Origin of the sequence: Sebaldella termitidis ATCC 33386, from assembly GCF_000024405.1 — a bacterium.
Classification (GTDB): Bacteria; Fusobacteriota; Fusobacteriia; order Fusobacteriales; family Leptotrichiaceae; genus Sebaldella; species Sebaldella termitidis.
Map to the genome: position 1 here is coordinate 3460288 of NC_013517.1, position 57671 is coordinate 3517958.

Annotated in this window: 52 protein-coding genes, 3 tRNA genes and 1 riboswitch (2 of these 56 only partly in view); of the genes, 15 read left to right on the forward strand and 40 right to left on the reverse strand. The window is 34.4% G+C overall.

Translation table 11 applies throughout. The features are described from left to right. The 11 genes from STERM_RS16235 to STERM_RS21405 form a co-directional block, all read right to left on the reverse strand. Positions 1-4828: the 5' portion of a hemagglutinin repeat-containing protein gene (locus STERM_RS16235; RefSeq protein ID WP_012862714.1), read on the reverse strand. Its footprint begins 3371 nt before the window's first position; only the first 4828 of its 8199 coding nucleotides appear in the window; its start codon is at positions 4826-4828; its stop codon lies off the left edge, out of view. A 639-nt stretch (positions 4829-5467) separates the two neighbouring features. Next, the gene (locus tag STERM_RS16240; protein WP_012862716.1) at positions 5468-5857 is read right to left on the reverse strand and encodes an SEL1-like repeat protein; all 390 of its coding nucleotides are present in this window, start codon (positions 5855-5857) and stop codon (positions 5468-5470) included. A 66-nt stretch (positions 5858-5923) separates the two neighbouring features. Continuing rightward, complete coding sequence (locus STERM_RS16245) at positions 5924-6262, reverse strand: phage holin family protein (RefSeq protein WP_081439654.1); 339 nt, start codon at positions 6260-6262, stop codon at positions 5924-5926. A gap of 239 nt (positions 6263-6501) precedes the next feature. Beyond that, positions 6502-6578: transfer RNA gene (locus tag STERM_RS16250), tRNA-Met, on the reverse strand. 5 nt (positions 6579-6583) lie between these two features. Next, positions 6584-6660, reverse strand: a tRNA-Met gene (locus STERM_RS16255). Between the two features lie 23 nt (positions 6661-6683). Then, positions 6684-6771: transfer RNA gene (locus tag STERM_RS16260), tRNA-Leu, on the reverse strand. An 84-nt stretch (positions 6772-6855) separates the two neighbouring features. Next, positions 6856-7152, reverse strand: a complete 297-nt coding sequence (locus tag STERM_RS16265) for a PG0541 family transporter-associated protein (RefSeq protein WP_012862717.1) — start codon at positions 7150-7152, stop codon at positions 6856-6858. A 16-nt stretch (positions 7153-7168) separates the two neighbouring features. Beyond that, on the reverse strand, positions 7169-10189 hold the full coding sequence (locus STERM_RS16270) for an efflux RND transporter permease subunit (protein ID WP_012862718.1): 3021 nt from the start codon (positions 10187-10189) through the stop codon (positions 7169-7171). Positions 10190-10228: 39 nt separating this feature from the next. Then, entirely contained in the window at positions 10229-11239 is a 1011-nt protein-coding gene (locus STERM_RS16275) for an efflux RND transporter periplasmic adaptor subunit (protein ID WP_012862719.1), read from the reverse strand. 14 nt (positions 11240-11253) lie between these two features. Next, complete coding sequence (locus STERM_RS16280; protein WP_012862720.1) at positions 11254-12510, reverse strand: TolC family protein; 1257 nt, start codon at positions 12508-12510, stop codon at positions 11254-11256. Further along, positions 12507-13112, reverse strand: a complete 606-nt coding sequence (locus STERM_RS21405) for a TetR/AcrR family transcriptional regulator (RefSeq protein ID WP_012862721.1) — start codon at positions 13110-13112, stop codon at positions 12507-12509. Before STERM_RS21405 ends, STERM_RS16280 begins: the two co-directional genes overlap by 4 nt. Before the next feature lie 544 nt (positions 13113-13656). Between STERM_RS21405 and STERM_RS16290 the strand changes: the two genes are divergently transcribed. The 7 genes from STERM_RS16290 to trpA are packed head-to-tail and all read left to right on the forward strand — an operon-like array spanning position 13657 to position 19857. Further along, positions 13657-14916: an anthranilate synthase component I family protein gene (locus STERM_RS16290; protein WP_012862722.1), complete on the forward strand. Its 1260-nt coding sequence runs from the start codon at positions 13657-13659 to the stop codon at positions 14914-14916. Positions 14917-14950: 34 nt separating this feature from the next. Continuing rightward, positions 14951-15544 carry an anthranilate synthase component II gene (locus tag STERM_RS22575; protein WP_012862723.1) on the forward strand — a complete coding sequence of 198 codons (594 nt, stop codon included), beginning with the start codon at positions 14951-14953 and terminating at the stop codon, positions 15542-15544. After that, a complete protein-coding gene (trpD, locus tag STERM_RS22580; RefSeq protein ID WP_012862724.1) occupies positions 15538-16557 on the forward strand; it encodes an anthranilate phosphoribosyltransferase in 1020 nt (339 codons plus the stop codon). Before STERM_RS22575 ends, trpD begins: the two co-directional genes overlap by 7 nt. Further along, positions 16557-17291 carry an indole-3-glycerol phosphate synthase TrpC gene (locus tag STERM_RS16300; RefSeq protein WP_012862725.1) on the forward strand — a complete coding sequence of 245 codons (735 nt, stop codon included), beginning with the start codon at positions 16557-16559 and terminating at the stop codon, positions 17289-17291. The genes trpD and STERM_RS16300 overlap by 1 nt, the downstream gene beginning before the upstream one ends. A 28-nt stretch (positions 17292-17319) precedes the next feature. After that, positions 17320-17910, forward strand: coding sequence for a phosphoribosylanthranilate isomerase (locus tag STERM_RS16305; protein ID WP_012862726.1), 591 nt, complete (start codon positions 17320-17322; stop codon positions 17908-17910). 14 nt (positions 17911-17924) lie between these two features. Then, positions 17925-19106: a tryptophan synthase subunit beta gene (gene trpB / locus STERM_RS16310; RefSeq protein ID WP_012862727.1), complete on the forward strand. Its 1182-nt coding sequence runs from the start codon at positions 17925-17927 to the stop codon at positions 19104-19106. Next, positions 19099-19857, forward strand: a complete 759-nt coding sequence (gene trpA / locus STERM_RS16315) for a tryptophan synthase subunit alpha (RefSeq protein ID WP_012862728.1) — start codon at positions 19099-19101, stop codon at positions 19855-19857. The genes trpB and trpA overlap by 8 nt, the downstream gene beginning before the upstream one ends. Positions 19858-19976: 119 nt before the next feature. Here the strand turns inward: trpA and STERM_RS16320 are convergent, their stop codons facing one another. Continuing rightward, positions 19977-20519, reverse strand: coding sequence for a TetR/AcrR family transcriptional regulator (locus STERM_RS16320; protein WP_012862729.1), 543 nt, complete (start codon positions 20517-20519; stop codon positions 19977-19979). Between the two features lie 178 nt (positions 20520-20697). Between STERM_RS16320 and STERM_RS16325 the strand changes: the two genes are divergently transcribed. Then, positions 20698-21633 (forward strand): NAD(P)H-dependent oxidoreductase, encoded by a 936-nt coding sequence (locus tag STERM_RS16325; RefSeq protein ID WP_012862730.1) that lies wholly within the window; start codon positions 20698-20700, stop codon positions 21631-21633. A 177-nt stretch (positions 21634-21810) separates the two neighbouring features. Here the strand turns inward: STERM_RS16325 and STERM_RS16330 are convergent, their stop codons facing one another. After that, on the reverse strand, positions 21811-22266 hold the full coding sequence (locus STERM_RS16330; RefSeq protein ID WP_012862731.1) for a hypothetical protein: 456 nt from the start codon (positions 22264-22266) through the stop codon (positions 21811-21813). 236 nt (positions 22267-22502) lie between these two features. Between STERM_RS16330 and STERM_RS16335 the strand changes: the two genes are divergently transcribed. Continuing rightward, a complete protein-coding gene (locus STERM_RS16335) occupies positions 22503-23915 on the forward strand; it encodes an FAD-binding oxidoreductase (protein ID WP_012862732.1) in 1413 nt (470 codons plus the stop codon). 119 nt (positions 23916-24034) lie between these two features. Here STERM_RS16335 and STERM_RS16340 read toward each other — a convergent pair whose 3' ends face one another. The 5 genes from STERM_RS16340 to STERM_RS16360 all read right to left on the reverse strand — a co-directional run bounded on the left by STERM_RS16340 (position 24035) and on the right by STERM_RS16360 (position 28895). Continuing rightward, complete coding sequence (locus tag STERM_RS16340) at positions 24035-24652, reverse strand: DUF4125 family protein (RefSeq protein WP_012862733.1); 618 nt, start codon at positions 24650-24652, stop codon at positions 24035-24037. Between the two features lie 42 nt (positions 24653-24694). Further along, entirely contained in the window at positions 24695-25618 is a 924-nt protein-coding gene (locus STERM_RS16345) for a DUF4037 domain-containing protein (protein WP_012862734.1), read from the reverse strand. Further along, a complete protein-coding gene (locus STERM_RS16350; RefSeq protein ID WP_041310068.1) occupies positions 25615-26448 on the reverse strand; it encodes a tetratricopeptide repeat protein in 834 nt (277 codons plus the stop codon). Before STERM_RS16350 ends, STERM_RS16345 begins: the two co-directional genes overlap by 4 nt. Positions 26449-26517: 69 nt before the next feature. Beyond that, the gene (locus tag STERM_RS16355; protein ID WP_012862736.1) at positions 26518-27846 is read right to left on the reverse strand and encodes an APC family permease; all 1329 of its coding nucleotides are present in this window, start codon (positions 27844-27846) and stop codon (positions 26518-26520) included. Positions 27847-27866: 20 nt separating this feature from the next. Then, entirely contained in the window at positions 27867-28895 is a 1029-nt protein-coding gene (locus tag STERM_RS16360; RefSeq protein ID WP_012862737.1) for a M50 family metallopeptidase, read from the reverse strand. A gap of 91 nt (positions 28896-28986) precedes the next feature. After that, a riboswitch (FMN riboswitch) is annotated at positions 28987-29111 on the forward strand. A 58-nt stretch (positions 29112-29169) separates the two neighbouring features. Between STERM_RS16360 and STERM_RS16365 the strand changes: the two genes are divergently transcribed. Beyond that, entirely contained in the window at positions 29170-30114 is a 945-nt protein-coding gene (locus tag STERM_RS16365) for a DMT family transporter (protein ID WP_012862738.1), read from the forward strand. A 70-nt stretch (positions 30115-30184) separates the two neighbouring features. On the opposite strand, the gene STERM_RS16370 is transcribed toward STERM_RS16365, so the two are convergent. From STERM_RS16370 to STERM_RS16400, 7 genes are all read right to left on the reverse strand, one after another. Next, the gene (locus STERM_RS16370) at positions 30185-30955 is read right to left on the reverse strand and encodes a Cof-type HAD-IIB family hydrolase (RefSeq protein ID WP_012862739.1); all 771 of its coding nucleotides are present in this window, start codon (positions 30953-30955) and stop codon (positions 30185-30187) included. A 114-nt stretch (positions 30956-31069) separates the two neighbouring features. After that, complete coding sequence (locus STERM_RS16375; RefSeq protein ID WP_012862740.1) at positions 31070-31528, reverse strand: cell division protein SepF; 459 nt, start codon at positions 31526-31528, stop codon at positions 31070-31072. 11 nt (positions 31529-31539) lie between these two features. Further along, the gene (locus STERM_RS16380) at positions 31540-32211 is read right to left on the reverse strand and encodes a YggS family pyridoxal phosphate-dependent enzyme (protein ID WP_012862741.1); all 672 of its coding nucleotides are present in this window, start codon (positions 32209-32211) and stop codon (positions 31540-31542) included. 9 nt (positions 32212-32220) lie between these two features. Continuing rightward, positions 32221-33294 (reverse strand): radical SAM family heme chaperone HemW, encoded by a 1074-nt coding sequence (hemW, locus tag STERM_RS16385; RefSeq protein ID WP_012862742.1) that lies wholly within the window; start codon positions 33292-33294, stop codon positions 32221-32223. 8 nt (positions 33295-33302) lie between these two features. Then, positions 33303-35024 carry a phospho-sugar mutase gene (locus STERM_RS16390; protein WP_012862743.1) on the reverse strand — a complete coding sequence of 574 codons (1722 nt, stop codon included), beginning with the start codon at positions 35022-35024 and terminating at the stop codon, positions 33303-33305. A gap of 286 nt (positions 35025-35310) precedes the next feature. After that, positions 35311-36639: a 6-phospho-alpha-glucosidase gene (locus STERM_RS16395; RefSeq protein ID WP_012862744.1), complete on the reverse strand. Its 1329-nt coding sequence runs from the start codon at positions 36637-36639 to the stop codon at positions 35311-35313. Between the two features lie 77 nt (positions 36640-36716). Continuing rightward, complete coding sequence (locus STERM_RS16400; protein WP_012862745.1) at positions 36717-38291, reverse strand: alpha-glucoside-specific PTS transporter subunit IIBC; 1575 nt, start codon at positions 38289-38291, stop codon at positions 36717-36719. Between the two features lie 351 nt (positions 38292-38642). Here STERM_RS16400 and STERM_RS16405 point away from each other — a divergent pair, with 351 nt between their 5' ends. Then, a complete protein-coding gene (locus STERM_RS16405; protein ID WP_012862746.1) occupies positions 38643-39824 on the forward strand; it encodes a replication initiation protein in 1182 nt (393 codons plus the stop codon). 150 nt (positions 39825-39974) lie between these two features. Here the strand turns inward: STERM_RS16405 and STERM_RS16410 are convergent, their stop codons facing one another. Together STERM_RS16410 and STERM_RS16415 are read right to left on the reverse strand one after the other, a co-directional pair. Beyond that, positions 39975-40412: a pyridoxamine 5'-phosphate oxidase family protein gene (locus STERM_RS16410; RefSeq protein WP_012862747.1), complete on the reverse strand. Its 438-nt coding sequence runs from the start codon at positions 40410-40412 to the stop codon at positions 39975-39977. Between the two features lie 111 nt (positions 40413-40523). Then, complete coding sequence (locus STERM_RS16415) at positions 40524-42926, reverse strand: ATP-binding protein (RefSeq protein ID WP_012862748.1); 2403 nt, start codon at positions 42924-42926, stop codon at positions 40524-40526. Positions 42927-43110: 184 nt separating this feature from the next. Between STERM_RS16415 and STERM_RS16420 the strand changes: the two genes are divergently transcribed. From STERM_RS16420 to STERM_RS21410, 3 genes are all read left to right on the forward strand, one after another. Beyond that, complete coding sequence (locus STERM_RS16420; protein ID WP_012862749.1) at positions 43111-44229, forward strand: nitroreductase family protein; 1119 nt, start codon at positions 43111-43113, stop codon at positions 44227-44229. Next, complete coding sequence (locus tag STERM_RS16425) at positions 44226-44750, forward strand: porin family protein (protein ID WP_012862750.1); 525 nt, start codon at positions 44226-44228, stop codon at positions 44748-44750. The genes STERM_RS16420 and STERM_RS16425 overlap by 4 nt, the downstream gene beginning before the upstream one ends. Before the next feature lie 85 nt (positions 44751-44835). Then, the gene (locus STERM_RS21410) at positions 44836-45480 is read left to right on the forward strand and encodes a TetR/AcrR family transcriptional regulator (protein WP_012862751.1); all 645 of its coding nucleotides are present in this window, start codon (positions 44836-44838) and stop codon (positions 45478-45480) included. A gap of 183 nt (positions 45481-45663) precedes the next feature. On the opposite strand, the gene STERM_RS16435 is transcribed toward STERM_RS21410, so the two are convergent. Genes STERM_RS16435 through srlA form a run of 4 tightly spaced genes read right to left on the reverse strand, consistent with a single transcriptional unit; the run spans position 45664 to position 48661 of the window. Beyond that, a complete protein-coding gene (locus tag STERM_RS16435; RefSeq protein ID WP_012862752.1) occupies positions 45664-46683 on the reverse strand; it encodes a Gfo/Idh/MocA family protein in 1020 nt (339 codons plus the stop codon). A 40-nt stretch (positions 46684-46723) separates the two neighbouring features. Beyond that, entirely contained in the window at positions 46724-47716 is a 993-nt protein-coding gene (gene srlE / locus STERM_RS16440) for a PTS glucitol/sorbitol transporter subunit IIB (protein ID WP_012862753.1), read from the reverse strand. Positions 47717-47734: 18 nt separating this feature from the next. Then, a complete protein-coding gene (locus tag STERM_RS16445) occupies positions 47735-48106 on the reverse strand; it encodes a PTS glucitol/sorbitol transporter subunit IIA (protein WP_012862754.1) in 372 nt (123 codons plus the stop codon). 18 nt (positions 48107-48124) lie between these two features. Further along, a complete protein-coding gene (srlA, locus tag STERM_RS16450; protein WP_012862755.1) occupies positions 48125-48661 on the reverse strand; it encodes a PTS glucitol/sorbitol transporter subunit IIC in 537 nt (178 codons plus the stop codon). A 269-nt stretch (positions 48662-48930) separates the two neighbouring features. On the opposite strand from srlA, the gene STERM_RS16455 reads away from it, so the two are divergent. Next, entirely contained in the window at positions 48931-50040 is a 1110-nt protein-coding gene (locus STERM_RS16455; protein WP_012862756.1) for a replication initiation protein, read from the forward strand. Between the two features lie 74 nt (positions 50041-50114). On the opposite strand, the gene STERM_RS16460 is transcribed toward STERM_RS16455, so the two are convergent. The 9 genes from STERM_RS16460 to STERM_RS16500 form a co-directional block, all read right to left on the reverse strand. After that, positions 50115-50435: a hypothetical protein gene (locus tag STERM_RS16460; protein ID WP_012862757.1), complete on the reverse strand. Its 321-nt coding sequence runs from the start codon at positions 50433-50435 to the stop codon at positions 50115-50117. Next, a complete protein-coding gene (locus STERM_RS16465) occupies positions 50416-51114 on the reverse strand; it encodes an endonuclease V (protein WP_012862758.1) in 699 nt (232 codons plus the stop codon). The genes STERM_RS16460 and STERM_RS16465 overlap by 20 nt, the downstream gene beginning before the upstream one ends. Before the next feature lie 173 nt (positions 51115-51287). After that, positions 51288-52316, reverse strand: coding sequence for an alpha/beta hydrolase family protein (locus STERM_RS16470; RefSeq protein ID WP_012862759.1), 1029 nt, complete (start codon positions 52314-52316; stop codon positions 51288-51290). A gap of 26 nt (positions 52317-52342) precedes the next feature. After that, complete coding sequence (locus tag STERM_RS16475; protein ID WP_012862760.1) at positions 52343-52678, reverse strand: hypothetical protein; 336 nt, start codon at positions 52676-52678, stop codon at positions 52343-52345. Between the two features lie 505 nt (positions 52679-53183). Further along, entirely contained in the window at positions 53184-53939 is a 756-nt protein-coding gene (locus tag STERM_RS16480) for a DUF1266 domain-containing protein (RefSeq protein ID WP_012862761.1), read from the reverse strand. Positions 53940-54095: 156 nt separating this feature from the next. Then, positions 54096-55370 carry an HAD family hydrolase gene (locus tag STERM_RS16485; protein WP_012862762.1) on the reverse strand — a complete coding sequence of 425 codons (1275 nt, stop codon included), beginning with the start codon at positions 55368-55370 and terminating at the stop codon, positions 54096-54098. Positions 55371-55777: 407 nt separating this feature from the next. Further along, positions 55778-56278 (reverse strand): GNAT family N-acetyltransferase, encoded by a 501-nt coding sequence (locus tag STERM_RS16490; RefSeq protein ID WP_012862763.1) that lies wholly within the window; start codon positions 56276-56278, stop codon positions 55778-55780. Between the two features lie 153 nt (positions 56279-56431). After that, a complete protein-coding gene (locus STERM_RS16495; protein WP_012862764.1) occupies positions 56432-57181 on the reverse strand; it encodes a carbohydrate deacetylase in 750 nt (249 codons plus the stop codon). A gap of 111 nt (positions 57182-57292) precedes the next feature. Next, positions 57293-57671: the 3' portion of a histidine phosphatase family protein gene (locus tag STERM_RS16500; RefSeq protein ID WP_012862765.1), read on the reverse strand. It continues 272 nt past the right edge of the window; the window shows 379 of its 651 coding nt (coding positions 273-651); its start codon lies off the right edge, out of view; it ends in the stop codon at positions 57293-57295.

The following is a 57671-nucleotide window of genomic DNA, read 5'->3' on the forward strand; positions in this document are numbered from 1 at the left end:
TTTCTGTCAAGGAGTATTCATTATTCATGTCATCTGTCGTAATATGTATATTATTTCCGGCTGTAACCAGTATATTGCCACCTGTATTCTCAAGACTATCTTTTACTGCTATTACATTTGATGCTTTTATATTTACATCATTCCCAGCATCCAGTATTACATTATTCCCTATTAATGTACTTCCTACTGCACTTTCCCTATAATCTGTCTCATATCTGTAATAGCTTGAAAATGTCCCCTTCTTCTCTTCCTTTTCCTCATGATACATTGTATTCTTATCATTTGATATATTTATGTTATTTTCTGCTGTTAACTGTACCGTCCCGTCTGATGCTACTGTACTTCCCTTTATATTTATATCATTCCCGGCATTCATTATTACATTATCAAGCCCTGTTACTTCCGAACCTAATTTCTGATTTACTTCTGTATATTGATAACCGTTCTTTATGCCTTCTCTTTCTGATTCTCTCAGATTTATTGTATTTATTGAAATATCTTTCTCTGCTTCTATATACGTTGTTCCCTCTGACTGTGTTACCGCTCCCCTCGATACATAGTTTTCTCCACTGATATATGTTGTATCTCCTGAGCTTATCACTCCTACATTCTGTATATTATCTGCTGTATAACTTCTTTCTTCCCCTCTTAATCTATCATGTTCTATTACCTGTACCCCAGTTGTTATATTGCTTATTGTTCCCCCTGCTGTTAATACAACATTTTCCTTAGCTGCTATCACAGCTCCTATATTCAGTATATCATTTTTTGCATCTATCTGTATATTTGTTCCTGTTATCTCTGCTGTTAATGCTCCCACACTCTTATTTATCAGATTATCTGTATTTACATATACTGTATTTCCTTCAAGTCTGCCCTGATTTACAAGACTGCTGCTGTTTATTGCAAGTGTTTCCTGTGCTGATATTGTTGTTGTAGGACTCTTTATATTCTCCAATGTTGCCTGACTTAAATATACCTGTGGTACTAATACCTTTTCCCCGTTTACTTCCTGTTCCACATACCAGATTATATCACTCTTCAATGCTGCTATCTGATCTCCTGTTAAAGCTATTCCTATTGTTAACTGCAAATCCCCGCTTGTTGCCACTGCATTATCAAGCATTTCTTTCATTAATTCTGTATCTGCTTTTCCATTTATAAATCTTGTTCCCAGTGTTTCCAAAAGAAGATTATTCATATATTTAGTTTCATAATATGCATCCCCTAATCTTCTTGCATTATTCCAGTCATTTGATTCATTATATCCTATTCTGCTTAAGAAATAATCACTTCCATAAAATCTTGATAAATCTATATATTGTGATCTTGTTTCCATTAAGTACTTTGATGAAGGATCTTTATTCTCCGAAAATAACTTACTTACAGAACTGTTAAATACTCCTGGATTAAATGGTATTGTCCCTGTTGTTATTATATCTATTACTGCTGTTCTGTCCACATGTACTGTTACAGGATCGTAATATAGATCTACATCTACATCTTTTGATGTTATTGTACTTGGGTCTACTACTGCTCCTGATTGAATAACATATCCGTTACTTATTACAGGGCTCCCCTCTATTATCACATTATTTCCTTCTATTACTGATACACTGTCCGCTATATTTACATCTCTTCCTGCTGTTTTTAAATCTCTTCTTACTCCCAGTGCTGCTCCTGTTCTTGTATCTCCATTTCCTGCTGTCCAGTGTAATTCCCATGTTTTTACCTGTTCTTCACCGTCATAAACTTTTATTGTGGAAGCTGTTGTTTCATTTTTTATTGTCTGAACCTTATCTGTTATTCTTAATGTACCTCCTGAACTTATTTTTGAATTCACATTTTCCAGTTCTATTACATCAAGTGTCAGATTTCCTCCTGACAATATTCTTCCGCCCTCTGTTACAAGTCTGCTTGTATCTATATATCCTGTTAGTACCTGTGTCATATAATTTTTTGTAGGATTAAGCTGGCTGCTTGTCAGATTCCCGTAATAAAGCTTATAGTCTAAATCATTATTTATGTCATCAAGTTCATCTTTAGGATTTATTCCCCAACCCTGCATATTTGATCTGCCTTCTGAAAATATCCATTCATTCAGTCTAGTTATCAAACTACTGTTTCCTGTCAGTGTATAAGTATCATCTAAGTTTCTCCATACATCATCATATATTATACGACCGTCCCATGTTTCCCAGTAAAGTCTGTATTGTCCTGATACTTCTCCGCTGTTTAAAAGCTTATTCCCGCTTAACAGTATATTTCCTCTGCTGTCTATTATCCCCTTTGTATTATCCAGTAAATTAAAGCCTGTTATATTAAGGGTACTCTGCCCTACTATCTCCCCGCCTGTATTATCTACATCACCTGTGGATATATTCAATTCATTATCACTGTATACTGATGCATCTTTATTTACAAACTTTGTTCCTTCTATATCAAGCTTATCAAGAAATACTATCAAATCCTTGTTTGTTATATTATTTCCTGATAATTTTCCTCTTTCTCCCTCTATCATGGAATTATTTAATATATTTCCTGTTGCCAGTAATTCCACATTACTTGCTGATATTGTTAAGTTATTCGTTATATCTCTTCCTGATAATCTTAATAACCCTGAACTTATTGTATTTCCGTTATTTGTTATGTCCACTCCAGATATTAATAAGTTATTTATTCCCTGTATTTTTCCTTCAAGAAGTAAATTCCCTGAAGATGTTAATGTTATATTATTTCCTCTTATTATCCCAGTATTATTATCATAAGAAAATACATTTTGTAAATTTACTATTGTTGATTCTATTGAACTTCTATTTACTATTGATGTATTATTTAAGTTTATACTGCCATTTGATGCCAGCTTTCCTGTATTAGTTAAACTCGTATTATTAGCTGTTATCACTTCTTCTGCTAATATCTGACCGCTGTTTATTAATACCGGTGTTGTTATTTCTATATTCTTTGAAGCTATTATCCCCTGATTATTTACATTACTGCTTCCTTTTAGTTTAGATGTCTCTACGACTGTTATCTTATTTGTATTCATGATATTTGTACTGTCTACATCTAAATTTACTGTTACTATTTCTCCTGTATTTGTAAAACTAAACCCTTTTGATACTATTTTATCTGATACCTTTAATGTACCTGTATTTGTTAAATCTTTTGTACTTACTAATCCTCCTACATTAATTACATTATAGTTTTCAAGGTTTGAAAATATTATAAAACTGCCGTTTGTATTTATTTGTCCGTGGTTTGCTGCATTTCCTGCTGTATCTATTCCTTCTCCTGTTGTTATCTTTCCTGTACTTTTATTTTCAAGGTTTTTTGTGACAAGTTTTTTATTTGTTATTATTTCTCCGTTATTATCTAAATTATCTGTGCTTATATTTCCTTCTACTGTAAGTTTTCCTGTATTCGCTGTATCTTTAGCTCTTAATTCTCCTGTAGTCTGAACACTTCCTGTATTATTGAGATTTTTTTCTATTTTTACATTGTCTTTTCCGTATAAAGTTCCCTGATTAACTGTATTCCCTTTTATATTAAGTTCTTTATCAGAAAGTATTCTTCCTGTATTTATTGTATCTTCTGAAACAGTTATATTCCCTTCACTTTGTATATCAGATCTATTAACCAGACTTTTCCCAACTCTTATTTCATTTTTTCCATATACTAAATTATCTGAATCAAGACTCCCTTTTATGTCTAAACCATTTTCTGATATTATCTGCCCTTTATTCTTTACATCTTTTCCTACAGTTACATTACCTGTTGAATAAAGATTACTATTATTATCCAGATTACCGCTTATTTCTATCTCTGATACCTGAGTTCCTATACCTTTTAATGTAGTTTTATCTGCTTCTATTGTTAATTTCCCCTCTGTATATACCGAACCTTCCTGAACAAATTCTTTTGCCTTTATTTCCATGGCTTCTTTAGCCTGTGTTTTATTTGTGACAATTGTTCCGTCAGCATTGATTTTCAACACACGTTCTGAAATGACGTCGCCTGCAACTCCAATATTTCCATTTACTCCTACTATCTTTATCTGATTTCCATAGATTGAACCGAATGCTGATGAAGATATCAAAAGCTCATTATTACTTACCCCCTGTTTTGTATAATCTCTAGTATGAGGATTATAGTCAAAGTCTCCTGCTGTCAGGTCTATATCTGCATCCTTTGCATATATCTGACCATCTATATACATCTGTCTTGATAACAGTGCTAAATATCTTACACCTTCTGCATTTATTCCTTCACGACCAATCTCTATCTTTCCACCTCTTATATTGAAAGGAAGAAGATCTCCGTTTCCGTCTAAGTCTACTCTTGATGTTGTAAATATTACTTTATCAAAATTTATGAAACCCGTATTATTTAAATAGAAACCATTCTGTGACGAAAAAATTATATCAGTTTTGTTTTCCGACATCACTTCTAACCAGTTTTCTATTTCTACTCTGTTATTTCCGCCTACTCTGTTTAATATTAATCTTGCTGCCTGTTCCTTCGTTAGGTTAGGATTAGCTGCCATCATTCCTGCAAGATAACTTCTTCCTACTCCCTGACCAAAGTTATTAAATACTGTAGGATCTTTTGTTCTGAACTCACTAAAATCATTAACACTAATTCCTTTATTATTAGGAGTATTAATATTAATGATGTTAGCACCATTTTGTGCTCTGTCTACACTTGTTTTCTGTGGTACATTTTTATCTACCTTTATATCTGCAAACAACATGCTGTTCAGCATTCCAAGCAGTAGCCCTACTACTACATTTCTTTTTACAATGTTATACCTTTTTCCTCTCTTCATAATCTCCTCACCTTTTTATTAAAATTTTATTCCAAATATCACATAATTATTAATTCTATTACTGTATTGTTTCTTTCTATTATATCTCCCACTCCTGCTGAAAATACAATATTCCCCAATAAAAAAACTGCTATTATTTTCCTCTTCATTTTTTTCTCCTTTAAAAAAGAAAATAGCAAATAAACAAGATACTTAGTAATTGTTATTAGTATTACCCTAATATGTTACTATTAATATTTCTTCTATTTGCTAATTTCAATATTTCCATTCTTTGTTTTATCTTAGTCAAAATTAATTATACAATAATATATTTATTATTGTCAATTATTTTTTACTATTTTGACAACAAGTATCTAATCTTTTTGTAATAAAAAAAGATAGTATTTTTATATACTACCTATATTTATTTATATTTCTCTTTTTAGTGGTTTTGCTATTTCACAAAAATTATCCCAATCTCCAAAATTATTTACTATTTGTTCTATGCTTACGCCTGTTTCCTTATAGAAATCTTCTGTTGATATTTTTACATTTTTATATTTCCCTACTAATTCACCCTATCACTGTATTTCCCTTCAAATCCAGCCATAAAATCCTTCGAACGTAGCTTTTTTTATAACTTATCATAATATTTTTTTATTATTCTTGAATACACCCTTTATTTAGAAATCGATTCATTTGTTCTGCCGTCTCATATTCTTTAATATTTCCTTCTTGCTTATATATTCTGGCTAACCCGCAATAAGAACGACCTTCACCATTTTCAGCAGCTAATTTATAGTATTTTTTAGCTAAAACAATATTTTGGGTATATTCATATAATTGAGCTAATTTATACATTCCAACCGAACTTCCTAAATCTGCAGATTTTTTGAATGATATTTCCGCTTTTTCAATTTCTCCTTTTTTCAAAAACTCTGTTCCTTTTGCAGAATGATAAGAAGGGTAACCAAATTTAATTAAAAACCAGACTACAAATAAAATAAATAATCCTAAAAATATAAATTTTATAAACTTAAATTTCTTCATATTATATATCCTTTCGATTTATTCATAACAAGTATATCATGAATTTAAATCTAAAAAAAGCTGAAATTAATCAGGTTCAACTTCTTCTTTTTTATTCAATCTTTCAAATACCTTCTTTAAAAATCCAGGTATCGGTACTCCCATTTCTGATATATTTCCTAATATTGATATTCCTTCATTTGCTATTATAAATACTAACACCAACATTCTAAAACTCATGCTATTGTCCGGTATCAGATTTATTTTATCCAGCCAGTGTTCTATCAATATCATTGATAAAAACATTGCTTTCCTCAATAAATCTTTTCTGCTTTTATTGCTGCTCACTTCTCCATTATGCCACACCTTTATCAGTCCTGTTGCAAAATTAAGGACTATTAAACATAAAAGTTCCTTATTAATGATCTAGAATTACAAAAGAAGTTATTAGCCAATTTAAATACTAAAAATGAAAGCGAAGTATTCGAAACACTGAAGAAGGTTTTGAATAATATGGAGGATATGGACAGAAAGGACATGCAGAAGTTATTTAAAATATTAATAAAAAAAATTGAACTAACTTCTATTAGTCCAATTAAGGTTGATATAATTCTTAATTTATGATAAACCGACTACTTTTTTCACTCCGTAATCGGAGATAATTCTGGTGCCTAGAAGAGGACTCGAACCTCCGACCCTGCGGGTATGAACCGCATGCTCTAGCCAGCTGAGCTATCTAGGCTTATTTGGTTGCGGAGGCTGGATTTGAACCAACGACCTTCGGGTTATGAGCCCGACGAGCTACCAGACTGCTCTACTCCGCGTCAACCATTGTTATTTATTAAAGTGGTGCCTCGGGCCGGACTTGAACCGGCACGGTGATAATCACCACAGGATTTTAAGTCCTGTGCGTCTACCTATTTCGCCACCAAGGCTTAAACAACAAAAGAAATTATACACTGTCTTTCGCTGTTTGTCAACACTTTTTTTTATTTTTTCTTTATTTTACAATATTTCTACTAGAATACGACCGCATCAATAGGTGTTACTATTACTGCTAAGGCTATTCTGTCACTCAGATCATCTTTTATTTTCCTTACTACATCCACTATTTCCTGAGCCTGTTCATCCTCTACTATCAGAAGAAGCATACTGTCAGTTCCGGGCCAAACGTGATTATCAAAATGCTTCAGATCTTTTCTCCACTGACCGGTAATCTTAGATAATATCAAATACCTTTCTACCCCGGATTCTTTAATCTCTGACACTACTGTATCTAAAAGGTACGAGGCAAATAATATTTTTACTTCCTTCATTCCCTTTCCTCCTTTATTAATCATCTTGATATTTCTTTTTTTCCTGAGCTTTCAGTTTTCTTTCTTCTACTATTGAGTAAACTACAGGTATGAATACAAGTGTCAGCAATGTCGAACTTGACAGTCCGAATATTACCGCAATTGACATTCCCTGATAATATCCTGCCCCTGTTCCTATTCCCAGAGCCAGTGGTACCCATCCTAATACTGTTGTCAGTGTAGTCATAAGTATCGGTCTTAATCTCGATCTACCCGAATCCATAATTGCCTGTCTGAGCTCTACGCCCCGGCTCCGCAGAAGACCGATAAAATCCAGTAAGACTATCGCGTTATTAACAACCATTCCCGCAAGCATGATAAGTCCTACGAGTACGAACATACTTATCGGTGTATTTGTTATCAGAAGCCCCAGTGTTACCCCTATCAGTGATAACGGCAGTGTTCCCAGAAGTATTAGAGGCAGTGAGAATGACTCAAGCTGTGCAGCCATTATGAAGTACATCAGGAATATCGAAAGCAGCAATGATTGCGCTAATTCTCCACCCATTTCCTGCTGGCTGTCTGCATCTCCAGAAAGACCTATCTGATATCCGCTTGCCGGATTTTCATCTTTAAATGCCTGCTGTACTATTTCAAGAGCTTCGTTCAATCCTCTTGTACCTATATTTGCTCCTACTTTTATCTGCTGAAGTCCGTCTTGCTTTTCTATCGCCGAAGGTCCTTCTACTTCCTCTACATGCGCAAAATCTCTTAATCTTACGAATGAACCGTTACTTGATTTCATGCTTAAATCCAGTATCTTATCGTTAGTATCTCTGAACTGTTCCTCCAGCTGGATTGTTACATCTATTTCATCATTTCCTTCCCTGATATTTATCGGATCTATACCAAGGACAGACATATTTAATAATGTCGCTACATCTGAGACAGAAATTCCGTATGTTGCTGCTTTTTCCCTGTCTATAATTACTCTTGCCTGTGGATTTCCGCCTTCATATGAAGATTTTATATCCTTAAGCCAGCCTGTAGCCTGCATTTTTGCTATTATTCCTTTGGAAATTCTGTCTAATTCATCTATATTATCCCCTTGCACAAGGAATTCAAAATCTCTGTTCGGTGTACTTGTACTGAAGTTTGGAGACAGATTTAGTTTTATATCCGGTATATCCTGAAGTTGATCTCTTATTCTGTCCATTACTTTGAATGTACTCTCTTTAGTTTTATCTTTTATTTTTACGTTTACTATTGCATAGCCTTTATCTACAACCGCTGAGTAAACTCCTGTTGTCTCCTCTTTGGACACTACATTCTCTATTTGCTTTGTTACCTCATAAGATTTTGTCAGGTCAAGTCCCGAAGATAATTCGGCAACTACTGCATATTCTTTATTGTCTACCTGTGGAAAGAATACCATCTTTACGAATCTTAATCCAAAAATAGCCAGTACAAACATTATTAACACTGATATTATTACTACAGCCTTATTATCCAGAGCTTTACCTATAAATTTATAGTATCCCTCTTTCATTCTTGTAAAGAATTTTCCTTCCGGTTTTACTCTTTTTGCATCCAGAAAGAATTTTGACGCCAGAGGAACGAATAATAATGCTACTACTATTGATGTACTGTGCGCAAACATAATTGACAATGATAAATCCTTAAATACCATTCTTGCCGCACCCTGCTGAAGCAGAATAGGAAAGAATACACAGACCGAAGTCGCTGTGGAAGCTACCAGTGCCAGTCCTACTTCGTTTGTACCGTTAATTGCCGCTGCGTCTATCGGTTCCCGTTCTTCTGTCATATGCCTGAATATATTATCCAGGACCACGACGGAGTTATCGACCAGAGATCCTACCCCTAATGACAGTCCCATTAGTGAAACCAGATTCAGTGATACACCCTGTGTAGTTAGCAGGAAGAATGTAAATACTATCGATATCGGAACTGCCAGTGCTACTACCAGTGTTGCTCTTATATCCTTAAGGAATACTAAAAGCACTATTACTGCAAGCACAAGAGCTCCTACTGCCGTATCTCTAACGTTTGCTATGGAATCTTTTATATTTTGGCTTCCATCATATATTATTTCATATTTTGAACCTGACGGGAAATATGGTTCCAGCTCTTTCAGCTGCTCTTTTATCTTATCGCTTATTTCCACAAGGTTACCATCACTGGTTTTACTTATGGCAATACTTACCGCATCTGTTCCGTCAAGCTTTGAGTATGTATCTCTGTCTTTTGTAGTATACGATACTTTTGATACATCTTTAAGCTTCAGAGTCTGTCCGCTGTTATTTCGGATAAGTATATTTTCCACCTGATCCAGTGTTTTAATTTCTCCGAGAACTCTTAAAAGAAATTCTTTTCCTCCTTCTTTTACGAATCCGGAAGGAATTATTGTATTTGAACTTTGGATAAGGCTGTACAGCTCTACGGGAGTCAGCCCGAAAGCTTCAAGTTTATAAGGATCTACTTCTACCCTTATCTCTCTTGTCAGTCCCCCGAGGGTATCTACCGCTCCTACCCCTTTTATTCTTTTTAATCTCTGTTCCAGCATGTTCGATGCGAATGTAGTTATCTCTACCGCATCACTTCCTGAAAAGTTTACCAGTAATACTAAATTACCACTTGCTATTTCATATGTCCCTACAATAGGAGAATCTGAATCACTCGGCAGATCCTTTTTTATTTTATCTACTTCTGCCTGTATCTGTGTCTGTTTAATATCTGTATCTTCACCATACTCGAATTGTACTACTACTGTTGATACTCCCAGTTGTGAGTTTGTCATTACCTTTTTAATACCATCTACGTTTAGTACCGCATCTTCAACCTGTCTTGTGATCTGACTGTCCACATCTTCCGGAGAAGCTCCGTTCCATGTAACCGATGCCACAACTACCGGTATATCAAAGTTCGGTAATAACTCCTGTTTCATATTCATCATCGAAACAAGTCCCAAAAAGAACATAACAATTATTATTACAATAGTCGTAACTTTCCTCTTTAGAGCAAATTCTGCTGCTGTCATTATTTCACCTCTTAACTATCTCAAAATTTATTATTCTGACTACTGTACTACTCTTATCTTTTCGCCGTTTTCTATAGTAGTTTGTCCTTCTATCAGATATTGTACTCCTGTTGTTAGTCCTTCGCCTTCTACAACTGCGCTTTGATCATTTTGGTTTGTTATGTTTACCTTAACCTGTTTTGCTACTCCGTTATCATTAATAAATATTACCTTGCTTATTCCTTTTATTACTATTGATGTCTGCGGAACCACCAAGCCTTGCGTAGAACCTAAATCTACACTTGCCACACCGTACATACCTTTTTTAAGTTCACGGTCGGGATTAGGAATACGTACTTTGATTAGAAACTGTCTTGTAACAGGATCCGCCGCAGGACTCACTTCACTTACGAAAGCTTCTACCTCTTTATTTATTTCACTTACTTTTACTTTAACTGCACTTCCTATATGTATCATGCTTATTGTGTTTGCAGGAACACCGATTTCCAGTTCCATGGTATCTTCGCTTACAAGAGTAAATAATGTATCTCCTACTCTGATTTCCTGATACTGCTTCAGATTCAGCCCGGAAATAACACCGCTTACATCTGCTCTGATGATCGTTCTGTTTACGCTGTCATTCGTAGCTGCGAGATTAGCTGCCGCTGAATCAAATCTGCTCTTAGCCGCAAAGTAATCTGTTTCTGTTACCAGTCTTTTTTCATAAAGTGTTCTCATTTTATCATACTCTACTTTGGCTATGCTGTATTCAGACGAAGCCGACATCTGGCTTGATCTTGTCTGCTGATCATCTATTGCCAGTATCAGCTGACCTTTCTGCACATAGTCTCCGTTTTTGAAATTTATAATTTTTAACGTTCCGCTTGATGAAGCCGTGTATGGCACTTCATCCACCGGTTTTATTTCAGCATTTCCCGAATAAGTCAATTCCAGTGTTTCATTTTTTAAATCTGCTACCTTTACAGGCAGGGCTAATTCTACTGCTTCTTCTTTCTTCTTACATGAAAATATAAAAACAAGAACTATCAGTAAATAACAAATCTTTTTCATTTTCCCTCCTAATTTTAGTTAAACATAGATTCATATTTAGATATCAAATAATAGTAGTTTAGACGTGTTGATATATAGTCTATTTTGCTTTCTCTCAGCTTTACCTCAGCATTCAGGAGATCTCTTAATGTTATCAGATTATACTGATATCTCTCTGTTTCAAGTTTATATACCTCTGCCGCTGTTTCTACTGCCTTTTGTTTAGTTTCCAGAACCTTTTCGCTGTGAACAATGTCCATATATGTTGATTTTAATGCAGTCCTTACATCTTCCAGTACATTGGTCTGCTTGAGCTTACTTATTTCAAGGTTATTTTTTGCTTTCTTTACATCATCCTTGGCACTTCCCCAGTCGAATAACTGCCATTTAAATGTAACACCAAAAGTCATAAAAGAATTTTCTCCCTTAAAACTGTCTGAAAATTCCGGCTGTGAATCTGTTCCATAAGATACACTTGCATTTATTGTCGGATAATAAATTGACTTCGCACTGTCGATATTAATTTTTGATATTTCAGACTGTAATTCTGAAATTTTATATTCTGAATTTTCATCTTCCAGTCTTATGATATCTTCTGTATAATTGATCTTGCTGCTGAACTTATCCGCTACAGTAAATGGAACTACCTCAATATCACTTCCTACCCTCATTCCCAGAGCTTTTATCAGATTATCCTTTGCTATATTTACCTGATTCTGATTATCCAGAATCTGTGCCTTTACTTCCAAAACTGATCTTTCTGCTTCAAGAAGATCAGGTCTTGTAGCCAGACGCACATTATATTTCTCTTTTATTATTCTTAAGTTTTCATTCAGTGATTTTTCTGAGCTTTGAAGAACTTCTGTCTTGTTTTCATAATTCAGAACCTCTATATACATATCTATCACATTCAGGACTGTGTCCTTCTTACTTTTCTCCAATTGATACATGGATAAATTTTTAGCTGTTTTAGCTGTTTTTATACCCGCTGCAATTTTACCTCCCTGAAATATCGGCTGCTCCAGACTGATTGCCTGACCGTGCTTACCATCAGGGACTTGTGCATTAGATCCTTCAGCAGTAAAAAACATCTCATTGGATATGAAATTCACTTTAAAAAATGAGTCTTTCCATGATTTTCTAACATCCAAATCGCTGTTTTCAAGGTTTTTCATCTCTATTTTAATGTCTCTGTTATTTTTCAAAGCCATTTCAGCTGCTTCCTGAATAGTGATTTTTTCTGCTGCCAGAGCACTTAAGCACAGGGTAAGATACACCGCTAACTTTTTCATATTTCCTCCTTTTGTATTCCGTGTAATATCAAAGTCGTCAGATCTTCAATAATTCCTTCTTTGTTTTGCTCTATAAATTCAGCTTCTCTCTCTTTCAGATTTATCATTATAAATGTATGTATAGACGAGATTGTATATTCTATTACCAGGGTTTTGTTAAAATACCTTTGATTCTCACCCAGCTTTTCGAATATATTTTCTCTGACAAACTTTACATCCACTTCTTTGAAACTCGGAAGCTTTCTTTTTATTTCGTCTACTTTGAAAAAGTCATTAAATATGACCTGTTGAATTAGAGCAGTCACATTTTTATTAACCATGGTTTTCTCTATTGAGGTTTTCAGATAGAGCCTCAGGGTACTTTCAGCATCCAAATCCTTAGTTTCTTCTGCCGTTTTATCCAGTATTATACAATGCTGTTCAAATAAATAGTTTAGTATCCCCAGCAATAAAGACTCTTTACTGTCAAAATATGTGTAAAAACTCCCCTTAGATATACTCAAGGAATTGGTAATCTCCTCTACTGTTGTTTTCAAATATCCAGCTTCACCAAACAGCTCGATTGCCTTTTCCAAGATTTTCTTTTTTTTGTCTTCCTTCATTATTTGACAAACCTCCTAAATTTTTCCATGACCTGTTAGTCAATTCTATCTTATCTTGACTTTATTGTCAATAAAAAAATTAATATTTTTGCACTCTGGCAGAGATTCTTCCCAAAGTCTTTCCAGCTATACCTCGGAAACACTCATGTAAAAATTTTACTAGAATGACCGCTTCATACAATACTGTCCAAAGCTTTATTATACTAATTCATTCTAGTTTTATATTTTTAAAACCTATAATAATATATAACATATATTTTTTCTATCTATAATTGATATTTGACTTCAAGGCATTAATATTATAGAATCTAGGAAATAAAAAACAATAAAAACAAAGGAGAGAATTATGAAAAGAAATTTTTGGAGCTGGTGGAATAATATTTTACAATTTAATATTTTTTCTGCCCTTACCAAATAATTTTTGTGATTCTTTTATATTTATATTAAAGAGATATTATCAAATCTGGTGATATCTCTTTTTTTACAAAGAGTTTCCTTATATTTGCGGGAGACTCTTTTTATTTTACAAATCCGGAGGCCGATTATGATCATAAAACCAAAGTGTGAAGCTGCTGACTGCTTCAAATATATAAAGAAAGTTTTTCCTAACAGCTATCTTGCCGAAGATAACAGACAGATAATAATAGGAATTGATGTTGTCTATTTTGATTCTGACACATATACCTATTCAGATCTGCGTGAATTGGTAAAATCAAGAAAAAGCATTGCAGAATTTTCCGGATTGTTCGGAGTATTCTCATACGAGACTATCCATTATTTTGAAAAGATAAACAGAAAAGAAAAAGCGGAATATGACTATCCTGAATTTATATTTTCCGATGCCGGAGCCTATCTTCATTTTGACAAAAAAAATTCTGAATTCAGCTTTTTTGGAGATACAGAAAAATATTCAGATTTACTTTTACAACTGAAAGATGTGGCGTCTGCCGAAAAGTCCGAAAATAATAAAAGCTTCAAAATTCTCAGTAATGAATCCGAGAAAAAAAATATTTTTCTGAAGAATGTTAATGAAGCCAAGGAATATATAAAAAAAGGCGATATTTTCCAAATTGTGCTGAGTTCTCAGATAATAATCGAATCAGACTATGATCCTTATGATTTCTATATGGAACTTACAGAAAAAAATCCTTCGCCGTATATGTTTTATTTCCCCACACCATACGGAACAGTCATAGGCTCAAGTCCGGAAATACTTTTGAAAATAGAGGACAAACAGATTTTCATAGCTCCCATTGCAGGAACAAGACCCAGAGGCCGTGACCCGGAGGAAGACAAAATATTAGCCCGTGAACTTTTAAATGATGATAAAGAGCTGGCAGAACACAGAATGCTTATAGATCTTGCACGAAATGACATAGGAAAGTTCAGCAGCCCCGGCAGTGTGAAAGTAAAGAATCCTATGCATGTAGAATACTTCCAGCATGTTATGCACATTGTAAGCGACGTTTACGGAGAGCTTGCTGACGGAACAGATATTTTTGACGTTATTTCTACTGCTTTTCCAGCGGGAACCTTGAGCGGAGCCCCGAAAATCAGAGCAATGGAAATAATTGCAGAGCTTGAACTCCATAAGAGAAATATCTACGGCGGCGGAATAGGCTTTCTTCATTATAACGGGAATTCACAGATCGCCATTATTATAAGAACAGCATTTTATAAAGATAAAAAATACTATATACAGTCAGGAGCCGGAATCGTATATGATTCAGATCCGGAAAAGGAATATCTTGAAATACTGCATAAAAGAAAGTCGCTCACAGGTATACTGACTGATTGTAAATAAAAATGCATACTAATTTTTTAAGGAGGAAAATCTTATGATTTTATTAATAGATAACTATGATTCTTTTGTTTTCAACGTAAAGCAGTATGTCGAGGATATCAGCGGGAAAAGAGTCCATACTGTAAGAAATGACCGCATTACCATTAAAGATATTAAAAAGCTAGACCCTTCGGGAATAATACTCTCACCGGGACCTAAGCACCCTGCTGACAGCAATATATGCCTTGATATCCTGAAAAGTATTCCGGATATCCCCGTACTTGGAATCTGCCTCGGTCATCAGGCTGTGGGCTACTCCTGCTCAGGTCTGATAAATCGTCTCAGCATACCGGTTCATGGAAAAGTTTCCAATGTAAATATTATAAAGAAAGAAAAACTGTTTCAAAATATCCCGGAAAAGTTTTCAGTTATGCGCTATCACTCATTGTATATATCAGAAAATAATTTTCCGGAAGAACTTGAAATTTTGGCAAAAACAGATGACGGCATAATTATGGCAATAAAGCATAAAACTAAAGAAATATACGGAGTACAGTTTCATCCGGAATCATATTTTACAAATTACGGAAAGGAAATTCTGAAAAATTTCCTGTCTATCTCATATAATCAGGAGGAATATTCATGTTAAGAAAATATATTGTAAAGTTACAGGATAAAGAAAGATTATCAAATAATGACTTTGAAGAAATAGTAAAAATTATCGCAGATAAATCATATGATGAAAATCAGCTGAGTGCGCTCCTTGTACTTATCTCGGAGGAAAGCCTCACACCAGAGGGGTTAGCCGCTTTTGTAAAAAACATTCTGAAATACAGCTCCACTTTTGAAGATAAGAAAGCTATGATTGATGTATGCGGAACAGGCGGTGACGGCTTCAAAACCATTAATATTTCCACGGCAACAGCATTTATATGCGGAGCACTGGGAGTAACCGTGGCAAAACACGGCAACAGAGCAGTTTCCAGCAGAAGCGGAAGCAGCGACATTCTGGATATTCTTAATGTTCCTCTGGAAAGTTCTATTGATAAACAGCAGCATATATTAAAGAATCAAAATCTTTCTTTCTTTCATGCTCCGTATTTTCATAAACTGGTGGGAGAAGTAAAAACTCTTCGGGAAAAACTCGGAGTAAGAACAGTTTTTAATATTCTGGGACCCCTGCTTCATCCAAACCTCTCGCTGAAATACCAACTTGTAGGAATTTATCATAAACCTGTACAGAGTCTTTATGCCGAAACACTCCGGCATCTGGGACGGGAGCATGCACTTATCGTAAGAGGAAATGATGGTCTTGATGAGATATCCATTACTGCGGACACTGAGATCATTGAGGTAAAACAAAATGAAATAAAGAAATTTTCCGTTTCTCCGGAAGAATATGGTTTTAAAAGAGCCCCGCACAATGAAATCACTGGCGGAAATCCCGGAGAAAATGCCGAAATCCTTATTAACATACTAAACGGCAGGGAAAAAGGAGCTAAAAGAGACATTGTCGTATTGAATTCAATGTTTGCCCTTTACACATCAGATTTTTCCGATTCTCCGGAAAAAGCAAAAACAATAATAGAAAATGCTTTGGACAGCGGTCATATATATGATTATTTCAGAAATTACATTGATTTTTTAAAGGAGGTAAGCTAATGTCAAATATACTGCATAAAATCAAGCTGGAAAGGGAAAAACAGCTTTCAGAGGAAAAAAAAATACTTTCAAAGCCGTCGCTTATAAAAGCTTTGAAGAAAGACGGCATTCAGATAATAGGTGAGATAAAAAGAGCTTCTCCGTCCAAAGGGACTATTGCAAAAGATACCTTTGACATAGAAAAACAGCTCGATTATTATGTAAAAAACAATATCGCAGCTTTTTCAATCCTGACAGAAAATCATTTTTTTAAAGGACAAAATGAAGACCTCACTTTTGCGGGAAAGCTTCATCCTGAAATACCTGTATTAAGAAAGGATTTTATTTTCGATCCGTTTCAGGTGGCACAGGCAAAATTTATAGGAGCAAGCGCAGTACTGCTAATAGTAAAAATGCTTTCAGATATTGAACTTATTAATCTTCATAAACTGGCTCTTGATCTGGAGCTGGAAGTGCTTGTGGAAATTCATAATGAAGAAGATCTGGAAAGAGCTTTAAGAATCCCGGAAATTAAGCTTTTGGGAATTAACAACAGAAATCTTGATACCTTTGAAACTTCGCTTTCTGTAACAGAAAATCTTTTTCCAAAAATTCCTGCCGGAAAAGATATTACTATTATAAGTGAAAGCGGGGTTCATACACAGGAAGATTTAAAATTTTTAGAATCTATAGGTGTTGACGGAGTCCTTATAGGGGAATCGCTTATGAAAACCAGTCTTTTGAATCCAAAATAAAATACTTCTTTATCGGATGGGAGAAATTATGAGTAAACTAAAAATATGCGGAATCAGGTCTATGGAAGAAATACTTGAACTTGCAGAACTTGATATCGATTATTTCGGATGTATTTTTGCCAAAAGTCCCAGACAGGTTTCTGCGGATCTTGCAAAAAAAATAACAGAAACAGCACATCAATATAATAAAAAAACAGTCGGTGTCTTTGTTAACTCATCAGTAGATGAGATAAGAGAAATAAGAAATGCTGCAAAGCTTGATATTATCCAGCTTCATGGTGATGAAAGTCCGAATTTCTGTAAAAAGCTCGGCGGAACAATCTGGAAAGTATTCAGGGTTTTTGACAAAATACCTGATATCTTACCTTATAAAGAGTATATTGAATATCCTCTTTTTGATACCAAAGGTAAGGAGCACGGCGGAAACGGAATTGTTTTTGACTGGAGCATACTGGAAAATCTGAATTATCCTTATATTCTCGCAGGAGGACTGTCAGAAAAAAATATAAAGGATGCGCTGAAATATAACCCGGCAGTTCTTGATGTCAACAGCAGGGTTGAAATAAATAACAGAAAAGATAAAAAACTTATACTCGACATAATTAATATTGTTAAATAAGAAAGGAATAAAATATGAATAAAAAATCTTATTATGGAAATTTCGGGGGACAGTTTGTTCCTGAAACTATTATGAATGCACTGATTGATCTTGAAAATGAATATGAAAAAACCATTGATGATAAAAAATTCAGAGACGAATTTCAAAGTCTGCTGAAAGACTTCGTAGGAAGAGAAACTCCTTTATACCACGCAAAAAATCTGAGTGAATTTTACGGGCATAATATATTTTTAAAAAGAGAAGATCTGAACCACACAGGAGCTCATAAAATAAATAATGCACTTGGTCAGGCTCTTCTTGCCAAAAGAATGGGTAAAAAGAAAGTAATTGCTGAAACAGGTGCAGGACAGCACGGTGTTGCCGCAGCTACTGCCGCTGCTCTTCTGGGTATGGAATGTGATGTATATATGGGAGCTGTAGATATCGAAAGACAAAGGCTGAATGTTTTTCGTATGGAACTCCTCGGAGCCAGAGTCATTTCAGTGGAGGAAGGGCTGAAAACCCTGAAAGAGGCTACTACCGCTGCTATTCAGGCATGGGTCAATGAAGTAGAGGATGTATTTTATATTATTGGTTCCGTAGTAGGACCATATCCATATCCAAAAATGGTAAAAGATTTTCAGTCTGTCATCGGTGATGAGACAAAAAAACAAATGGAGAAATATGGAAATACTGACTGTATTATTGCCTGTGTGGGCGGCGGCAGTAATGCCATGGGTATTTTTTCCGCTTTTCTTGATAATGAAGATACGGCATTGTACGGTATTGAAGCCGGAGGAAAAGGAATTGACACAGAAGAGCATGCAGCTACCCTTAGTATGGGAAGTCCGGGAATACTCCACGGTATGAAAACTTATGTTCTTCAGGATAAATACGGGCGGATAAATCCTGTTCACTCTATATCAGCAGGGCTTGATTATCCCGGAGTCGGTCCCGAACACTCTTATCTTTTTGATACTAAAAGAGTAACATATGCGGCGGTTACTGATGATGAAGCTATAGAAGCACTTCTGCTGCTCACACAAAAAGAAGGAATAATTCCCGCTATAGAAAGTGCACATGCAGTGGCCTATCTAAAAAAACTATGCCCTGTATTAAAAGAAAAGAAAAACATTGTTGTAAATATTTCAGGACGCGGAGATAAAGATATGCATACAGTATTTTCAATATTAAAAGGAGGAGAAATCCATGAATAAGCTGCAAAATATTTTTAAAGACAAGAAAAATGTAAATATCGGATATATAGTAGGCGGTTTTCCAAATATTGATTATACCAGAAAGTTTCTTCTGAATCTGAAAAAATCACCTATAGATATTCTGGAAATAGGTATTCCCTATTCCGATCCCATAGCTGACGGAAAAATAATTTCAGAAGCTTCCTTTAAAGCTTCACAGAATAATATTACTCCTGACACAGTTTTTGACCTTTTAATTTCTGAAAAGGAAAATATACATACTCCCCTTGTGTTTTTAATTTATTATAATCTTATTTTTGCTTACGGAATTGATCATTTTATAAAAAAATCCGTAGAAGCAGGCATAACAGGACTTGTAATTCCTGATCTGCCGTATGAAGAGGCACAGGAGCTTATTGAGAAGCTTAATAAAAATAATATTGCCTTTATTCCTCTTATAAGCGTTACTTCACAAAACCGGATTCCAAAACTGGTTTCACAGGGAAGCGGTTTTATATATGCTATTGCATCACTTGGCGTTACTGGAACAAAACAGGTTTCTCCGGACAGACTTACTGAATTTATACACGAGATAAAAAAGTATACTGATCTTCCTGTTGCTATAGGCTTTGGAATAAAAAACAGGGAAGATATAATAAAGCTGCGTAACTCGGCAGACGGTCTGATAGTGGGAACCTCTATAGTCCGGCTGACAGAAAGCTATACTCCTGATGAGGTAGTTCCCAAGCTGGAGGAGTTATTCGTTGTATAGATTTTCTGGCTAAAATTCAGACAGCTTGTTGTATTTAGCCATTTAAAAATGAAATAAATAATTTTATGCAAAGACCGGATTAACATCCTTATTTAATCCGGTCTTTTTATTATTATTTATCAGATTTCTGTTCTTTCGCTTAACATTTTATATATAAAGTCTATCCTTACAGCAATATCCTCCACACTGTGATTTTCATCGCCTGTCATGAGTCCTATCATTATATTCATTATACCGCCCTGTAAAAATTTCAGTATAAAATCATCATGATCATTATCTTTAAAAACCACTTTCAGGAATTTTTTCATGTACTCATCTGTAGAAATAGATATCAGATATATCAGCTTATCACGAAAAAACAGTTTATTCTCTTCCAGATTCTCCATAAAATGCAGAAACAGCATTTCAATCAGCTCCCTGTAGCTGATACTTTCCATCATAGTTATTTTCCCTATAATTTTTTCAAAGTTATTGTTGAAATAATATAGAACAATATCCTCTTTGCTTTCAAAATTTCTGTAATAACTAAGCCTTGATACTCCTGCTTTTTTACATATTTCTGTTATTTTTATCTCATGAAAAGATTTCTTTCTCATTAAATATACCAATGACTGCACTATCAAGCCTTTACTCTGTATTTTCTGTTCCACTTTGCTTCCCATTCCTGCCTCCCTGATTATAAATTTATAAAATAATTTTCTCGTAAAAGTAACAAAACAACTGGTTTTGTATCTTTAAAAAAAGAATTTAGTGTGTTATATTATTTTATGTAACAATTGTATCATATGAGTTTTTTTTCTGGAAGAGAAAAAAACAAAAAGAATTTAAGGAGAGAACATAATGAAAATACTTGGAATTTCAGCAGGCACAAGAAACGGAAATAATGATTCGATGTGTAAGGAAGCACTGATGGGAGCAAAACTGGCAGGAGCCGAAGTAGAATTTATAAGACTGCTTGATCTTGATATTAAGCATTGTACAGGCTGTACTGTCTGTGTAAGAACTCTGATGTCAGGACAGGGCGGAATATGTACGCTAAAAGATGATTTTGAATGGATAAAAGATAAAATTCTGGATGCTGACGGATTGATTTTTTCTGTTCCTATTTTTGAAAAAGGAGCACTTGGATTGTTCAGAACCCTTCTTGACCGTTTCGGACCGAGAATGGACAGAGCAAACAATGTTATCGGTACAGAAATAGCAAGAGAAAACGGCGGCAAGGAACCGGATCAGAGAATCTTGAAAAATAAGGTTGTTTCATACATGAGCTTAGGCGGCTCTGAGTGGACAACAAGAGTTCAGTGTGATATGGAGCTGTTTTCACTGGTTCCTATGTGGAAAACAATAAACAATGAAGTTTTTGACTGGTCTTCAAATATTATTTTAGACGATAAAAGAGTAAAAAAAGTAAATGAAATCGGACAAAATCTTGCAAAAGCCGCTTTTGACATAGAAAAAGCAGAATATCTCGGAGATTCGGGAATATGCCCTCACTGTCACAGCAGAAACTTTTATTTAAATAATAATTCCAACGAAGCTATATGCTGCTTATGCGGAATAACAGGAGAAATTAAGACAACAGACGGAAAAATCAGCTTTCACTTTCCGGAAGAACAAATTTCACATGCACATAATACAATGCCCGGAAAAATTATTCATGTCAATGATATTAAACAAACAGTGGAGACATTAAAAGAAGTGAAAAGTTCTGATTTATACGCTGACAGAATGAAAAAATACAAAGAATTTATTCAGCCGGTTATGCCCGAAAATTAATTTGCAACCACAATAACCAAAAAATATATAAAAATGCAGTAAATAATATTACTGCATCTTTTTTTATTCAGTCAGTCCGGAGTCAAATATTTCTTCTCTCTTATTAATAAAAAAACAGTTCTCTTATATTCAAAATCCTATAATAAGAACTGTTTATCGTTTTATTTATTCGCATTCCTAATTTATTGCTGCCCCGTCCTTAAATGTAATAGTTTCCAGCTCAGTTCCGTCCTCGTCAAATGTCGTGATAGTACCGTTATTTACATTACTTCCCTCAAATACGCCTATAGTGGCAATATTCCCGTTCCCGTAATAAATAACAAGACCGTTCAGCGTGTCATCTCCGGAAGGTTCAAATTCTTTAATATGACCTTCTGTTGTCTCAAAAATATATGCCGGTTCTTTGGTATCTGCAAAATAGTCCACCACTATATACAGATTTCTTCCCTGCGAATAAACTTTACGCTCATATTCGGCATCTGCCTTGCTGACAGAATTCCCTTCCGGATCAAAGTAAATCACGGTTTTCCCTTTAGAATACTGCAGGCTGTCATATTTTGCTATTCCTGATTTTTGTGCAGAAAAAACTGATAATGCTAAAAGTAAAAATAATATCAGACTTAATTTTTTCATACTGTCCTCCTGTTTAATTTCTTTATATTATATCATTAATTAATCGTTTTAGATATAAGATTTTTAAAAACTTTTTCTTTTGTAACTATGCTCAAAAAATGTTATAATTAGGGATATTTTATCATATACGGTATCTTTATTACTGACAATTTTACAGCTGATAAAAACAGAATCACTGTTCTGTAAAAAATATAAAATTTCAGCAATAAATCTACCTGTTAAGAAGGAGTTTCAAAATGTCATATAAAAAAATCGACAGTCATATTATTTCTGAATTTTTGTCTTTTCTTGATGAAAAGCAGGTTATTGCTTCAGAAAACGAAAAGCTGGCATACGCACAGGATAAAACAGAAGATTTTGTATATATGCCGGAATTAGTTTTGGTTCCCGGCAATACAGAGGATATCTCAAAAATATTAAAAATATGTAATAAACACATAATTCCTGTTACGGTGAGAAGTACCGGTACAGGACTCAGCGGCGGAGCACTTCCGGTAAAAGGCGGAATTGTGATTTCCATGGAAAAATTCAACAAAATACTCAATATTGATACTGATAATTTCCAGATAACTACAGAGCCGTTTGTCATAAATTATATTTTACAGCAGGCAGTAAAAGAAAAAGGTCTTTTTTATCCTCCTGATCCTGCTAATTACAAAGACTGCTCTATCGGAGGAAATATATCTGAAAATTCAGGCGGACCCAAAGCTGTCAAATACGGCACTACGAAAGATTACGTTCTAAGTCTTGAAGTAGTACTTGCCAACGGAGATATTATACACACAGGAAGAAATCTTATAAAAGATGTCGCAGGCTATAATCTGACACAGCTCTTTGTGGGAAGCGAGGGCACTCTCGGGATTATTACTAAAGCTACATTAAAGCTCCTTCCTGTTGTAAAAGAAAATGTACTTATGCTTATGTCATTTACTTCTGTGGAAGACGCAGGAAAAGCTGTAAATACTATTTTGAATACGGGAATTATTCCAAGCTCTCTTGAATTTATGGAAAGAAATGCCCTTATTATATCCAAAGAACATATAAATGCTGAATTTCCTCCTGTAAGTGAAAAAACTCAGGCACATCTTATAGTAGAGCTTGACGGCAATGATTATGAAAAACTTCTTGAAGAAAGAGAACTTCTGAAAAAAGCAGTAGAAAATGCTGACAACCCTGAATTTATCCTCTTTGCCAATTCAGAGGAGGAAAAAGAACAGATATGGACACTGCGTAGAAATACGGGAACTGCCGTAGGAGATAAGGATGTTTATAAGGAACAGGATATTTCCATACCGCGTGCCAATATCCCGAAAGCAGTAAATTATATCAATAACTGGTGTCAGAAATACGGCTATACAGCTGCATGCTACGGACATGCAGGAGACGGGAATATCCATGCAAATATTTTGCGTTCGGGAGTTTCTGACGATATCTGGAATAATAAGCTGAAACTGCACCTAAAAGAGCTTTTTGATTATATATGCAATGCCCTGAACGGCTCAGTTACCGGAGAACACGGAATAGGCTTTGTTCAGAGAGAATATCTTCCGGTTATGATAGACCAGACTACACTTAATATAATGAAAAGCATAAAGAATCTTCTTGATCCGAATAATATTATTAATCCGGGTAAGATTTTTCTGGATTAGACGCAGTCTGGGGTACACGAAAATTAAATAAGAAAAATATTTTGATACTGTCAAAAAATAAAAAAGTTATGTCTTCATTAAGTTCACATAACTTTTTATTATATTATTCTGATTTTTAATTACAGCTTTTTTTCTGCATCTTCAAGAGAGCTGTATCCGTACATTTTTACCATATTCTCAAGATTATCACGGACCAGATTCCGTCCGGCACGGACACAGTCAAGAATATATGAATAATAAAGCTCCAGAGTCTCCACCGAATATGTAAGAAGCTCCCCCCTGTAATATGTTTCCACTGAAGTCACTTCCTCTGTATCGTCGTTTTTTTCCAAAGGTCTTCCTGCATTGGAAAGCTTAGGATATTTTTTATTTACCTCTTTCCTCCACGGAAGATATTCCTTTAGAATATTTTCAGTTATTTCCTGTTTTATATCACTTATTTTGGGAAGCTTGTCTTTAATTTTCCCATATTCTTCCGGCATTGTGTATTCCATCATTCTGGCATATTTTTCAGTAAGAAGATTATATCCTGCTGCCTCTGCTCTGATCAGATCTGTAAGATAACTGTTTAAAACAGGAGTATTGCAAGTTTCCCACTGGCTTTTCCTCATTATTTCAAATGTCTCCCGATCATTCTGACACGAGGCCTGTCCACCGATATTCTGTGTATTATGAAACATTTTCCATTCTCTCTGTGTTATTTCCTCTGCCAGCTCCTGTATACTTTTTTCAGTCATAAATTTTCTCCTTTCCGGTTACATAACCTGTTTTTAGCTGTACTAATCTATCCACGGATTAGAATTTCTCAAACTCTCATCTGATATTTTTCTCTGAATATCCGGTCCGTGATCAAGTAAAAAATCACTTTTATTTTCAGAAATCCCCTGTATTTTCAGCTCATTAATTATCAGTCCGCAAATTTTTTCTGCTGTTTCAGGCTTTTCGGAATTTTGTATACTTATAAGATTATTAAGCAAATTATGCACTTCTTTGCCAAGTATAGGCAAAAACTGCATATCCTTATGCATCCATTTATAAAAAGGCATATATTTTTTATTCAGAAGATAAATCATGTATATACTTTCATTGATAAACTCAGCTTCTGCAATTCTTGCAGCAACAAATTCCCCTCTTTTCAGACATCTTCCAAGGTTATATTGTCCCGATTGGGCTATTTTCATACATCTGGAAGCTATTTTATCAAGCCTTATATCCTCAGGATAATATTCCAGAAGGCGGTTTCTTATTTTCGTAAATTCGCCCAAGGGATCGCTGAATACACTGCCGTTTGTTACTATAGAAAGATTTGTTTCGGGAATCATTCTCCATTCATCCAGCGTTTCAGGCCCGTTTTCTTTTCCTGTAAATTTCCGGTAAAAGCTTTCTGTATTCAATACTCCCCGTCTGCCGCCTCCCCATTCGCTCATTTTCAACGCAGGAAACGACATAAAGCTCTTTGGCAGAGAATCCAGTATTTCCCTGAGCTTTCCGCCGTATATCCGGTAATCTTCCTTTGTCAGCCAAAAACAGCATGATGGTCCGAAATCATGGTCTCTTGATATTTCATCATCATAACCGTAACACTCAGAACCCTCGCCTACAAGTCCGACCGCTGTCCGTTCTGTAAGCTCTCCTGCTTCTTTCTCTATCACAGGCTTGCAGACTTTTTCATAATAAAGCCTTGACAGTTCCATTCCTTTCATGATTCTTCACCTGTTTTTGCCCTTACTGCTTTCAAATTCTCTTCAAGATTTTTATAATTAATGCTGTTTTTTCCAAATGTCTTTTCACAAATCCGAAGGCTTTCCTCAAATAAATCTCCGGCTTTTTTATATTCCTTCTCTTCATAGAAAAATATAGCAAGATTGTTTAAAGCCGCTGAATAAAGCGAATGCTCTTTTCCCAGTGTTCCGGCAAATATTTCCAAAGCTTCTTCCGTACATTTTTTAGCTTTTTCCCTTTTTCCAGTTAATTTATAAGGAAGTACAAGATTATTAAGAGTAGTTCCGTATTCAAGCCTGTAATCCGACAGCTTTCCCAGAATTTCCAGACTTTTTTCATGCAGCTCCAAAGCCTTTTCGTATTCCTTTATATCCTGATATAAAAGCCCCAGATTATTACATACACTTGCATATAGATATCCGTTTTCACCATTTGCTGAATATATTTTCATGCTCTTTTTATAAAGCTCCAGAGCTTTATCATACTCTCTCATAAATCTGTATAATTCTGCAAGATTTAAAATACAAGTGGCATATTCTCTATTATCTGTGCCGTATTTTTTTCTTATAAGCTTTTCTGACTCAAGCAAATAGCTCTCTGCCTCGCTATATTCGCCTACATATCTCAAAATTCCGCCTAAATCATTTAATATTGTTATTACTTCATTACTCTCAGTACCGTAATTCTGTCTCGCAGCAAAAAGCAGTTCCCTGTAAACGGGAATTTGCTCCAAAACTTTTCCCTGTTTTTTTAATTCCAAAATTTTTTCTGTCAGGCTTTCCAAAGACATCTCCATTCTTATTCCTTTCATTTATACATACACTAATAATCCCTGTTTCAAAAATATAGATTTATTATAAACAAATTTCCTGTATTAAATTTATTTGTCTTTTTTATAAAATACCAGTCCCGCTGCTATTAATACTCCCGATATAAACATATACCACGGATTGGCTATAGCTGCATATACTGCTATTGTAATCCCGCTTATTGTGGCAAGTACGGGAATAACCGGATAACACGGCACCTTGTAAGGTCTTTCTATATCAGGTGCTTTTTTTCTCAGTATTATAACACCCATAAACAGGAAAGAATAATATACCCAGAATACCGCTACAGGGATATCACCGAATACATTGGGATTTCTCGTGATGAATATAAGTGCCAGATAAATACATGCCAAAATATACATAAGTATAGAAGCATTTATAGGCTGATCATATTTTGTATTCACTTTTCCGATTATATTCTTACAGGGAAATTTATTTTCCAAAGCCAGACTGTAAGGAATTCTGGGGCTTGCTATTATAAAACCGTTTAATCCGCCGAATGCAGATATTACAATTCCGGCAAATATAAATTTTGCTCCTTTTTCCCCGAAAAGATAAAGAGCTATTCCGAATATTCCCTGCTCTATTATTTTATTTACGGGAAAAACGGCAAGCAACGCTGTATTAAACAGTAAATATACCAGAGTTATTATACTTAAGCCCCATATTATCGATCTTGGAAGATCTTTCTTCAGATTTTTCAGCTCTCCGGATATGGAACTTACATATATCCAGCCGTCAAATGCAAACATAACAGGCACCAAAGCTTTTCCAAACAAAAGAAAAAAAGATTTCCCGTGACCGCTCCCTGTCATTCCGTATGAATTCCACGTGACATGCAGCATATTCCCTTTTGAAAAACCATATATTATTATCAGAACAATAGGAATTAATTTTGCTGCTGTCGATACTATCTGTATTATTCCTCCGGCTTTTTTTGTAAACATATTTATAAAGCTTACTGCTGTGAGCGTTCCGAAGGAGATAAGAAGCATATAAGGCATATTTGCCTCTATTCCGAGAAAATTCAGCAAAAAAATAGAAAAATAGTATACTATAATTGCTTCTATTGCTGGCATATATAAAATGCAGAGACTCCATCCCACTATATAGGAAAAAAATCTTCCATATATTTCATCTGCATAAGCTACTATTCCCCCAGTTTTAGGTATTGCTGCACTCACTTCCGCAATTGTCAGCCCGGAAAAAATTGTTATTACCCCGCCGGCAGCCCAAGCAAGAAGTGCTATTTTCGGGTTACCCCCTGCTTCATTTAATATCACCTCTGCCTTAAAGAATATCCCTATTCCTATGACAATTCCCACTACCATTGATAATGCTACGAATAAACCGTATTTTTTATTTAAATGCGTTTCCATTTTTTGTAATTCCTATTCCACTAAAAGTTTTTTATATCATTAAATACTACAAAAACCATCAAACCTATAAGAAGACTAAAGCCTATTATATGAAATTTTTCTTCAAGCTTCTTATTTATCTTTATTCCTATCATTTCCAAAAATACAAAAATGATTCTGCCGCCGTCAAGTGCCGGAAACGGCAAAAGATTAAGCAGTCCTATATTAAGTGATATCAACACAAAGAAATTCAGCAGTATTATAAATCCGCCGCTGGAATAAGCCTCTCCCACTACTTTAGTAAGTCCTACCGGACCTGTAAGATTGTTTAATCCTACTTTACCTGTTACCAGCCCCGCCAGTCCTTTTATCATTTCTTCCATTATTTTGAAAAATGAAAGAAAAGACAGCTTTGCCCTGTCAAGAGGATTCATTTTCGGAGCATCTACTTCCACTCCCAGTATATAATTATTTCCCTCTCCTGATGTAAGCTTTGTTTTCAAATCTATCTCTTTATTGTCTCTTAAGACTTTTAAATCTATATCCTGTCCTTTATATCCGCTGACATTTAATTCTATAATATTTTTCGTAAGCTCCTGCCAGTTATTTATTTTATTTCCGTTAAAGGAAGTTATTATGTCTCCCTTTTGCAAAACACTGCTTGCTTCTGCAGATACCGCAACATTCTTTACTTTTGCCGGTATATCCTTAGTTGAGATTACACCTGTTATAGAAAATAAAATAAATAATGCGATTATCCCTGACAAAAAATTCATAAAGACTCCTGCACTTAGTACTATCAGTCTTTTTAAAGGATTTTGCGTATTAAACCCGTTTTCTACTTCATTTTCTGCTTCCACTTCCATTCCGTCTATGCTCACAAAACCGCCGAAAGGAATTGCCCTTATAGAGTAGACTGTTGTTTTTACTTTTTTTGATATAAGCTTCGGCCCCATACCTACTGCGAACTCCAGTACAGGCATATGAAACATCTTCGCTGTTATAAAATGTCCGAATTCGTGGATAAATACTATTATCCCTAATAAAAGCACTGTAATTATTATACTCATAATCTCTCCTTTATCTGAATGTTCTTATATTATATAACAGAATTGAAATTATTACTATTGACATTTTTTATTAGAAATTATATGATAGGATTATACTCTTCGGGGCAGGGTGCGATTCCCTACCGGCGGTAAAGTCCGCAAGCTTATTTTTTTTATAAGCACGAACCGGTTAGATTCCGGTACCGACAGTTATAGTCTGGATGAAAGAAGATTTTTATGCTGCTTTCTTTCATTGCTTGATGAAAGTTTTTTTATTTTGGGAGGACTTCATATTATGGATAAGAAATTCAGGTTTTTCAGCAATATCCTTATAATTATTGCAGCAGCTATGTGGGGAATAGACGGTGTGCTTCTTACTCCGTCATATTTTTCGGTATTTCATTTTTATAATGTGGAATTTATTGTGTTTGTGGCACATTTTATTCCATTTATATTTTTGAGTATTTTTATGTTTAAAAAGTATAAATATTTAAAAGTGTTTACTCTGAGTGATATAACATACTTTTTCCTGATTGCCCTGTTCGGGGGTGTCATAGGTACACTTTCTATGGTAAAAGCACTGCAGCTCAGTGAATTCAGCCAATACAGCGTTGTTATACTGCTTCAGAAATTGCAGCCTGTTTTTGCTATTTTACTTGCAGCAATACTGCTAAAGGAAAAACCCGGCAAAAAGTTTTACCTTCTGGCGTTAGTTGCCGTATGTTCCAGCTATATACTTGCTTTTGGCTTCAAAAGTCCTATGCTTCTCGAAAAAAATAATGTGCAGGCATCTTTATACTCTGTTCTTGCTGCTTTTTCTTTTGGAAGCGGTACGGTATTCGGAAGAAAGGTTTTAAATAAATATGATTTTTCCACAAGTACTTTTTACAGATTTACATTTACAGCTCTTATTATGTTTGTAATACTTCTGTTCAAAAAAGAACTCGGGACTGTATATGCATTTACAGCCAATAAGGACATGGTTTTTCTTGCATTATTTATTGCCTTTTTCGGACTTTTGGCTGTATTTATATATTATTTGGGATTAAAAGGAACCTCTGCATCTGTAGCCACTCTTTGTGAACTGGCTTTTCCGCTGACTTCAGTGGTTTTAGAAGGAATCCTCAGACATAGGGTTCTCAGCTTTATTCAGATTATCGCTGCTTTAGTTTTGATTTCTTCAATTTTATATCTGAATTTTTCAAATATTAATTCTGAAGAAAAATTTGAAAAAAGCTGATCTGATTCCAATACAAAAACTAAAATTAAAAAACGGAGTTTGTCCCTCATTAAGGATTTACTCCGTTTTATTATATCAGTCCTAATTTTACCATTGCTTTATATACTCCGTCGTCATCAATGGAGTCTGTTACCATATCGGCACACTCTTTCAGATTATCACTCCCGTTTCCCATGGCAATACCTATCTTTGAAGCTTTCAAAAGCTCTATGTCATTATCACCGTCACCAATAGAAACTACTTCTGAAAAATCTATACCGAGATTTTCCAGTAAAATTTTTACCCCAGTCTGCTTTGATACTGATTTTGAAATAATATCCACACCTGCTTCATTCCATCTGAGAATACGCATATTATTTTGCTCCGCTGTTTCGATAAGAATATTATCATATCTGCTCCCTGCGAAAATCCACAGACAATTTCCCGGAATATATCTTTTTTCAAGCTTTTGAGGCATATACTCTATATCCACGACATCCAGATCATTCATTTTTTCAGGATGTAAATTCAGATATGTTCCATCATTATTTATGATTCCATAAGAAAAATCATTTTTCTCTGCCAGTTCAAACATAACTCTGGCTTTGTCTTCATCTATTATCTGATCATGTATTATTTTGTTTTCAAGCCATACAGTATGACCATTTAAAAATACTGCATTATTTATGGAAAGCTTATCAAGATATTCATTAATTGTATACTTCGGTCTTCCTGTGGCTATGATAGGTATTATGCCGGATTTTTTCAGTAATTTTATTGCTTTTTCCGTATTTTCCCTCATTGTATGATCTTTTTTTGATACAAGTGTATCGTCAAAATCAAAAAATACCGCTTTTATCATTTCAAATCCTCCATTGCAATTAAACACAAAAAGGTTCAATTATATTAATTTTTAATAAAAATTGAACTATAGTTTCTGTATTAATTTGTATAAAATCCATAAAATACTTTGATTTTAAAAGTCCTTTTCTTCAAACATGGCGTCATCCATATCTTCATATCCAATGCCGCTTGGTATAATCGTAAATACTTTATCAGTGATCTTAGAAAGCTGTGCATCCATGGCATAAGCCGTTCCGCTCACGAAATCTATTACTCTCTGTCCTATTTCAAAACCTAAAAATTCCAAACTAAAAGTAACTACCTTTTTCTCTTTTATAGAATCCGCAATTAATCTCGAATCCTCAAAAGTTTTCGGCCTTATTATTGATACTGAACTCACTCTCATCTTACCACCTTCTTCTCGTCTTGCACCGCCAAAAATATTTACGATCTTTCTGTTTTCATCGTTTATATTAGTTTCTATAGGCTGAGATTTTATCTGCACGTGTTTTTTAGGCTCATAATACTCCTCCTCAAACTCGTCTTTTTCATCATAATTCATGCCTATCATTTCCAGAATTTTTTTAAACACCTTTTTCCCTCCTATTCAAACAGCTTGCTGCCGATCCTCACTATTGTAGCACCTTCCATCAAGGCTTCCTTATAGTCATTTGACATTCCCATTGATAATTCATCTAAATTCAGATTATATTTTTTATTTATATCATTCTTAACTTCAAATGTTTCTCTGAAATACTTCCTTAGTTCACTTTCATCATCTGTTAAAGGGGCCATTGTCATCAAACCTCTTATATTTATATTATCAGCTCTTACTTTAAATACGTCTGATAACTCTGATACGTGAAAACCTGTTTTTGTTTCCTCATGACTGACATTAACCTGTATCAGTACATCTACTTTTCTCCCGATTTCACAGGCTTTTTCATTTACTTCCTCAAGTAAAGAAATTGTATCTATTGAATGTATTAAATTAACACGCTTAATTATATACTTTATTTTATTTTTTTGCAAGCGTCCAATAAAATCCCATCTTAATTCAGGATTATCAATAGTTTTAATCTTGTCTCTAAATAACTGTGCCTTATTTTCACCAAAATAATTAAACCCCATATTAACTATTTTCTGGTGTTCTTCAATGTCAAAATATTTTGTTACAAATAAAATTTTTACTTTTTCAGGATAAGGTGAATATTTTTTTATATCATTTTCTATTTTACTGTAATTTTCTATGATTTTATCTTTATTAAGCTCCATGCTGTCTCCTTATATAAATTCCACGAACACTTCATTGGCAAGCATTACACCTTTTTTAGTAAGTATTATTCTGTTATTTTCTTTTTTGAGAAGTCCGTTCCCGAATAATTTTTCTACTCTGCTGTCATTAAAATACGGTATTCCTGTATCCAAAAGTCTAAGTCCCAATATTATTTTCATTTTTTCTTTTTCAGCTCTGTCTACATTCTCAAGGCTGCTGATATCTATGGGCAATTCTTTATTGTCTATCATTTTATAATACTTATACAGATTTTTCAGATTTTTATATCTCTGGTCATTGTAATAGCTGGAAGAATTTACTCCCAATCCTATGAATTCCTTATTTTCCCAGTATTTCGTATTATGTCTTGCTTTTTTTCCCGGCTTTGCAAAATTGGATATTTCATAATGAATATAACCGTCTTTTGTCAATTCTTCTATTATTGTCTCGTACATACGTGCTTCGAGATCAATATCAGCTTCCTCTATCAGTCCATTTTCCCTTTGTTTCCAGAATAACGTTCCTTCCTCCCATATAAGAGAATAAACTGATATATGATCTGGACTTATTTCTTTTATTATTTTGATATCATTATAAACATCCTCAAGAGTCTGCCCGGGTATGCCAAACATCAAATCCACAGTTATATTTTCAAAGCCTGCTTCCCTTGCTTTTCTGTATGTCTCCAATGCCTGTGTACCATTATGGTTTCGCCCTGCCGTTTTCAGCACATGATCCTGAAAGCTCTGAATCCCTATGCTGAGTCTGTTTACTCCCGCTTTTCTATAATTACGAAAATCTTCGGTACTATAATTAAGGGGATTTATTTCTGCTGTTACTTCTGCATTTTCTTTCACTTTCAATGCCGAGAGTATTTTGGCGAAATTGTCAGCCCCTATTAATCCAGGAGTTCCCCCTCCAAAATAGACTGTATCATAGTAGTACACCGGATACAGTCTGCTTTCCTTTATTATATAATCTGTATATCTGTCTATTTCATGCCCCATATTTATAAATGTCCAAAAGTCGCAATAAAAACATTTTTTATCACAAAACGGGATATGAATATATAATGCGTCCATAGAATTACCTATATTTCCAAAGTTTTTGTAAATTCTTTCATTGTTTTATCCAGTTTTTCCTGTACTGCTTTTTCTGATTTTTCATTTACGCTGAAATAAAACTTGATTTTCGGCTCAGTTCCTGAAGGTCTTGCAGTTATATATGTATCATCTTCAAGAATAAACTGTATTACATTCTCCACAGGAAGATTGATATCTTTTTCCTCATTTGTTTCATAGTTGTATTCTTTTTTTAGTTTAAAATCTTTTTTTATTTTTATCTTTTTACCCAGAAGCTTATCCTTTACATTTTCACGAAGATCTGTCATTAAAGCTCCCATTTTTTCTATTCCGTCTTTTCCTGCAAGAGTTACTGATTCTATTCCTTCCAGATAAAATCCGTGTTTTTCATAGAATTTTTCCAGCTCTTCCGGAATACTTGTTCCTTCCGAATCATAGAAAGCTGCCATTTCTGCTATAATAAGACTTGTTACTATGGCATCCTTATCTCTTGCATGTGTACCTACTAAATATCCGTAGCTTTCCTCAAAACCAAACAGATATGTTCCTTCTATTTCTTTTGCTTCAAACTGTCTTATTTTCTCTCCTATATATTTGAAACCTGTAAGTGTTTTTATAACTCCCACATTTTCAGAAGCTCCTATTTTATCTATCATAGGTGTAGAAACCACAGTTGTTATTACCTTTGCATCTGCCGGAATATTCTTTTTATTATTCAGCAGATACTGTAAGATCAAAAGTCCCATCTGATTCCCGTTTGGATAATACCATTCTCCGGCTTTTGTTTTTACAGCTATTCCTATTCTGTCCGCATCAGGATCATTAGCCATTACGAGAGTCGATCCTATACTGTCCGCAAGCTTTATCCCCAATTCAAAAACAGGTTTTTCTTCGGGATTTGCATATTTTACTGTAGGAAAAGTCCCGTCCGGTTCTATCTGTTCTTTCACTGCCGTTACATCAAAATCAAGCTCCCCAAGTACTCTCATTACAGGTCTTCCGCCTGTACCGTGAAGAGGAGTGTAAACTATCTTAAATTTCTCTTTTCCTTTTATCTCTTTATTTATTACCTGTGTTTTTATTGCTTCTATGTATAAATCGTCTATTTTTTCATCTAAAACTATAATAAGCCCTTTTTCTTTAGCTTCTTCTTCTGACATCAGCTTAATTTCATCAAATCCGTTAATTTTATTTACTTCATTAACTATTCCGGAAGCATGAGGCTCTACCACCTGTGCGCCATCTTCCCAATAAGCCTTATATCCGTTATATTCCACAGGATTGTGACTTGCAGTAACCACTACACCAGCCATGCATCCCATTTCTCTTACGCCGAACGAAAGCTCGGGTGTCGATCTCAGGCTTTTATAAACATAAGCTTTTATTCCGTTTCCTGCCATGACTCTTGCTGTATTCATAGCATATTCCACAGAACCTATTCTACAGTCATGCGCTATTATTATTCCTTTTTTTACAGCATCTTCCTTATTTACAGACAACATATAATTAGCCAGTCCCTGAGTGGCTTTTCTAATAACATATTTATTTATTCTGTTAGTTCCTACACCTCTGATACCTCTAATACCTCCTGTACCAAAAGTAAGGTCCTTATAAAATCTTTCTTCCACTTCTTTAGTATCACTTTTTATATTCTCCAATTCTTTTTTGTCTTCCTCGTCAATAAAGTCTGAATGAAGCCACTCGTTGTATCTTTGAATATAATTTTCCATTTTATCCTCCTGATTTTTTAGTTCTCTTTCTTTTTAATTCTACCATATTTTTTCCAATCTACAAAGATTTTTATAGTAAGAAAATAAAATGGAACGCGATTCTGCTTTGGCTGTTTATTATTTCCATAGTTTTTCCCCTTATTATCAGTTATTTTAATGTAGTTTTCCTATAGAAAACTCTTTAATTCCCTTTTTTTATCCCTAAAAATAAAAACAGACTTTTCGTCATCACACGAAAAATCTGTTTTGGTTTAGAAATCGAAATATTCTGCGGGCTCTATACTTATTATTTTAATTCCGGCCAGTATTCTTTATTAGCCTCGATCAAATCATCAAGTATCAGTTTTGCTACTCTTGCACTAGGCACAGTTTTTGACAATGTAATTGCCTGCCACAGTTTTTCATAAGAATTTTCTGCCCATGCTTCTACTACGAGTTTTTCTACCGAAACCTGCTGCTCCATCATTCCTTTCTGGAATTGTGGTATACTTCCTACCACAAGCGGTTCAGGTCCCTGCGAACCTACTATACATGGTATTTCCACCATTGCCGTAGGGTCAAAATTTATTATTGCCCCGTTATTCGGAACAATAAGAAGCATTCTTTCCTTTGTATTATAAGAAATTGCTCTTGCCAGATCCACTATATATGAAGCATGCTCATCTATTTCAAATTCTGTATTTTTTGCAGTACCGCTCTCTTTTATTTTTTTACACTCACCAAAAATAAATTTTTCTCTGCCGTCCATTACCTCATTTGCTCTTGTATAATCAGGATTTGAGTGCTCTACTACTTCATCAGAAAACAGGTAATATTTCAGATATGTATTAGGCAGTGTTTTCTGATCCAGCATATATACGTCCTTAGCCTTGGCAAATGTATCATTCCAGCTTGCCTCCACATGCTGTCCTTCTACTTTTGCATCAGGTACATAACCGTGTTTTTTTACATGCTCTTTTAATTTCGGCATAAGATCATTTCCTTCTTTATCTCTTATATCTGTCCACCATCCGAAGTGATTCAGCCCGAAGTATTTTATTTCCATATCTTTTCTTGATTCAAGTCCCAGTATCTGTGCCATTCTTACTTCTATTCCTATAGGCATATCACATATATTCAGTATTTTTGAATCAGGTCTCAGCTTTCTTGTAGCCTCTGCAACGATTGCCGCAGGATTGGAATAATTCAGCATCCATGCATCAGGCGAATATTTTTCCATATAATCCACCAGTTCTATAACAGGACCTATTGATCTCATACCATATGCCACACCTCCGGGACCGCATGTTTCCTGACCTACTACCCCGTGTTTAAGAGGAATTTTCTCATCCTTTTCTCTCATTGCATATTTCCCTACCCTTATATGCGCCATGACAAAGTCTATATCGGTAAATGCTGTCTTAGGGTCTGTAGTCGCCAGAAATTCTATTTCGGGAGCTTTCTCCTTTAAAATTATTTCACATGCATCAGCTACTATGTCTTGTCTTTCCTTATCATTATCATAAAAGATAATTTTTCTTATAGGAAATTTTTCAAGATTATCCAGAAGCATAAGTATAATTCCTGGTGTAAATGTACTTCCCCCGCCTGCTACTACAATTGAAAACTTTTTCATAATTTATTCCTCCTAAAAATTTTTTATATATTATTTTTTACTTGAAACTCCTTGCAATATATTCATTTTTTAATGGCTTATTCTTTTATCAGCTCTTCAAAACGTTCTCTTACCTGCGGCACTGATAATCCGACCACTATCTGAAAAGCCTTTCCGTTTCTTACCACACCGTGAGCCCCGCCTTCCCTGAAAGCAGCATCCGGCTTTACCACAGTTTCGTCATTTACGCTTATTCTCAGCCTTGTAGCACAATTATTTACTTCCTGAATATTCTCTTTTCCGCCGAGAGCATCAAGAAATATCATTGCCTGATCCATAAATGCATCTTTGGTGTTAAGGTCACCTTTTTTGGCTTTATAGTCTGCCTTTGAGTATAGTTTTACTTCCGCATTCTCCTCTTCTTCACGTCCCGGTGTAGCGATATTAAATTTTAGTATGAGAAACCGGAATACAAAAAAGTAAATTACAGTAAAGATCAGCCCGATAATTATTTGTGCAAATACAGTTCCTGAATGATTCTTAAACAGCGGTATCCAGTTCTGCGTCATTATTTCTATGAGTCCGCCTCCCATATTTCCCACTACCCCAAAGGCATACATTATAGTTGCCATTGTAGCTGCAAGCACAGCATGCACTGCAAATAATGCCGGTGCTATAAATATAAATGTAAATTCAAGAGGTTCTGTAATACCTGCTACTATTGCAGTTAAGGTTGCCGACACCAGAAGACCGAGAACCATTTTTTTCTTTTCAGGTTTGGCTGTTACATATATTGCAGCCGCTATCCCCGGAACACCAAATATTTTAGAATTTCCATGAAGAGCAAATCCGCCTTGCGGAAACAGATTTTTTAACGGCTCTGTCGATGCAGCAAATTCCGGAAGATGTTCAGCCCAGTATTTTGCTATACCGCCCTCCACCACTGCAGGACCAAATATAAACGGACCGTATATAAAGTGATGAAGACCTGTAGGAATAAGAATTCTTTCCAAAAATGTATAAAGCCATACGCCCAGCAGCTGCGAAGATACTAAAAATCCCTGCATCGAAGCTATCAGATTCTGAATTACCGGCCATACAAACGCCGTAACCAAGGCACACGGTATCATGGCAAAAAATGCTATTATTACCACAAATGACGAGCCCTGAAATATCCCGAGAAAATCAGGAAGCTTAGTGTCAAAATATCTGTTGTGTATGCCTATTATAATAGCTGATATTGCTATAGCACCTACTATACTTGTATCAAGTGTTTTTATCCCGGCTATATCAGTAAGACCGCTAATACCCCCTATTTCCTGAGTCATGTCTACGCCAAACCGTCCGCCCCATATAGTAAGTATTGCATTTAGAAAATAATTAAATGTAAGATATGATACTAATGTTTCCAAACATGCTCTTGCATGTGCCTTTTTTGCCAATCCTATCGGCAGCCCTACTGCAAATAACAGCGGCATCTGCCTGAAGACTGTCCATCCTCCTTCTTCCACCACCTGAAATATTTTGTACCACATATGGTCGGGAGTTGCCAGATTTCCAAATATATCCGGATTTTTGAATAATATTGTAAGTCCTACAACCATACCGGCAAACGCAAACAGCATTACCGGCGTAAACATTGCTCCTCCAAATCTCTGTACTTGTTTTAACATTCTACCACCTCTAAAAAAATTTATTATATTATTTTAAAATTAACAAATATATATTTTTATAGTTAATTATTAAATTTTACCGAGTTGACTTTTTCCAATTTTAGTCTACCTTTATTTTATTATTCTGTCAATATCAAAAGATGAATTTTAATTTAATAACTTCAAATAAATATTATTTTTAAATTTATAATAAAAAAATAAAAAATAAATCATAGAAAAAATAATTTACGAATTTATTTTTGTTTTTGTTCGTAGAAAATGTTATAATTAATAAAAAATATATTTTCGCATATTTTTTTTATAGAAAATAATAATAAAAAATTTCGTTTTTCTTTTACTGGTGAGGTGTATATGGAAGCAATTTTAGAAAATATTTTTGAAAAAAATTTTGAAAATTTTATTGTAAATATAGATTTAGATCGAAATTTTTCCAAAAATGAAAAGAAATTTTTGGAGATTTTGTACTTTAATTTTGATTCTGATTCATTATATTTATTTTTTGATACGGAAAATCTGAAAAAAGCGCTTAATTACAAAGATGATTCCCAAATCCCCGTATTCTTTGAGAAACTAATGTCAAAGAAGATCAGATATACTATTTCCGAAAATGATGATATTCTTTATTCAGGATTCTTTTCCATAATAAATTCATATTTTCACGGAAATAATAAAACAGGAATTTCTGTATCACAGGAATTAAAAATGTCTTTCAGGGAAAATAATTTTTTCTCCTGTTATAATTTTGAGAAATATATATTTATGGAGGAACCCGCTTCGCTGAAGTTATATGAATATATTAACTCTACTGCACCAAGAGACTTTTTATCATTATCACTGACTGAGCTGAAAGATATTCTCGGATTGAAAGATGCTTATGTCAGATTTTTTGATTTTGAAAAATACATACTAAAAAAAATAATAAAAGATATCAATCTGTTTTCTGATATAAAAATAGAATATCAGAGACACAAGTCATCTAATACCCTGATCAACTTCTTTTTTACAAAAAATGAGAACAGTATATATAATACAAGCTATAATCTTGCAAAAAAGATAATGAAGTCATTGAAAAATAAAATAGATGATCCGAAATTTATAACCAGTCTTATTTCCGGTTATATAATAAAAAAAGGGTATGATTATGTCTGTGTTAATGCATCTTTTGCCGATACCGTAAAGGATGACGGAAATTTTGATTACCTGCTGAAAAAAGCATTAATGTATGATTCCGCAGAATTTGAAAAAAATAAAAGAGAAAATTTCGTATTGTTTTTTGAAAAATATGAATTATATAAAAACTCACTGGTCTTATATAATGATCTGTACAAATATCTGAATAAAATTCTCTATGTTACACCCCTTCTTGAAGAGCTCTATTCGCTTGATATTGTTACAGCCATAAGAAATCTCCGGGATAATGAAATTTTTGAATATAAAAACTCTGATTTAAAAATTATCATCCGGTACTATCTGAATAAAAAAAGCCTTGTCCAGTTATTTTTTAAAGAAAAGCTTATAAGCTCTTCTGTTTGATCCTTTTTTGAAATACTGCACCTGAAAATAAATTCTTTACCTAGTATGGTGACAAGTTCACAAGCAGCGGACTTGTTACCATACTCATTTTTATATGCTGTGATTTTATATTAATATTTTCCGGTAAAATCACAGCACCCTTTATAACAATTATAATTTCCCGGTTATTTCCTGCCAGTCTACAAAAAGATTATATTTTTCAGTCTTAAATTCAAGAACACAGTATTCAGGATCTTCCGGTCCGCTGAAATGATGCTTTAATCCTTCATACCACATTTCTTTTTTTACTTTTGGATCTGTTATTATCTCTATTGTCCCTGTTAAAGTTATGTTATATTCAAGGCTGGAAAAACATATACCCGCACGATTGCATTTTCTGACTCTTTCTGCTTTATTGCTGCTAAGTCCGGTACACATGCTTATTTTTTCAATACCTTCAGCCTGTGCCGGCGTTATTGCCGAAGCTGTCGGGTATCCCTCCAGATCAATAAGAGCAAGTACACAATACGGTTCTGACCCTTCGGCTGCATTTTTACCGGTATGTGTCTGAATGATTTTACCGGCTTTTTCAATTATCTCTTTACTCATTAAATACCTCCTCACATAAATCTAAAACTATTTGAATTATTTATAAAATAATAAGTGCAGTAAAAAATACTGACTTTTTATCCGAACAAAAATTTGCGAAAATAAGAAGCTCTATATCAGCCTTGTCTGCTCTCCGTTTTCATTAACAGAATAAGGAATCCATGCAATAAAAAATTTCTGTACTGTAATATCTGTTTTTCTGGGAGGCAGTGAAACTTTTTCCACCAAAAGATTATCCGCATTAAAATTATTTTGTATATTATCAACATCCTTTTGAAACTCTGCTTCTATCTCTTTTAATTTTTCATTTTGTATGCCGTACTCTTCCTCTGCTCTCTCCACATCGGCCTTTGCACCCCCGGTTCTTCCGAGACCTCTTAATGCAGTGGCTGCACGTCCCGTATTTACTTTTTTGCCTTTTCCGAGAAAGGCTCCGAAAACTGTAGCTCCTATATCCACGATATTAGTCATTTTTTTCTGCTTATAGTCTTCTTTTTCTTTATCTATACTTTGACCTAATTTTCTTAATTTTTCTTTCTGGGTATTAATTTTAGATGAGTATTTTTCTCTTATTTTTTCTATTTCCGCGTCTTTCTTTTCACGCATCAGATGTGACAGTCTTCCTCTGAAAGTCCCCTCATCCTCTTCGGGAGCTGAATATGCTTTGAAATCTTTACTGTAAAACAAATCCACCGGATTTGCCTCATATAAAAACTGTTTAAATGCCTTCTCCAGCTTTGAAAAAGTATTTTTTCCCAATACAGCTGCCGGAAGATTTTCAAATACAAAATTCCCGTCTGCCTCTGATGTGTAATTAGCAGTTTTCAAACGCTCGTTTTCATTAAATACTGCTGCCTCATCATCTACAGGTATCAGAAAACTGCCCGTATCCCATATGTCAATATCAGGTGCTTTTACATAATGTGCCTTGCCTTCGCCGTATATAAACGGTTTATATATCAGCTTTCCGCCGCTGCCTGCATATTTCTGCGGCTGAAAAAATACTTCCTTTACGTCCTGCGGCAGAACCGGCTTACTTCCCGACACTGCTGATGAAACATTTATATTTTCTGTGATTCCAGAATCTGCTGCTTTAGAAATTTCAGACTTTTTATCTTTCATCAAAATTTCTATCTGAGGCTTTGTTATAGGTCCTCTCAGATAATTCAGCGCCCATCTTGTCTGAAATATCTCGGCATTGCTTCCGTTTGTATTGCTTACAAGAAATGTTCTGTTTTCAAGCCCTGATATTATATCCTCAAGACCGCCCTTGTCCATTTCCGAATTAATGCTTCTAAGACCCTCTATCATACGGCTTTTATCCCTTTCAGTCTGAAGCCTTCCTATAAACCATGTTCCTATATTGGAAAGCCCTTTATAATCAATGTCTACAGGATTCTGCGCTGCCAGCATAACGCCCAGTCCGAATGCTCTTGCCTGCTTCAGTAAAGTAAGCATAGGCTGTTTTGAAGGCGGATTTGAAACAGGAGGAAAATATCCGAATATTTCATCCATATAGAAAAGTGCTCGCAGACTGGAAGTTCCCTGCTGTGTTCTCATCCATGCCACCAATTCGTTCAGAAGCATTGTTACAAAGAACATTCTTTCTTTATCAGATAAATGTGCTATTGAAAATATGGAAATTTTTGGTTTTCCCTCTTTGGTATAAAGAAATTTCCCTATATCAAGGCTTTCTCCCTCAAGCCATACAGAAAAGGACGGCGAGGCAAGTATTGAATTTACTTTCACTGAAAGTGCCATTCTGTCCTTCTGCGGAAAGAAGCTTTCCAGATCAAAAACACCTATACTGCTAAACTGCGGCTGCTGTATAAGACGTATAAGATCTGCCAGTGTAAGGGATTTTCCCTCTGACCATGAATATGACAAAATATTGGAAATAAGTATGTGTTCTCTGCTTTGAAGCGGATCGGCCTCTATTCCTATAAGTGACAATATTCCGGATACAGTTGTCTGTATTTTTTCATTCAATGCCTCGCTGTTTTCCATTATCAGCTGTGCAGGAACATCAAAAGATTTTAATGCTGTGACAGAGATGCCTGACTTGCTTCCCGGAGTATAAATAACCACATCCGAACTGTCTTTATAAAGCTTTATTCTTTCCCCGTCCTCATCCCAGCTCTGAAGTCCGTTTTTCCATAATTCGGCAGTGGATTCGGCATATTCTTCAAGTGTCATTCCTTTTTTATCTGCCTCCTCCTGACTTATCCACGGAAGAAAGTCTTCCGGCTTCAGGTCAGGAAAGCTCAGCATAAGATTCCCGAGATCACCTTTGGGATCTATTGCTATAACAGGTATTCCGTCTATTGCCGCTTCCTCTATCAGTGACAGACAAAGTCCCGTTTTCCCGCTTCCGGTCATACCCACACAGAGTCCGTGTGTGGTAAGATCCTTGGAATCATATAAATAATATTCATTAGTAAGCTCCTTTTTCCCGAAATCATACTTTTTTCCAAGATAAAATGAACCCAGTTTTTCATAATCCAGTTTACTCATACAGCCTCCCAGTTATTTACTCTATTTAATATATTATAAAGCTTTTTAATTATTAAGTCTATGATTTTACATGAAATTTTTAAAAAAACAATTTTTTTTATTTTTTAAATTTTTTATTTGACAAAAATATTTTTTTGCACTATAATGCAAAAAATAACACTATTAGTTTCAGGAGGTAGGAAATTTGAAAAAAACTTTGATTTTATTGATGTTTTTGCACATTATGCAGATTACATGTGCAAAAGCTTTTTCACAGGATGAATTTTTAAAGCAGAATCCTGTTTTAGAAAAACTTCTTTATTATGGTACTCTGGCTCCCAGTTCTCATAATGCCCAGATGTGGAAGGTGCGAATTCTGTCTGATAACGAATTTCTTATAATTTTAGATAAGGAAAGAAACCTGAATTATGTTGATCCCGACAGCCGAGAATCTCTTATATCCATTGGTGCTTTTCTGGCTAATATTATACGCGGTTCAGAAATATTAGGGCTGAATCTGCAATATAATATCTACAATGAAACTGCTCCTGATAATTCTGTTGTATATGTTTCATTTTCAGGAATAGAAACTGAATCTTTTTCAGATTCGGTTCAAAAATTTGAAAATCTTCTCTTAAAAAGAAAAACATCCAAGGAGAAATTCTCAAAGAAAAAAATTCCTGTTCAAGAAATAAATAAAATTATTGCAGGATATGAAGACAGTGTAATTTATTTTCCCAAAGACAGTTCCTCATACCAATATATCAGGGAAAATACAATGAAAGCTTATGAAACACAGGGTCAGAATCAGGACAAAAGAAATGAACTCAGTGAGTGGTTTAGATTTTCCGATAAGGAAACTGAGGCAAAAAAAGATGGATTTAGCGCTGAAATGCTTGGCATGGGTTCATTAAAAAAATTTTTTTATTATAATTTTTATAACAGAGAAAAAGTACGGAATATAAAGTTTTTGAATGAGGAATTAAAACTTATAAAAACTCAGACAGATACTGCAGACGGCTTTTTACTTGTTATCGCAAAAGACAATTCCGTAAAGGAAAATATCCGTGCGGGAATCATTCTGGAAAACATATGGCTGAATGCTGCTGATGCAGATATAAAAATACAGCCTTTGAGTCAGATTTTGGAAGAAGAGCCATATAAAAACAATATCAGCAATGATTTGAACATAAACGGAGAAGTAAAAATGATTCTGAGAACAGGTTATTCTGCTAATAATAAAATAGTAAAAAAAGTAAGAAGAAACATAAAAGATATTTTGGATAATACCGAAATACTGAATACAAAGGAGGAAAAACAATGAAAAAAATAATGCTTATACTGTTAGCCGTATTAGGAAGTGCAGTATTTTCAGACACTATCGAGATAAGAAACGGAGGGTATTTTGAAGGGCAGTATCATACTGAGGAGGATACGCTTAAAACAAAATTTCCTGCAATGGAAGTAGCAGTAGAATACAGAAAAGAAGTAATTAACAATCTTGAAATAGGCGGCGGAATCGCATTTCAATACCAAAAAAGAATTAACGGAAATGATATAGACGGATTTAACTCTATTCCTCTGTATGCTACTGCCAGATATGCTTTTTTTGAAAGCGGTAAATTTAAGAGCTATGTAAAAGCAGATGTAGGTTATTCATATAATTCCGGAAATTTTGATGATGACATATATTATGGTGCAGGACTTGGTGTCCAATATAGTAAAATCACATGGGACATCATGTACAAAAGAAATAATTCCTCGCATAATAATTCGGAATATTACAAAAATAAATTCGATTATGACAGACTTTCTCTCAGTTCAGGTTTTATTTTTGATTTTTAATACATCAGCTATTTACAATTTTCTTCATAAGTATTATACTAATATAAAATATTTAAAATTATTATAAATATAAAGGAGTCTGCTTATGAAAGAAGAGCTGAAACTAAAAATAAGTGAACTGAAAAAAGATAATATCATAGATCATGCAGAGAAACTTTTCTCAGAGCTTGGTATTGAAAATACAACCATAGATGTTATAGCCAAAAGTGCCGGAATCAGCAAAAGAACTGTTTATACATATTTTTCTTCAAAAACAGAGCTTTATAATGCTATTTTGTACAGGGCTAATAAAGATATGTATGAATATTTTTATATACTTATACAAAAAAAGGAATTTATCTCACTTAAGCCCAAAGAAAAATTAAATGCACTTTGGAGTGCGTTAATTAACTTCAAAACAGAAAAAAATCTTTATTTTAAAATTATTACTATGTATGAAAATCAAAAAGAGGATATCAGTACCACTGATGAATATCTGAAAAAATCTTATGAATGGGGCCAGAAAATACATTTAATTCTAAAAGAAATCATTATCGAACTAAATCCTGGTTTTTTTAAGGATAAGAATCCTGATGAAATTGTGCTTATTTTATGGATGACTTCAATAAGCATCCTTAATACAATAGATGTGAAAAAGTTTTATCTGCAGGACTTTTTTGACATTAATGCGGAAGAATTTGAAAATACTTTTTTCAGATATATTGCTTCCCCGCTCTTTAACAACAAATAAAATATCACTTTCTGCCGCAGAATCTCCTGATTTTATTTTCATGACCTGTTGATGAATCCGGATATGCAAAATCGGCAGAATATCAATAATATAAAAGCTTAAGATATCATTTTAAAGAATTCAGCTTCTGATGTCTTAAGCTTTTTTCTGCATTCTACAATATATTTTAACCGTATAAGCTTTTTATCTTTCCAGTTTCACAGGTTTTCCCGTAATTATACTTTCATGTACCGCATCTGCTATTTTAGTGGCTTCAAGTCCGTCAACAGCATTTGCCATAAATTTTTCCCCGCTGATAATGCTGTCGGTAAAATCATTTATAGGATCTATTCCGAATCCAAAGGCTTTGTTATTTCTGTATGTAATAAAGTAAGAATTCGGAGTCTGCGTTTTTGTATCACTGAAAAATTCCACTCCTCTGTTTTGCGAATCACTTCTGAGATATTTTTTCTCGGTAACTATAAACATTCTTCCGTCATTTGACTTTGGAAATTTATCCGGAAGTATCCATGAATTTTCTACTGTCCATGTACTCCCTTTACTGAATTTCAATATTGCCTGTACGTTATCGTAAGTGTCTATACCCATTCCGGATAACACGCTTTTTGATCCTACGGCATAGACCTCTGTTACTTCATCTTCTATGAGGTATCTTATCAAATCATAGCAGTGTACACCGAGGAAATATGCCGGTGAGCTGTTTCTCGACCACGGCAGCCAGTTCACAGGAACGTCTATAATATCATCCATACTGACATATCCTCTTACTATCTTACCTGTATCTTCTTTTTCCAGTTCCAGTTTTAGATTTATAGAGGCCGGATCCCATCTTTTATGAAAATCTACTCCTACTTTTACATTATGAGCTTCTGCAAGCTTTATCAGCTCCTCACATTCTTTTCTGCTTGTAGCCAGCGGCTTTTCCACCAGTACATCTATATTATTTTCTATTGCGGTTTTAGCCGGTCCGAAATGATAAGGATCAGGTGTTGCAATTGAAATTATATCCGGTTTTTCCTTTTTTATCATTTCCTCAAGATCAGTATAAGTATTTATACTATATTCCTTTTTTACCATATCCAGCTTTTTGGGATCAAGATCACATACTCCCACAAGCTCGGTTTTGTCATTATTTAAATATGCGTTTATATGGTGTGAACCGTATATACCTGCTCCTACCACTGCTGCTTTTATTCTTTTCATTATTACCATCTTCCTTTCTCAAAATATCTTTTCCGAATGCTTAAAATAATCCTAAACCTATTAAATACGCTATAATAACTGCAAGCGGTCCAGTCAGCTGGCGTGAAAGAAGAACTGCCGGGGTTCCTATTTCTATAGTTTCCGGTTTAGCTTCCTGCATAGACATTCCCACGGGCAGAAAATCCGCACCGACCTGAACATTTATTGCAAATAGTGCCGGCAATGCAAATACAGGACTTATTTCTCCCGCACCGATCTTAGCCCCTATAAGAACACCCACTACCTGTGCAATAGCAGCTCCGGGTCCTAATATAGGCGATAAAAAGGGAATACCGCATATAAGTGCCAGTACTACAAGACCTATAATAGAGCCTGAAAGCGGAGTAAGAAGCTTTGCTATTGTTGTTCCTATTGCAGTGGAATTTATTATTGCTATAAACACACTGATAAATGCCATAAAAGGAACAACAGTTTTTATCATTATATCCACAGCCTCTTTCCCTGACTGAAAAAATAATGTCACTACATTTCCTATATTCAATCCGATTTTTTCAATAAGTCTCAAAAATGAAAACTTTTCTGTTCTTTCCATACTCTCCATTTTTTTTACCACAGCATCTTCTATACTGTCTTTAGTTCTTTTTTCTGCCGTCCCGTTTTCTTTCATGCCGGAAACCAATTCCAGATTACCCTCACGCACATCTGAAACATATATATCCTCAAGTATAAATTCAGCTAAAGGCCCTGACTTCCCTACAGGTGTCACATTAATAGTAGGCACCCTTTTTTTAGGATATATACCGCATCTTAGTGTTCCTCCACAGTTTATTATTACACAAAGTATTTCAGTATCCTGAGGTGTGTGCTTAAAACCGTTGACTACTTCCAATCCCAGCATTTCCGCGATTTTTTCAGCCACAGGATCTATAAAATTTCCAGTCATTGACACTATTTTTTTTTCGGGTTCATTTTTCAGATAAAGTGGTCCGCCCCATCCGTTGGAACCTCTGGATACCTTAAGTATTTTTTCCATTTTTCCTCCTTGTTTCTTTTAGAAATCATCTTTTATTATAAATTTCTTTAGATTTTTTACAGCAAGAGCTGATCTGGCTTTAGTTACTGCTATATCTCCTGGATTTTCAGCCTCATCACTTCCTGAGAACTTTACAGTCAAATGTCCAAGTTCCCTGAGGTTCTCCGCAGCCTTGCTGCCCACAGCAGTTATGATAAAAACTTCATTATCAAAATAGACTAAATTACCTTTTTTCACATCACCTGTCAGACCTTTTTTGATTCCCAGACATAAACAGTAATCTTTAAAGTCTTCGGGACCGCTGTTTATAAAAGTTATTAAATACCCCTCTTCACAGCTCTCTTCTGCAAATTTTCCCACACTTGTTATATCTGCCTCATATAAAATCATATTACACCTCTTCCGGATTTATGCAGTCTTAGCCTGTATATTTCTTCTCTTTGATAAAAATACAAATATTATTTCGGTAATAAACCCTCTCATTAATCCGACAATTACTCCGGCTATAATATATCTTATTGCAAGTCCTGAAACAGGGAGTCCGATCTTCTTTATCCCTTCTGCCACACCAAGCCAGATAAAAAGCTCAGACGGAACAACATGGGGAAATAAGGCTGTAAGCGGATGGGCTGTTGCCCCTAAGGCATCCTGATATCCCGGCTTACATTTTTCCGGAAGAAATCTCCCTACTGTAAGAGCACCCGGACTGCTGAAAAAGAACCATGCAAAGCTCGGAAGTATTCCATATGTAAGTATCTTTGACTTACCGAAAATTCTTGCCACATTATTGATTTTATCTTCTCCTATAATCTTGATAATAAAATTAATTGTGGTAAGAAGTACTATAAGCATCGGTACAGAGCCTTTTACCATTCCCACGAGAGTAAGTCCTGCTTCCTGAAATAATGCTATAAAACTCTGTGCAAAATTAGTAATAAATTCCATAAAATAAACCTCCTGTTTTTATTTATAAATTTAATTGAAAAATTTATTTTAAAGTTCTATAATTAGACATAGCACTCTAAAGTTTTTTCATACCCAATATATACCCTGATCTCAAACCATTGTCAAATAAGGATTCTTTACACTTTATTACATCTTTTTTTCGTCTTTCTTAAATATCATTATTTGATTATATACAGCTCAGGGAAAATTCAAACGACTTTTTTTCGTCTTTACTCCGAACAAAAAATTTTTAAAAAAAGGAAAAAAATATGAATCAAAAATTTTCGTTATTATCCGAAAGGCACTATTATGTAGATATCAGCCCACGAATAACTTCACGTGAAAAAAAACTTTTACTTTATGTTTTTGAAACATATAAAAAATACAGAAAGAATCCTGTAAAGCTTTCATCTGAAAAAATTCCCGCAATATTAAATGAAGAAAAAAAGGATCTGAATATTTTTCTGGAAAAACTCTCAAAAAAAAGAGTAACCTACTGCCTAAAAAATTTATACGGTTTCTCCTCTTTATTTGCCAGTGTTATTAATGTTTCAGAAAGTCTTTCCTTTTATCTTTCACATGAAATTACAGAATCCTTTAATTTTGGAACTAAATTTTATAACTATGATTTCAAATCCTTTTTTCTTTTTAATGAGAAAAGCTCACCTTTGTTCTTTCTTGAAATTTTGAAAAGAAAAAAAGTTACTGAAAATGAAATCATCATATCTATTTCAGATTTGAAAAATATATTAATGATTGAAAATGCATATGACAGGTTTTATGATTTTGAGAGATATATCTTAAAAAAAATTTTTTATGATGTGAATTTGTTTTCCAGATTTAATTTTTCCTATGAGAAGATAAAAAAGGACGGACGTATTTCCGGATTAAAGATTTTATTTGATGACTTTGAATCAATTCAGGAAAATCCTGATATTAATCATCTTATTTCCCTTGCAAAGGATCATACGGAAAATTACAAAAAGCTTCTGGAGCTTGTCAGCTCTGCCTTGAAAATAAAAGATACAGAAACAGTAAAAAAAGAGATTATTTTTTCGATCGAAAGCTATACACAAAATTTTGACAGATTTCTTGAAAAAGTTTTTAACGGAAAAATTGATATTTATGAAGATTTGAATATTGTGAATTATTATGAAAAGGAATATTCCAATTTTTATACTTTTCAGTCTGATGTAATAAAAGAACTGAAAAATCACACGGAGAACCGATCTTTACTTGAATATCTCAGTCTTTCCTATGAATTATACAGTTTTTTCTACGGGAAACAGTCTTCTTATACGAAGCTTATTCATAATATTATTCTGAAAATCCTTAAGATAGATTCTGTTTTTATTGTGAAGTTTATTTATAAGATTTAAAATTCTCATATCTGTTTCTCAATATAAAATGCACCCTTCTATAACTTCAGAGGTGCATTTTATAATTTATATTTTTATTCCATGGCTTTTTTGGCATAATCTATATCAATCTGCATATCTATATCCGGATATTTTTTCTGAAGATTTTCCAGACATTCTATAAATTTCCAGCTTTGCAGCTTTTCGGATATATCATCAAAAACTTCAGATATCCAATATGCTTTATCTTCTTTACAATATCTCTCAAAATATTCTATTGTAGTCTTCTTATCCTTTGAAAAAATTTCAGTCAGTTCTTCCCATATTCTGTATACACTTGGGTCATTAGGATGCAGCTGTCGTCTTTTTTCTATAAGTTTCTCTATTTTATGATTATTAAACATTCCCGTTTTCACTTAATTCCTCTCTCATCACATGGGTTTCAAGATCAGCCAGTCTTACAGGAACAGGAAGCCGGCTTTCACCGTTAATAAAGCTCATGGTTATCTCCATGGCAGTATCCAGCTCTATCCAGTTCCCGCATGAGACAAATACAGGCTTTACATCCTTCCGGGTTCTCAATACTCTGCCATATACTTCATTGTTTATCACAATATCTGTATATGCCCCTACTGTATTTTCCGGCATGATAAACTCCGTATTCTTTATCTTCAAATAACTTTTAGCTATCCCAATTGTAGGTTTTTCAAGATGAAAAGATGCATGTGTAGCTATTCCCATATGAGTATAGTGAAGATATCCGTTTCCGTCAAACATATAAATATCAGGATCACTAACTAGCTTAGCTTTGGCTTCCATTACCAGCGGCAGCTCTCTGAATGCGAGAAATCCCGGGATATAAGGAACTGTTATCTCTCCGCTGCTCCATACCTTCTCTTTTACCTCTCTGCTGTGAAAATCTACCACGACTATACAGCAGACAGCGAAATGTTTCCCGTCCTGATCCCAGTAGCCGAGATCTACTCCTGCCACGAGCTTTATATCTTTCATTCCAAAATTATTCTTTAGTTCTATTTTCCCAGCAAGATTTTGCTGTATATTCATAAACTTCTTTTTTATACTATCTATCCCCATATTTTATCCTTTTATAAGAATTTATTTTTGTATCAGGAAAAATTATATTTTTCCTTTTTTCATCCGCCATTCTCTAAAAATACTATCTGCAAAGCAAATAGCATTTTTTTTAATAATTTACATAAAAATCAAACAATAAATAATACGAAAACTCCAAAATAAGAAATTACCAGTTACTTTAAACTGTTTTCTATCTTTGCTATGTCCTCTTTTGTAAATGTAATATTAGTTTTCTCTCCGGTATCATTCAATATTTTTTCTGCTATTACTTTTGTCACAGGAGTAATTATGTTAAAATGATCCCCGCCTTTTATATCATAAATATACAAAGGAATGTTATTCTCCTGAGCAATTTTTTTCATCTCGTCAAACTCATACCAGTAATCTGCTTCTCCTTCAAAATAAAACGTAGGAGACTGAAGTGACTTCATATAAGTTCTCGGTGATCTTATTTTAAGCTCTTCGGGATTTTTTGTATTAAAAGGGATTGCTACACGCATTGACCCTTTCAGACGTAATTCCAAATCAGGTATTCCCCCTAAAGAAAACGCAGCCCTGAATCCTTTTGAATATTCATTACCTAATAATGCTCTTGTTCCGCCGGTACTGTGTCCTACCACATAGATTCTGTCAGGATCAACATAAGGTATTTTTGAAAGATATTCTCTTGCTGATTCCAAATCTTCTATTTCCCCGTAAAACATATCATAAATTCCCGGATTGGCATTTTCTCCCCTAAAGCTCGGCACCATCATTACTATTCCCGCATCTCTGAATGCTCTTCCTGTCTGATCATTTTCTGCCGGCTGATCTGTCCAGAAATAATCATCATCCCCGATTCCGCCATATCCGCCTATAAGCCATATTACTGCGGGATGCTTTTTCCCGTCTTTTGGATCAGGTGTCAGAAATGCATCCATATTACCGTCCTTTGCTTCATAATTTATAAGTAAAAATTTATCCTTAGGAGGTGTCATTGGTTTTCCGTCTCCCTGAAAGCTGTTATCCACTATTTCTGTCTGGAACTTCGAATGTGCTGTTGCCAGATCCTCATCACTCAGCTCAAAGCTATATTTTGTCTTCCCTTTTTTTTCTGTTTTTGTCTCTGTCCCCTGCTCTGTTTTATCTTTTTTTGAACCGCACGATAAAATAAGAGCTCCCAGAATAACCAATATTAATGCTAAATACCTTTTATTTTTCATTTTATACTCCTCTCAAATTTTTAAAATTATTTATTCTTTTTTCTTTCATATTTTTTATTAACCTTTTCCAGCCGTTCAGTCAGTACAGGAAGACCTTTTTCCAGCCAGAAGCTGCTGTTTATCATTCCGCCTGATGCTCCGCCTTTGTCATATCCCGGAATATAATGCTCAACACCCTCTTTTATTTCATATCCGGAAGTCAGCTTATAAAAAATATAAAAATTTTCTGTGAATCTCTCCACAGAATAAGGAAGAGACATATTGGAAAAAAATTCCTTCAAATCCTCCCATAAATGCGGATCTCCTGTCAGACCCCAATACTCAGGATGTGTTTCAAAAATTTCCGCTACAGTACCCTTCATAATTCCTCCCAAAATAACAAGATTATTTCACTGGTTGATCTTACATAGTTACTATATACATAATATTATTAAAAACTTCCTTATATCAGCTGATTTACCTATATTAATTTTATAAAAGAACAAGCTCTTTTTTAGCCCATTCAAGAACTGTTTTAAAATATGTTTATTTTCTTCTTTTGATTATTTCCCATCATTTCATCACCTTTTTTTGACATCTTAAGAAAAATTATACATTGAATAGCCATATATGTCAATTTTATTGTTGTTCTGATTTTATGTCTGCTTTTTTACATAATCATATAAAAAGATACTCTTTAAAAAGATAAAATTTATTTTCACATATACAATAGTTTCCTTATAATTGCAGTAAATATAGCACTTATTTTACTACAATAAAAAAGGATTGAATAAAAACAACACTTCAAAACAGAAAATATAATAAATACAATATTTCCCGTCCAAAGTCTGTATTAATCCAATCCAACTTCTACAAAAATACTAAATTTTATTTAAATGGGTGTGTTTTATAAACACTGTCAGCATCTTTAAGCAGCTTGTCAGCCTGTGCCTTACTATCAGCAAACGGCTGTCCGTAAACAAGTGTTCTTCCTAACATAACACCTGCGAAATATTCCTCCCAGCTGTTATAATCATTTTTAGCCTGAGTGACAGCTTTATTAATATAATCCCACATTTCCTGCTCAGTTATATAACCTGCACTGTGTGAAAATCTTGCCACATTTACAAGTCTGTCATAATCCCATGCACTTATTGTCTTGATTCCGTCTACTTGCTCTGCTGTGTAACCGTAGTTGTCTACAAGATTTTTCTTTACATCTTCATAAGCCTGAAATTCTTCTGTATTTTTTTCAGCTGCTTCCGGTGTTCTTAATTCTGTCAGCATAGGATCTCCTTCTGCTCTGTGTCCCTCTGCCAAAAGACTCTCCAGAGTTTCCTTTGCAGTTGCTGTATCAGTTACTTTCCATGCGCTTCTTAATACCTGAATACTTGCATCTTTATATTCCTCAGCCTCTAAGTCATCAAAAGACATATCGTTTCTTGTAGTTAATACTGCCCCGAATACCAGTGCATTTTCCTGCTCTTTTGTAAGCTTTCCTTTTGCCTCTTCCTTAGCCGGAGCTGAAGATGTCTCAGTCTGGGCAGCAGTATCAGCCGAATCTGTTTTTTCCTCTTTCCCTTTACACGAAACTATTGTAAGTACAACGAATAATCCAATTAATAACTTTGTTTTGTTTTTCATAAATCTCTCCTTTTTAAAATGATCGTTCTATCTTATCATAATTTCTATATTTTTTCAAATTTATATCTAAATACTCTTATACTTCTATATAAATATTAATTAAAATAAAAAAGACCATCACTCCGTTGTAATAGTCTCCATACCAACCTGTTTTTATTATTTAACTAATTGTTCCGCTTTACTTCCCAAAAGTATTGTTTTTTCTGTCGGAATAAATAATCCAGTATTCTCATTACGTCCTTGTAGATAATATACTGCATTGCTTTTCCCTATACTTACTTCTGCCTTTTTGGAAAGCTCACCTATAGGTCCGCCTTTAACACGGTTAATTATTAAACCAACCTGCATATCCTTGTAATCAGACAGCATATTATAGTCACCGTCGCTGTCTCCTGCTACAAGTATCGGCCCTTTTCCGCCATGGTTCGGTCTGATAAACTTATCAATAGTTTTCGATTTTCCTGCTCCCTGAGTCTGGAAGTAATTATTATAATCATACTGATTTATATATCTTCCTTTGTCGTCAGTTTTTAGCTGCATTGCGAATACATTGCTTCTTTTTACATTTAATCCGTATTTAGGATTAGTCGCAGCTACTACAATTACATCAATAAATGAAGCAGAACATACATAAACTTCTATCCCGTTATCCATCAGCGTATTGTAAAGATTTGTCATTTCAGGCATTATACGAAGACCTGTCTTATATGTTACGCTTACTATCCCGGCTTTTCCCGGTCTTTCCTTAGGACTTGTCCATGTTACTTTCTTATAGTCGTTTCTTTTCAGCCAGTAATCTGTAGAATCCTCTGCCAGCTTCTGCACTTCTTCTGAAGTCATTCCAGTGAACAGATATGTCACCCACGGATAACTTATATCAGCACTAAATGTTCCTCCTATTGCATCATACAGATAACGAACCTTAGTTATAAAATCTGTATATTCCGGAGCTTTTTTTATTTCTGCCAGAGATTTATTCCCTTTTCCGCCAAGCTCTTTATAGTTGTTATATAACCATGTATAGCTTGTTACACAGTCCTCGGCAACTATATCGATGTTTAGCTTTTCACCTTTTGAATTTTTGAATTCATCTGCAAAGCTGCCTTTTGGCACCTCTGTTTTCAAAGCTGCATCAAGCTGCTGCGGTGTCATCTTAAATCTCAGGTTTTCCAGCTGATAAATCAAAAGTGCTTCCTGAATGTCGTTCATAGCTGTAGTGTTATCAAAATCGAATACTGCATAAGGCTTGCTTCTGATATTATAATCCTGATTGTTAATGCTGTTTTTTTCAATCATTCTGTTCAAAGCCGCATAAGTATCCGGTGCCCAGTTCTGAGCTTTTAATTTTGTTTCCTTTACCGGCAGTGCATAAGCAAAAACTGACATAAATACCATGAAAATTAATGCTAATACTCTTTTTCCATTTTTCATATTCTTTCCTCCTGATAAAATTTTTTATGTAATATATTTAAATTCCCTGAAATAAACAGGGACAATTACATACTTCGGAAGAAAAATACTTCTTAATTGCAAAAACCTCCTTAAAAAAATTCACTATTAAAAGTTTACCCTGAAAATACAGCAGTGTCAATTTTTCTACAAAAGGAAAAAACGAATAATAGTTTTGCTTTTTATTTTTATTTGTAAAAAAGATGCTCTTGCAGCATCTGTCTGAGTAGTTATCCGACCCTTATATTCCTGATTCCAAGACTTATTTATCTTATATCTTTATTATTTTCTCTGATTTTTTATAAATTTATTCTCTTACATTTTCAGAATTTTTTTTAATTTAAAAAAATCTATATAATATAAATATTGAAATGTTTCATTTAAATTTTCTATTCTAAATTTAGATTATGGTAAAACAATATAATATCCTCATATTTTCCATTTTTCATTAAAAAACCTCCCGGTATTGTCCCCAGCCGGACAAATCCAAGCTTTTCATACAGCTTAATCGCACTGTAATTCGTTTTGACAACAGCATTAAACTGTAAAATTTTGAAACCAAGCTCTTTTGATTTTTTTATAGAATGCTGCACTAATTTTTCACCGATATGTAATCCTCTGGCTGCAGATTTTACTGCATAGCTCGCATTTGAAAGATGTCCGCAACGTCCGATATTATTCGGATGCAGTGTATACAGCCCTAATATTTCCTGTGTATTTTCATTTACAGCCGCTCCTGTAAATGATTGTTCGGCAAAAAATACAGCTGCTTCATCCTGTGTTAATTTCTCAGTCTGAGGAAATGCAATTCCTGAATCAATAACTTCATTCCAGATTTCTATCATTTGTTCCAAATCTTTTTCTGAATATTCTCTTATAGTGATCTCCATAATATTTCCCTCCAAATAAAAATTTATCTGTTGATATTTCCAGAAAAATATCTCATTCATATTAAACTATCCCTATTCTACCACATAAAAAATAAACCTGCATGAGATTTCACAGGTTTACTAATAATTATTTAGGATTTATATTTTATAAAATTACAAAACAGAATAATCTGCTATCTCTATCCCTTTGCTTGTGATAAATTCTTTTATTTCATCACTTGTAATAACATCCAGCTCTGTGAGTCTGGGATAATTATACGAACTCTTCAGCGTATCTGTACATAAGAAAGCAGGATGACACATTAATTCCACCACATCATATATCATTGCATCCTCAACGAAAGCTTTAAAGTCCTCTGCTCCTACTTTATCAGCATAATACCTGTCTTCAAATAAGTCTATAGTTTTCAAAAATGAAGGAATAACAATTTCCTCTCCTGTTCTCGTAGTCCTTCCGGTTCTCCCCACTCTTACAGGAAGATCATATTCTTTCGCAACAGCAAAGACCGCTTCTGTCATTTTCAGACTGTACAGATGAACATGATGATGACCGTCAAGATGTGTAGGCTTTATCCCCATATCTATCAGCTTGTCTATTTGTACTCTCATTTCTGTTTTTATTTCTTCGATATCGGCTTCTTTCATTAATTCAGGATATTTCTTAAATATACCGTCTTTATCCACGAGTGTTTTTCCCAAAGACAATGACTTTTCTATAAAAGTAAGATGAACCCCTATCGAAGTAATTCCTTCTTTTTTGGCGAGATTTATTGCATGCTCCGCATAAGGCATATTCATCATAATTGTAGTAGATGAAAGTACACCGTTTTTTATAGCTTCTACTATACCATAGTTTATTCCTCTTGTTCTTCCAAAATCGTCTGCATTAATTATCAGTTTCAATTTTACACCTCCGGAAACTTCAGGTCTTTGGCAGCAGTATATTTTTTCACAGATACTCTGTCAAAGACCTCTCCTTATCTCAAACAGCTCCCCCGGCTTTCACAGTTAATTTCAGGCTCTGCTGCTTTCTTTCATTATTTCTCTGCCTTTTTCTATGTATTTCGTTATTCCGAAATCTTCCACGGTAAATTTACCGTCTTCCCATGTTACTATATTTGCACTGCAGTTTGGTATCTGTTCCTTTATTTCAATATCCGGCTTTACAGTTCTTAAAAAGTTCAAAATAGATGTCCCATGAGAAACAACCAGAATATTTCCGCCGGTTTCCCTGTTTTCCTCTATTATTTCATCATATGCCCTTTTCTGTCTTTCCACCAGATCATCAATACTTTCACCATTTGGAAACTTGAAGTCTTTTCTCCCCGCATGAAGTTTTTCTATTAATCCCGGATGCTCTTTTTTTACTGTTGCTGATTTTTCTCCTTCAAGA

Coding starts and splice junctions, on each gene's coding strand:
- hemW (WP_012862742.1), bottom strand. CDS start 33,294: ATGGACGCATTATATATTCATATCCCGTTTTGTGATAAAAAATGTTTT.
- STERM_RS16470 (WP_012862759.1), bottom strand. CDS start 52,316: ATGAAAAATAAAAGGTATTTAGCATTAATATTGGTTATTCTGGGAGCT.
- STERM_RS16265 (WP_012862717.1), bottom strand. CDS start 7,152: ATGAAGGAAGTAAAAATATTATTTGCCTCGTACCTTTTAGATACAGTA.
- trpB (WP_012862727.1), top strand. CDS start 17,925: ATGAATAAAAAATCTTATTATGGAAATTTCGGGGGACAGTTTGTTCCT.
- STERM_RS16490 (WP_012862763.1), bottom strand. CDS start 56,278: ATGGAGATCACTATAAGAGAATATTCAGAAAAAGATTTGGAACAAATG.
- STERM_RS16410 (WP_012862747.1), bottom strand. CDS start 40,412: ATGAGTAAAGAGATAATTGAAAAAGCCGGTAAAATCATTCAGACACAT.
- STERM_RS16455 (WP_012862756.1), top strand. CDS start 48,931: ATGAATCAAAAATTTTCGTTATTATCCGAAAGGCACTATTATGTAGAT.
- STERM_RS16330 (WP_012862731.1), bottom strand. CDS start 22,266: ATGAAAAAATTAAGTCTGATATTATTTTTACTTTTAGCATTATCAGTT.
- STERM_RS16390 (WP_012862743.1), bottom strand. CDS start 35,024: ATGGAAAATTATATTCAAAGATACAACGAGTGGCTTCATTCAGACTTT.
- STERM_RS21410 (WP_012862751.1), top strand. CDS start 44,836: ATGAAAGAAGAGCTGAAACTAAAAATAAGTGAACTGAAAAAAGATAAT.
- STERM_RS16465 (WP_012862758.1), bottom strand. CDS start 51,114: ATGGGGATAGATAGTATAAAAAAGAAGTTTATGAATATACAGCAAAAT.
- STERM_RS16340 (WP_012862733.1), bottom strand. CDS start 24,652: ATGACTGAAAAAAGTATACAGGAGCTGGCAGAGGAAATAACACAGAGA.
- STERM_RS16405 (WP_012862746.1), top strand. CDS start 38,643: ATGGAAGCAATTTTAGAAAATATTTTTGAAAAAAATTTTGAAAATTTT.
- STERM_RS16335 (WP_012862732.1), top strand. CDS start 22,503: ATGTCATATAAAAAAATCGACAGTCATATTATTTCTGAATTTTTGTCT.
- trpD (WP_012862724.1), top strand. CDS start 15,538: ATGTTAAGAAAATATATTGTAAAGTTACAGGATAAAGAAAGATTATCA.
- STERM_RS16435 (WP_012862752.1), bottom strand. CDS start 46,683: ATGAAAAGAATAAAAGCAGCAGTGGTAGGAGCAGGTATATACGGTTCA.
- STERM_RS16240 (WP_012862716.1), bottom strand. CDS start 5,857: ATGAAGAAATTTAAGTTTATAAAATTTATATTTTTAGGATTATTTATT.
- STERM_RS16355 (WP_012862736.1), bottom strand. CDS start 27,846: ATGGAAACGCATTTAAATAAAAAATACGGTTTATTCGTAGCATTATCA.
- STERM_RS16325 (WP_012862730.1), top strand. CDS start 20,698: ATGAAAATACTTGGAATTTCAGCAGGCACAAGAAACGGAAATAATGAT.
- STERM_RS16445 (WP_012862754.1), bottom strand. CDS start 48,106: ATGATTTTATATGAGGCAGATATAACAAGTGTGGGAAAATTTGCAGAA.
- STERM_RS16280 (WP_012862720.1), bottom strand. CDS start 12,510: ATGAAAAAGTTAGCGGTGTATCTTACCCTGTGCTTAAGTGCTCTGGCA.
- STERM_RS16400 (WP_012862745.1), bottom strand. CDS start 38,291: ATGTTAAAACAAGTACAGAGATTTGGAGGAGCAATGTTTACGCCGGTA.
- STERM_RS16365 (WP_012862738.1), top strand. CDS start 29,170: ATGGATAAGAAATTCAGGTTTTTCAGCAATATCCTTATAATTATTGCA.
- STERM_RS16415 (WP_012862748.1), bottom strand. CDS start 42,926: ATGAGTAAACTGGATTATGAAAAACTGGGTTCATTTTATCTTGGAAAA.
- STERM_RS16290 (WP_012862722.1), top strand. CDS start 13,657: ATGATCATAAAACCAAAGTGTGAAGCTGCTGACTGCTTCAAATATATA.
- STERM_RS16475 (WP_012862760.1), bottom strand. CDS start 52,678: ATGAAGGGTACTGTAGCGGAAATTTTTGAAACACATCCTGAGTATTGG.
- STERM_RS22575 (WP_012862723.1), top strand. CDS start 14,951: ATGATTTTATTAATAGATAACTATGATTCTTTTGTTTTCAACGTAAAG.
- STERM_RS16345 (WP_012862734.1), bottom strand. CDS start 25,618: ATGAAAGGAATGGAACTGTCAAGGCTTTATTATGAAAAAGTCTGCAAG.
- STERM_RS16320 (WP_012862729.1), bottom strand. CDS start 20,519: ATGGGAAGCAAAGTGGAACAGAAAATACAGAGTAAAGGCTTGATAGTG.
- STERM_RS21405 (WP_012862721.1), bottom strand. CDS start 13,112: ATGAAGGAAGACAAAAAAAAGAAAATCTTGGAAAAGGCAATCGAGCTG.
- STERM_RS16425 (WP_012862750.1), top strand. CDS start 44,226: ATGAAAAAAATAATGCTTATACTGTTAGCCGTATTAGGAAGTGCAGTA.
- STERM_RS16480 (WP_012862761.1), bottom strand. CDS start 53,939: ATGAAAAACAAAACAAAGTTATTAATTGGATTATTCGTTGTACTTACA.
- srlE (WP_012862753.1), bottom strand. CDS start 47,716: ATGGAAAAAATACTTAAGGTATCCAGAGGTTCCAACGGATGGGGCGGA.
- STERM_RS16380 (WP_012862741.1), bottom strand. CDS start 32,211: ATGGAGCTTAATAAAGATAAAATCATAGAAAATTACAGTAAAATAGAA.
- STERM_RS16485 (WP_012862762.1), bottom strand. CDS start 55,370: ATGAAAAATGGAAAAAGAGTATTAGCATTAATTTTCATGGTATTTATG.
- srlA (WP_012862755.1), bottom strand. CDS start 48,661: ATGGAATTTATTACTAATTTTGCACAGAGTTTTATAGCATTATTTCAG.
- STERM_RS16350 (WP_041310068.1), bottom strand. CDS start 26,448: ATGAAAGGAATAAGAATGGAGATGTCTTTGGAAAGCCTGACAGAAAAA.
- STERM_RS16270 (WP_012862718.1), bottom strand. CDS start 10,189: ATGACAGCAGCAGAATTTGCTCTAAAGAGGAAAGTTACGACTATTGTA.
- STERM_RS16370 (WP_012862739.1), bottom strand. CDS start 30,955: ATGATAAAAGCGGTATTTTTTGATTTTGACGATACACTTGTATCAAAA.
- STERM_RS16395 (WP_012862744.1), bottom strand. CDS start 36,639: ATGAAAAAGTTTTCAATTGTAGTAGCAGGCGGGGGAAGTACATTTACA.
- STERM_RS16360 (WP_012862737.1), bottom strand. CDS start 28,895: ATGAGTATAATAATTACAGTGCTTTTATTAGGGATAATAGTATTTATC.
- trpA (WP_012862728.1), top strand. CDS start 19,099: ATGAATAAGCTGCAAAATATTTTTAAAGACAAGAAAAATGTAAATATC.
- STERM_RS16300 (WP_012862725.1), top strand. CDS start 16,557: ATGTCAAATATACTGCATAAAATCAAGCTGGAAAGGGAAAAACAGCTT.
- STERM_RS16275 (WP_012862719.1), bottom strand. CDS start 11,239: ATGAAAAAGATTTGTTATTTACTGATAGTTCTTGTTTTTATATTTTCA.
- STERM_RS16305 (WP_012862726.1), top strand. CDS start 17,320: ATGAGTAAACTAAAAATATGCGGAATCAGGTCTATGGAAGAAATACTT.